Source organism: Cerasicoccus frondis (genome assembly GCA_031296915.1).
GTDB lineage: Bacteria > Verrucomicrobiota > Verrucomicrobiia > Opitutales > Cerasicoccaceae > Cerasicoccus > Cerasicoccus frondis.
In genome coordinates this window covers 1-56,998 of record JAVDPC010000017.1, presented here as the reverse complement: position 1 = coordinate 56,998, position 56,998 = coordinate 1, and the positions used below count along the sequence as shown (strand labels likewise).

The following is a 56,998-nucleotide window of genomic DNA, read 5'->3' as shown; positions in this document are numbered from 1 at the left end:
CGGCGACTCCTGGCCAAACACCACGCGATGCTCGGCTCCGGGCGGCAACCACTCGACCTTGCCTTCATAATCGCGAAACCAGGATACCGTCGGCGTGTTCATCATCAGCGCCAAATGCAGGGCGCCAGAATCCCCACCAAAGTGCGTTTCGGCGCGGCCGATAACCTCCGCCAATTCCAGCAGCGAAAGCTCGCCCGCAAACACCTTCCACGGCTGCTCGGGTAAGCGGCTAATCAACTCAGCGATCTTGCCCATTTCCCGTTCATTGGGCGCGCAGGAAAGGACCACCTTCGGGCCGTTTTTATCCGCGATCAGCGCGGCGACGAGTTTGGCAAGTTCATCCATCGGCAGCTCTTTTAAGTCCTGCGTGGTGCAGGGGCTGATGTGCAGGTAGCCGCGCTCGCCAGCGAGCTTGGCGTCAACTGCCGCTTTAACTTCAGCGGGAATTTCCACCGCAAAGCCTGGCTTTTCGCCGACCGGCACACCGGCGGCCTTGAGACAATCCCAGCGCTGGATAAACACCGGGCGCCCCCCCTGCCCCACATCAACCGAATGCGTGAAACAGTATTTCCAAAATGCCGCAGGCTTGGGCGGCACGCGACCCAAGCGCCATTTGGCGCCGCTAGCGCCGGTCAGGATGCTCGAGCGGTCGGAACCATTGAGGTTGATTACCGCGTCGTAGCCGCTGGCGCGCAGCTTCTTAACGCGGCCAAAATCCTCGTACCACTTCGGCCCTTTCGGAAAACGCGGGTAGCCCAGAATCACATCGACGCCCGGCACGACTTCGAGAATTTTCTTCGCCTTCTCCTCCGCCATCACGTGCAGTTCCGTATGCGGCCAAGCCGCGCGAATCGCATGCAGCGCAGGCATCAAGTGGACCGTGTCGCCGAGGAAGCCCAAATCGAGCACCAGCAGGCGTCGCGCATCGCGCGCTTGTTCATAGAAGCTTCGGCCTTGCTCGTTCATTGCTTAGTCGTTTTGGTGGAGTGCTTTATCGAAAGTAAATACCGTGGGACGCGAAAAAATCCTGGCAATCAAATTCAAGTTTCTCGGCGACGTGGCCATCATGGTCCCGGCGCTCAGGATGCTGCGCCAACATTGCCCGGACGCTGAAATCCACGCCCTCGTCGCCGCCGAGGCCGCTCCGTTGCTCGAACGCCTGGACTGGATTGACAAGGTCTGGAGCCTCAAGCGCACCCGCGGCAAACTGCGCATCCGCGACAGCCTGCCGCTGATTCGTCAACTGCGCGCGGAAAACTTCGACCGCAGCGTGGACTTTGTCGGCAATGACCGCGGCGCGGTGTTGTCCCGCATGATTGGCGCCCGCGCACGCTTGGGCGTCATTGCCCCCAAAGGCTTCGCTGGCCGGGCCAAGTGCTACACACAAAGCATCGAAGAGCTCGACACCACGCGCCACGAATGCGTCCGCGACGCCTATGTGCTGTCTGCATGGGACGTGCCCTTCGACCGGCAGGCGCTGACTCTGGAGCTGACGCCCGACCCCGCGCTCGCCGCCGAAGCCGAAACAATATTTCCCGAGCGCTGTATCATCGGGCACCTGTCCACGAGCCAACCCAAGAAAGAATGGCCCATCGAACATTGGGTCGCGTTTCATGCGCTGATGGCTCAGGCTGGCGCCGATATCGTCTTCACCGCCGGCCATACGGAGCGCGAGCAAGCACTCCTGAAGGCGTTACAAGCCGCCTTGCCCGAAGCGCGCTGTTTGCCTGTTTTCTCCTCACTGGAGCTGTACATTGCAACCATCTCGCGCGCCTCGCTGTTTGTCTCGCCTGACACCGCCCCGCTACACTTGGCCGCTGGTCTCGGTGTGCCAACCGTCGGTTTTTTTGGCCCCACGGCATCCTCACGCTGGGCGCCACTCGGACCGCATAATGTGAGTATCCAGGGAGATCCCTGCCCTTGCAGCGGGCATTTGAGCGTGTGCGACCAACCGATCCCCTGCATCAACACCGTCTCACCGGAATCCGTTGCAGCAGCTGCCTTGGGCCAATTGAAAGGGGCAATGCGATGACCAAGCTGCCCCTGTCGGTCTGTCTGATTGCGCACAACGAGGCCGCGCGCATCCGCACCTGCCTCGACAGCGTGAAGGATTTAGCGAGCGAGATCATCGTCGTTTATAACGACTGTACGGATGGCACCGAGACCATTGCCCGTGACGACTACGGGGCCCAGATTTTCGAAGAAACCTGGCACGGACACCGCGATCAGAAAAACATCGCCCTCGCCAAAGCTACCCAGCCCTGGACGCTCTGCCTCGACTGCGATGAGGAGCTTTCGCCCGAACTGGCGACGCAAATCCGCACCATCATCGAGGCGGATGATCCGGCGTTTAACGGCGCATCCTTCCCACGCAAAGTGTGGTTTCTTGGGCGCTGGATGACGCACGGCGATTGGTATCCAGACCGCTCCCTACGCCTGATCCGCACCGGTAAAGGCCGCTGGGCGGGCAGCCGCGAGCACGACCGGATGGACCTTGAAGGGCCCGCGAAAAAGCTCACCGCCGACCTCCATCACTACACGAACCCGACGCTCAACGACCAGATCGAGAAGATAAATTACTTCGCGGACATCTACCTGCAGCGCCAGCTCGACGCTGGCAAAAAATGGTCGCTCAGCCACGCGATTCTGCGTCCACCGTGGCGTTTTTTCCGCGCTTACATTTTGAGGCGAGGCTTCCTCGACGGCTTCCCCGGATTTTACGCTGCGGTGCTGACTTCATTCGCGGCTTTTGTCCGCCACAGCCGACTTTACGAATACGACACCACACCGGTCGTCCGTGAGAAGTTCCAGCCCAAGCAATGAGCGATCATCCCACCATCGGCCTGGTGATCAACACCTACAACGCGCCGCAAAAGCTCGACGCCGTCTTGAAGTGGCTCGCCGCAGGCACGCAGCGGCCTGATGAGCTCATCATAGCCGACGACGGCTCCAAAGACGAAACGCGTCAACTAGTTGAAATGTGGCGACACAAGATGCCGCTCTGGCGCCTGCGCCACGTCTGGCAGGAAGACAAGGGCTACCGCCGCTCCCGCATCCTCAACCTCGCCATTGCACAAACACACGTGGACTACCTCGTCTTCATCGATGGCGACTGCTTGCCGTTCAAGCATTTCATCGCGGACCACCAGAAAATCGCCGAGCGAGGAACCTTTGTCCAAGGGCGCCGCTGCTTTGTGCCCGAGCGATTTGTGGACAAAGTAATGGCGGGCAAACTGTCCATCGGCCAACTATTCGCCGCCGGTTGGCTGGAGGGAAAATTTAAAGCCATTCGCTGGCCGACGCCCATCGTGAAGCGCAACCGCGAGTTGCACGGCATTCTCGGCTGCAACCTTGGCATGTGGCGTGACGACCTCGTCGCCGTCAACGGCTACGACGAGTCCTACGAAGGTTGGGGCGCCGAAGACTCCGACCTCGCTGCACGCCTGTATCATCACGGGTTGGAGCGGAAATTCGTCTATGGCCGTGGTCAGCTCGCGCACCTGAACCACCCCGAGCTTTCCCGCGACCGCTACGACGCCAACAAGGCAAAACTCCAGGTGACCATCGATGAAAAACGCGTTCGTTGCCCACTGGGTTTGGACCAACATTTGGAGGCCCAGGCATGAACCTTGAAGGCATTCAGGCCATCACTTTTGACGCGGCGGGCACCTTGATCGAGCCCTACCCCAGCGTGGGCGAAGTCTACGCCGAAGAGCTGGCGAAGCTCGGTTACCCGCTTTCAGCAGACCTACTCAACGACCGCTTTCGCACGAGCTTCAAAGCGCAAAAGTCGTCCAAACCCGAAGTCGTGCTCGACCGCGACAGCTGGCGCGCCATCGTCGCCGGAACGCTCGCTGGGCTCACGCCAACTGATACGTTCGATGCGCAATTCGATGCGCTGTGGAACGCCTTTGCCCAGCCCGAGCGCTGGCGTCTGCTGCCAGGAGTCGAGTCCACCCTCGCACAGTTGCACGCTCACGGGCAACGGCTGTTCGTGCTGTCGAACAACGATTCCCGTCTGCGAGGCATCATAGACGGCCTGGGTATCGGGCAGTATTTCGAAGCCATTTTCATCTCGGCCGAACTCGGCGCCGAGAAGCCGAGCCCTCGCATATTCGAGCTCGTCCGCGAAGCCATTGGCGTGGACGCGAGCGAGCTGCTCCACGTGGGCGACAGCCCGGTCGAAGACATTCAAGGCGCGCTGGACGCCGGTTGGTGGGCGGCTTTGGTGGGGCCGAAGGCGGGGCTACCCCATTCCGTCGACTCAGCTTCAGCAACAACTATTGCCGATTTATTCGCGACTTGAGTCATCAGGTACTCTCTGAAAATTATTTTGAGGATCGACGGTATAGTAGGAATGAAAGGTCGATGTATTCACGTAAGGAAGCTCATCTGCGATATCGATTTCCCCCCGTGCTACATGCACCGGAACCATGGCATCCATAGATCGGCAAAAAAAGTAATGATACTCTTCATCCGAACCTAAATAGCACAATGGGGAGAGAAATGGACCTTTATTTCTTTGATGCCAGTTCGCCAATTCTGTAGCCGACCAGTTGCCGCCAGTCTGGCAACCGTAAAGACTCAAAATTAGCAGAACTAGAATCAAACACCTGCCGATCATTGAGAGAGATAAAAATATTGCATTGCTGCGTGCAAGGTTTTGCCAAAGATTACGTCTTAAAGAAAAAGGTCTTTTCTAGAGCATGCTTCTCGCAACTTACAAATGGTTCACCCGCAAATTCTTAACGTGCCGCGACGCGGCGCGTTTGGTGTCGGAATCCTGTGAGCGCGAACTGACCTTTGGCGAGAAAGTGAAGCTGAAAATTCTCTGCATCATGTGCCCCTACACAGCTCGCTACGACAAGCAGGTCGATCTGATGCACGACAAACTCGGCGCCTGCTGCGACGACATTGGCGAGCATGCCGTGGCTGATGGCATGCCCAGTGATTGCAAAGAGCGCCTCAAGGCAAAGCTGGCTGCGCCTGAGTAATACCCGACGCAACGGGACAATACACATTGTCCTTTGCAAGCGCCTGAAACGACTTTCTCGGAGGAAAAATTCGATTCTTGGTTGCTCGCGCCTGAATCCTGCTATACCTGACCCTTCGAGTATTTTTTGCTACATATGAGTCTACGCGAAGCATTTTCCACTACCAAACGAGTCCTGGGCAAACCCTACCGCGACCTGGAGTTTCTCCTGATGTCGCTGCAATCGGTGCTGATTAAAAATGGCGAAAGCGAAATGGCCAACGCCATTCCGTGGATCGGCGGCAAGGAACTGGCGGTCGACGACATCACCCCCAAGCACGTGCAGTTGTATTCGCTGATCTTCCAGCTCGTCAACATGGTGGAAATCAACGGGGCTGTGCAAGCCCGCCGCACCAAGGAAGAAATTTCGCTGGACTCCGTGAACGGCCTGTGGGGCATCAACATCAAGGAGCTGGTCGACGCTGGCCTCTCAACCGAGGAGATCCTGGAAGCCTTGCGCGAGGTGGTCATTGAGCCCGTTCTCACCGCCCACCCCACCGAGGCCAAGCGCGCCACGGTGTTGGAGCACCACCGTGAGCTCTACCTGCTCTTGGTGCAGCGTGAGAACTCCATGTACACCAAGGACGAGATCGACAACGTTAACCACAACATCGAGCTCGCCCTCTACCGCCTATGGAAAACCGGTGAAATTTACCTCGAAAAGCCCGACATTCAGGACGAGCTACGCAACATCCTGCACTACCTGACCAACGTTTTCCCGGAAGTCCTGCCAATCATCGACCGCCGCTTGTTGCAGGCCGCGCAGTTCAGCGGCATCAGCATTGACGACGTTTGCTCGAACTACAGTTTCCCGCGCCTGACCTTTGGCAACTGGGTCGGTGGCGACCGCGACGGGCACCCGCTCGTGACGTCAGACGTGACCAAGGAGACGCTGATTCAGCTGCGCTTGAACGCCTTCGTGGTCATTCGTCGCAAGCTGATTCGCCTGGTGCAGCGCACGAGCTTCAGCGTCAGCTTTGAAGACGCACCTGCTCCCCTGCAAGCGCGCGTGCAAGCCATGATCGAAGAGACCGGCGCCCGCGGACAAGCGGCCTTCGAACGCAATAAAGGCGAAATCTTCCGTCAGTTCATTAGCTTGATGATCTCCAAGCTGCCCGTGGAAACCGCCCGCGGCCACGCCACCCGGCTCATGGAACTTGATGGCGCTTACATCCACTCACTCCAGCTCAAGGAAGACCTGCGCCTCTTGCAGGAATCGCTCATTGATTACGGCGCTAAGTCCATTGCCTACGACGACGTGATCTCCGTCATGCGCGTAGTCGACGCCTTTGGTTTCCACCTGGCCTCACTCGACATTCGCCAAAACAGCGCATTCCACGACCAAGCCATTGAGCAGCTCCTCGAAGCCTCCCTGGCCGAAGACACCGCTTTTGGCAGTTGGTCTGAGGAAAAGCGCTTGGAGTTCCTCGAACGCGAACTGCAGTCCGCGCGTCCCTTTACCCACGACTCCGCGGTGCTCGGCCCACAGGCATCGGCCGTCATGGATTGCTACCGCGTCGTGGCCAAGCACACCAAGCAATACGGCACAAACTGTATCGGCTCGTTCATTGTCAGTATGACGCGCTCGGTCTCGGACTTGCTCGCGGTTTACCTGCTGGCGCGCGAAGCCGGACTCACCCTGATGAGTGAGGATGGCATGGTCTGCCAAATTCCAGTCGTGCCCCTGCTCGAAACCATTGAAGACCTCGAGAACGGCACGCAGATCCTCGGCGACTTCCTTGACCATCCCATGACTCAGCGCACGCTGGCCATGCTGCAGGAGAAATATCAGCAGAAGCAGCCGACGCAACAGGTCATGGTCGGCTACAGTGACAGCAACAAGGACGGCGGCATCCTCGCCAGCCAGTGGAACCTCTACAAAGCCCAATACAAGCTGACCGAAGTCGGCGAAACCAAGGGCGTGAAAATCCGCTTCTTCCACGGCAAGGGCGGCTCGATCAGCCGGGGCGCCGGACCGACACATTACTTCATCAAGGCGCTGCCGCACACTGCGCCCAACGGTGACGTGCGTCTGACCGAACAGGGCGAAACCATTGCCCAAAAATACGCGAATCCCGTCAACGCCGCTTACAATCTGGAGCTGCTCGCCGCCAACACGCTCAACAAACTGCTGAAGGACCGCAAGGCCCCGCGCAGTTTCCATCCTTTGGCCGACACCCTGGAGCGCCTGGCCAAGTCATCGCAGGACCACTACGAAGCGATGATGCAGATGGAGAACTTTATCCAGTTCTTCCGCGGCGCCACGCCCATCGACGCCATCGAAGTCAGCAAAATTGGTTCGCGCCCAGCCAAGCGCACGGGCATGAACACTTTGGACGACTTGCGCGCGATTCCGTGGGTATTCTCCTGGGGCCAAAACCGCGCCAACATGACCAGTTGGTTTGGCGTCGGCAGCGCCCTGAACGATTTGGAAAAAGAAAATCCGGATGGTTACACCGAGCTCAAAACAGCGCTCAAAACCGACCCGTTCATCCGCTACGTTTTCACCAACATCGACACCAGCCTCGCCGCGACGGACGAAACCGTTTTCCAGCTCTACATTGACTTGGTCGAAGACGCGGAAATCCGCGAACGCTTCCGCAAGGTCTTGCTCGACGAGCTGAAGCTCGCGCGCCATCACATGGAAAACATGCTGTCTCGGCCCATCGAGCAACGTCGCAAGAACCACTACTATTCCAACCTGCTCCGCGCCTCGCTGATGCGTTCGCTCCACGACAAGCAGGTAGCGCTCCTCAAAACCTGGCGCAAACAACGCGCCGACAAAGACCCGGAAACCGAAAAGACGCAGACCGAACTCCTGCTCACGATCAACGCAATCTCCAGCGGAATGCGGAACACGGGATAACTCGGGTCGAGACTGGATTTTTTGAGGGTAGAAACTACAGCATTGATTCTCGCATTTCTCGGCCTGATGGCTGGCTGCGTCACGAAGGAGGAAATTGAAAAACCCGATGCACAGGTTAGTTTTCAAGTCTCTGGCAGCGAGGTATACATTTTGGAGTTCCAAACAAATTACGGTAATGAAAAAGAAGAACTTTTCATCCAGAAATTCAAGGAAGGCTTTGAGGATCGATTGAATAAGCGAACAAGTAAAGACCGCGAGGACGATACTTTTGCAAAATCAAGCTACAATACCGGATATGCTGCAGCGCTTAGCACATTCCGGGCGACAGAAGGTAAGGATCCAGATGGAAAATATAGGATAAGAAAGTTCCCGCGCGATCCCAACTCCTTGGCCTCAAAAACAGAATTATCTATATATGTTGAAAAAGATAGTCACCAGTAATCGCTGAAATTGATCATTCACTAAACAATAACTTTTTGAGTTCTGTATCGATCGTATATCAAGTAGAAGCTATAGTCTACTCGACACAGGCATGTTAACTTAGTCTTGTTCCCGGCGTAATTCTCGCGCATCACTGCAGGCACGAATGCCTGATTCCGATTCCAACCCTGCGCCGCTTTTAGTGGATATAATCCTGCCCATTGAGCAATCCGACGAGACGGATGCCCAACGCGCGGCGCTGGCCGCGAAGCTGGATGTGAGCATTGAGCGCGTGGTGGATTTTCGTTTGCGCAAGCATTCGATCGATGCGCGGCAAAAGCAGATTAAGGCGCAACTGCGGTTCGAGGTGGGGCTGGATCAGCCATTACCGCCAGAGCCCATGCTGGAGCCGAATTATCCCACAGTCAGCTCCACCGCGAAGACGGTCATTATCATTGGTTGCGGTCCTGCGGGGTTGTTTGCCGGGCTGCGGTGTTTGGAACGCGGATTGAAGCCGATTCTACTGGAGCGTGGCAAAGACGCCTCGGCGCGCCGTTTTGACCTCGGGCCCATCCTCAAGCAGGGCACTGTCATCGAGGACTCCAACTACTGCTTTGGCGAGGGCGGCGCCGGCACTTTCTCCGACGGCAAGCTCTACACCCGCGCCACCAAACGCGGCCCCGTCCGCACCGTGTATGAGACCCTCGTAGCCCACGGCGCGCCAGAACGCATCCTGGTCGACGCCCATCCGCACATCGGCTCCAACCTCTTGCCCAAGGTCGTCATGGCGATGCGGGAGTCGATCATTGCGGCAGGCGGCGAGGTCCATTTCGGAGCCAAAGTGACCGACCTCCTCATCGCCAACCAGCAAATGGAAGGCGTGCAAACGGCCGACGGACGCACCTTCCGCGCCGACCACGTCATCCTTGCAACGGGCCATTCCGCGCGCGACATCTATCAGCTACTGCACCGCAAGAGCATCCTGCTGGAACAGAAGCCGTTCGCCGTCGGCGTCCGCATCGAGCATCCTCAACCGCTGATTGACAGCCTCCAATACCACTACCCCAAGGGGCAAGAACGACCACGCTATCTGCCGGCCGCCAGCTATCGCTTGGCGACGAAAATTGATGATCGTGGCGTCCATTCCTTCTGCATGTGCCCGGGGGGATTCATTGTGCCAGCGGCGACCGAAAATGACGAAGTCGTGGTCAACGGAATGAGCCTTGCACGCCGCGATTCACCCTACGCAAACAGCGGCATGGTCGTGACCGTGGAGCCGGAGGACACCGCTCCATTCCAGCGTGAGTATGGCGTGCTGGCGGGCATCGCATTCCAGAAGCAACTGGAAACAACGGCCAAGCGAGCAGGCGGCGGCGGACAAGTCGCGCCCGGACAGCGGGTGACGGATTTCCTGCAGGGCAAGGACTCCGCGTCCCTCCCCGGCGCCAGTTATTTTCCAGGCATCAAACCCGCCCGCATCGACGAGTTGTTGCCGGCGTGGATCGTCAGCCGCCTGCGTCGCGGGCTGAAAATATTTGGTCAACAGATGCGCGGCTACATCACCGAGGATTGCAACCTAATCGGCTTTGAAACGCGCACCAGTTCTCCCGTGCGCATTCCCCGCGACCCCGACAGTTTGCAGCACCCTGAGGTCATGGGGCTCTACCCCTGCGCCGAGGGCGCCGGTTATGCTGGCGGCATTGTCAGCGCCGCGTTGGATGGCATTCGCTGCGCGGACGCAGTCGAAGCAATAACCAAGTAAACGTTAGAGCACTTCTCATCTAGATTGGCCGAGTCAGGTGGGTTAGAGATTGGATGCAGCGCAAGGCGGCTTTGATTGAGCGGGCTGGAAGCCCGTGATTGAAATGCCAACGCCGCGAACTTCCAATCTGGCCCCAAGCCCTAAACCGAGTGCTTTTCCGCGCCAGCGTTGTTGGCTTTTCGCTCACAGGCTTCCAGCCTGTGACGCTCAAGCCGCCTTGCTGGACACGAAAAATCACTGCGACCTGATCGGCCAATCTAGATGAAAAGTGCTCTAGGCGTTATCTATTTAAGACTGGTTTCTCCGCCTGTAAAGCAAGGCCGCACCTAAGGTGAAGGCAGCAAAGCATAATGCATAGGTGGACGGCTCAGGAATGCCAGGCAGCTCGATCAAGTCATCGCCGCCTCCCGAAGTTGTGGTCGTTATCAGTTTTTCAATTTCTTCAACTTGCTCATCAGTAAAGCTATCAAAACTTTCGATTAGGTCATATAAAATTGCCACCTCACTCAAGCTTGCAAGGTATACATGGTAGTACTGGGTGGTTTCGAAATCGGCGTATACAGTTGATCCGATCTCATAACCGGCGAATGTCCACTCGATATCGCCAGTAGTTAAGGTGAGTTCAGTATAAAAGTCACTATAGCTACTGAAATCGATGTCATCTAGCGTATAGCCGGTCGCCTTAGCGAAGAAAGTCATCGTGTCAGACTCCGAATAATCGCTTGTGGTATAGGCTTCCGGCCAATAAGCCCCATCTGCGTTCGTTTTAAACTCATAAAAGTCGAAACCGCTGGAGTAAGTGCTGCCCGAATCAAAGTAGATTACATCTCCAGTCCCGAAGCCTGCGATGAATTCACGACCGCCCTCATACTCTGGGCTATTCTCCACGGTTCCATCTTTGTTATAATAGCGTTCTCCATCAGTGCCCAAACCGATTGTATCAACCGATGAGCTTAAAAAAGAGATACTTCCACTGGTGGGGTTAAACGAAGTTTCAAGGGATTCCCAAGTGAGGGCTTCAGAAGACTTAGACCAATTTGTGTCACCGGCCTTGGTGATCTGGGTCCCATTCATCATCATGTACAAATTACTGTTGTAATCGAAGATGTAGAAATTCATGTGATGACTGGCAGTGCATACGGATGCTCCACACACCAGAGTTAGCAGGAAACGAGATAAGTGCGACATGCCGCCATTATACCATATTCATATATGAATGTAGGCTAAATGAATGTCGTTTTCTGCGAAAAAATTCAAAAGTGCTCACTCAAATCGATTTCGACGCAGAGCAACTCGCAGCACCAAACGTTAACTCCCCTGCTCAGCCAAACGCTGGATGTTCTCCAAGTAGTTGGCCACGCGGTCTTCAGGGCGAATGCTTTGCGCGTGACGCAGGGCAGCAGCGGCTTGGTCCCATTGTGATTGCTTGACGTGCACCCGGGCCAACTCAAGCCAGGCGTCGGCGGCAAACTCCTCCATTTGCGTGGCGCGCTCCAGCGTGACTTGCGCTTCCGCGAAATGGCCAAGCTCCAACTGCGCGGCGCCCAACAGCAGCAAAGTGCGACCGCTCAATGGGTCCCGTGAAGACGCCTCGGCCAATAAACGCTCGGCAGCGGCGGGTTCGCCCGACATAAGCTTGAGGCGGCCCTGCAGGCGCAGCAGTTGATTCATTCCTTCGCCCGACAGCCCGTCGCCGTACTGCTGAAAAATGACGGTCAACAGCGATTCCGTTTCCTTCAATGCTCCCTGCTGCGCCAAGAGTTCGGCCGACTCCAGCAGTTGAATCAGCGTGGGCTTTTCACGCAAATTGAGCGCATCCATGAATGCTTGGGTCGCCCGGTGAGGCAGCCCTAGGGCCAGGTAGGCGCGTCCAAGCTGTAACAGCGTCTGTGCGTTGGCCAATTGATTCAGTCGCAGCAACTCCAAATGAACAGCGGCGTTTTCCCAGTCTTCCTTCGCGATGCAGGCGTTGACCGCCACGCGGCGCGCCTCAGCATGCTTCGGATAGTTGCGCAAATAGCGCTCAGCAATGGCCAGCGCCTCGGTCGCCCGCTCCAGTTGGATCAGGCAATGTGCGCGTCCCAGTTGCCAGTCGGCGCTTTGTGGGGCCAGAAATGTGGCGCGTTCATAGCCTGTCAGCGCCGTCGCGTAGTCATCGTCCTGGTAGTAGCAAAAGGCCAGCGCGCCGTAACACTCCGCTGAATTGTCTCCCCTCGCGATGGCTTCGCTGAGTGCGGAAATTGCCTCGGTCGTTTGGCCGTCCTGCGCGAGCATCAGCCCGAGATTCCGCCAGGTGCGGACAAAGCCAGGCTGCTTGCGCAATGCCTCGCGGTATGCATTTTCCGCCGCCGCAACGTTCCCCGTTTGCAGGTAAAGGTTGCCCAGCGTGTAATCGAAAGCGGCGCTGGACTCCGGCGTGATTTGCTCCCGCAGTCGCCGGGCGGCTTCGACAAATTGCCCTTGCGACATGAGCGGTATTATCGACTTCAATACTTGCTGCTCTTCCGAGGTCACGCTCGGCTCGCGGGGGCCATCGAACCCGTAGCTGCCCAGGAAACGCGCCTGAAATGCCGGGTCTGACCAAGACAGAGAATCGATCGCGGAGGCAAACGGCGCGCCCAGACAAATAATCCCCACGATCAATGCGATCAGTGAAGCGCCGGAGGCTACTGGTGAAGCAAAACTGAATCGGCCTAATCTCATCTTAGAATTCAATCGGAAATAGGTACGTTGCGGTGACGGGCTGGTTGTTGTGCAGCGGCGATTCAAAACGACACTTCTCGGCAAAGCTCCGCGCATATTTCACCAACCGCTCGTGATCATAGGACACCACTTCAGTCACGCTGACATGCCCCTGCGGGCTGATCAGAATCTGTAGGAGCACCCGGCCAGAAATACCGTCGCGTTGTAACTCGTAGGGCTTGTTGTTGGGCGGCGTGTAGATACGCGCCGGTTTCTTATCCAAATCCACGACTTCGAAAATGGGGATCTCGTCAAGCCCGGTCATCTCAACCGGAAATTTCTCCACATCCAGCAAGCCCGTTACGAAGCCAGACAACGCCGGGGAATTAGTCGGCAGCGCCTCCAGCTCAATGGGCGCGCCCAGCGGACGGGGGGCCGCAGCGGAAGCGTCCGATGCATTTTCCATGGCCGCAGCCTGCAATTCGGGGGGCGGCGGAGGCGGCGGGGGCGGAGCCAAGTTGACGGTTTGCAAAGGCGTGCTCTGAATCGTCGCCGGATCTTTCGCCAACCAATGGCTCAAGGGGACGACCAACACAAATAAGGCCGCCGTCACCCCCAAGGCGCCAACCATTGAAGCCGCTTTGCGCGCCCACTGTGAAGTGTCGATGGTCTGGCTCACTGCGATTCCTCCCTCGTCGCAGCGATGCTGATTGATGGCGCGCCGGCCAGCGTGGCCTCATCGATCACCTGCATGAGCACCTCCGTCGTCACCGCCTTATCGGCGATCAACACGACCGGGCGCGGCGCACGCGCGTTCAACCGGCGGACAATCAACTCGACTTCCGAAAGCGCAATGGCGCGCTCATCATAGAACAGTTGCCCGTTTTCCTTGACCGCAATGAGGATATTTTCCGGGTCAAGGTCCGTAGCGGAGTTGGAAGTTGGGCGGTCGACTTCTACTCCGGTTTCCTTGACGAACACCGTGGTGACCACAAAGAAAATCAGCAGGATAAACACCATGTCGATCAACGGCGACAGGTTGATATCCGTCAGCGAAGGCGGCTTTATCCGGGCTTGTCGACGGGCGCGCAGGCTCATGCAGCCTCCTTCCGCAAGGGGCGCAGCCCGATGCTCTCCACGTGGGTGATCGCAGCCGCCCACTCATCGCGACGACGACGCAAGGCATAGATCGCCATGTAAGCCGGAATGGCGATAATGAGCCCGGTTTGGGTGCTGATTAACGCCTCATAGAGCCCGGACGCGGCGCCTTCGGCGATGCCGCTGCTGCCGGAGGCCAATCCGCTAAAGGTGGCGAGCAACCCCGTCACCGTGCCCAACAAACCAGCCAAGGGCGCCGCGCTGGTCAGGATCGCCAGAAACGTCATCCGACGGTCCAAACGCTGGAGAATGCGGCGGCGCAGGACGTCAAACATCCGCGCGCTGTCACGCGGGGTGGGCTCGGCCAGCGCAGTCGCCAGTTCGTCTGGTAATTGGTTCGCGGGAAGGTCCTTCTCCGACAAAGCCAGCAGCCTGCGCAGAGGCCAACGACTGGCGTCCCGCCACAGCTCAAACGCGGTGTAGTAGATCGCCAGAGCGAGTAAGGCGAGAAACGGCATTAGCCAGCCCCCCTTCTCCCAGACAGGCCAGACTTGCGCGTCAAACCACTGCGCAAGATCAGCCATCGGCGCCCTCCTGTTGGGCAGCGTCAGGCAAGACATCGATGAAGCGCATGGCGACCCCTTCGAGATCTGAAGTTAAGCTCTGCGCGCGGCGGGAAAGAATCGCATGCGCAATCAGCGCCGGAATGGCCACAAGGAGCCCAAGTTCGGTGGTCACCAGGGCCTCAGAAATGCCGCCTGCCATGGGCCGCGCCTCTCCACTGCCGTAAACGCCAATCATCCGGAAGGTGGCGATCATCCCCGTCACCGTGCCCAGCAGCCCCAGCAAGGGCGACACCGCCGCTGTCACCGCCAGTACCGCCAGCCCGCGCTCCCAGCGCATTTGCCAGCGAATCACGTGCTCCAACAGCACGTCTTCCAACACTTCGCGCGGCTGGCCAATGCGCTCCAAAGCCTCCGCTAAAAGCGATTGGGCCGGGTCGCGCATTTGAGCGACTTGCTCTTTGACGGAGTCAATTTTGTTAGCCGCCAAATCTTTGAGCGTCGCGTCGAGTTGTGCATCGCCGGGCAAGCGGACCACGCCGATTTCGCCAATCTTATAAAACATAACCAGTAGCGCCAGTCCGGCTAAAGTGAGGATCGGCCAAACCCAGACACCACCGGACCGGAGATGGTCAGCCACGTCTTCTGACTCCTGCACCAACCGCAGCGCACGACCATTGCTCGCATCCAGCGGCAGCCTTGCGGCCTCACCCGCCAACGCCCGCTTGAGTTCCTCCCGGTGGCTGGGGTCCGTAAATGCGGCCACATGCGGCGTCATGCCCTGCTCGTTCGTGGCGAAGCCAGACAAGCCGCTATTGGCAAAATAACCCATCGGTCCCCAGAGCATAAACTGGCCTTCCATGATCTCGCCACCAGGCCCCACGGCCTTGCCCTCCACCACGCGCCCAGCGTCCGCCTCCCGCAGTTGATCCATGCCGTAGCTCAACAAACTACCCGTGATTTCCGCCGTTTGCGAGGTCTCCTCCAACGGTTCGCCAAAGCGCTCCTGAAAGGCTGCCAGATCGGCCGGATGTAGATTAGTCTGAAGGTAGTGGCGATACTCAACCACCGCAGTTTGCAGCGCGGAGAATTGCTGCTCCAGCCGAACCAGCTCTTGGCGACGCTGCTCGTAATCAGCGCCCTGCTGGCCCGCAGTCAACTGCAGCATGGCATAGTTGCGTCGCTGTTCGCGGACCTTGGCTTCAAGTTCGTTGTAGCGCTTAAGCAAGGCGGCTTTCTCAGCGCCAATCTGGACCCGCTGCGCGCGCAGTCGCTCTATGGCGGTTTTCAAATCGGCCCGGGCGGCGTCGGCAATCTCATCCGCGCGGCAAAGCGCCGGAATGATAAGCGACAAGAGAATGATCAGGCAAAATTTCATCTTGGCTTAGTCTACCTTTACGGGACCATCGAGGTGGACGGACGGACGGCGGCTTTCGGCGACCGCGATCATGTCCTCCGCCAACGCGGCGGCGGCGGCGTCCGTTTCCCGGACCCAGCCTTCGGGCGATGGCTTTAGCACGCCGCCCTTCCCCCCATCAGCCGTAGCCCAATAGCCACCGGCAAGCCCAAAGTAGATATCATGCACTTCCCACTCCTGCCCTTCGGTCGGCGAATAAACGTCCACATGCAGCGTAACTTGCCGGTTAAATTGGTCCGCCTGCTGCAACACCTGAATCCATGAGGCTGCGCGGTTCACCCAATCCAGTTCCGACTCAGCTTTGCGTTGCAAAGTCGAAAACGCAGTCAGCTCGTTGCGCAAGGGCGCCGGCCAAGCCTCCACGGAATCCATCGCAGTGGATTCCCACGCAGGCAACTGCCCCGCCAGCTCCTGAATCTCGGTGTGAATCTTAGCCTCCCGCTCGGCCAAAGCCGCAGTTTTGGCCGTGGAGTTCGCAATCGTGGATTCGACTGCCGCCATCTGCTTTTCAATCTGCGCAGACTCCATTTCCAGCACCGTAATCATGTCAGCAAGCACAGCTTGGTCCGCCTGCCAGTCGGCCGCTTCTTCGGAAATTAATTTCTCGGTCCGCACCCATTCCAGCAACGCTGCATGAGCGCTGGGTTGCTCGCTTTGCGCAGTGGTGAGGCTAGCGCCAAAGAGAATCAGACCGCCAATTGCATGGGAGCGGATTAGTGAAAGCATCCCCGAAAATAAAGCCGTCCGCCTCCAATGGCGCAACGAAATAACATTGCTATGCCGGGGCAGAGCGGCAGCATGGCGCATTATGCGGAGATTGTTCATCGCCCTCACCTTGCTCTGCGCCGTGGGACTCCAGGCGCAGGAAATGCCCGAAGTCGAGATCGACAGCGTCGTCTGGCACTACAAGCCGGAAAAGACGTTCAAGCGCATTGGCGAATACTTTGATGGCGAAGAACGCTTTGGCCGAAAAATCGTGCTGCGCACGCAGGAAAGCCCTCGAGAAGGTCTGTATTTTGTCGTGCGGATGACCGAGTTTGCCGATAGCCTGCCCAACGGTTGCTCAATCGAGGTGGACATGCTCCGTCCTGACGTCAAAGAGCCCGTTACGCAGAAATTCCCACTGCCCGACGAACGTAAATCACACCGCGAAATCTGGCTCGGCTTCATCGGCGAAGACCATCCGGCCAATGAAGAAGCGCCGGTTGCCTGGCGCGTGCGCCTACTCGACCCGGAAGGCAATGTCGCCGCGACCAAAGAAAGCTTTTTGTGGAGCAAGCCGCCCGCAGGCCAGCCCGCAGACTCAGCTGAGGCATCGTGAGCGCCTGGAGCGAATGGCGGGCGGTCAGCCCGGTGGTCCGCTGCTCCGAAAAAGTGCTGACCGAACTGGTTGATGGCGGTCAGGCCTTTCGCTGGAACCAAGTAGACGGCGTTCTGCGCGGCGTTTGGGGACATTACATCGCCGAACTACGCAGTGTGGATGAGACCGTTGAATGGCGCGCCCCACAACGGATTGCCGATCAGGTAGCCCGCGAGATCGCGCTTTACCTGGGAGCCGACGAGACCTTTACGCCGATTTGGGACGCCCTTCCTCATCGTAGCGATCCAGCCCTGGGCGCCGCCATGGCGAACTGGCCTGGCTTGCGCATTTTGCGACAACCTTTCGGCGAGACCGTGCTCGGTTTTCTCTGCAGTTCCATGAAGCAAATCCCCAGCATTAAGCTGATTTGCGAAACCCTGGCTAAACGATTTGGTCGCGAGATAATTCCGGGTGTCCACGCCCTGCCTGACTGGTCAACACTGCACCATGTCAGCGAAACCGAACTCCGCGCCGCAGGTTTGGGCTACCGCGCAAGGCACATTCATGTCGCGAGCCATTTTCTCGCAGGGCAGCCCGGTTGGCTGGACGTCGTTGAGCAACTCCCTTACCCCGAAGCCAAAGAACGCCTGATGCAATTGCCCGGCGTTGGCGCGAAGATCGCCGACTGCGCCTTGCTCTTCGGCGCGGGTCGTCTGGAAGCCTTTCCCGTCGACACCTGGATTAAGCGGATCATGAGCGAGTCCTATGGCTTGCAGGACTGGAAGCTCGATCAAGTAGCCCACTTTGGCCGCGTCCACTTCGGCGAGTATGCTGGGCTGGCGCAGCAGTTTTTGTTTTCCAACGCACGGAAGAAGTGAGGCCAACTAGGCCAGCAATTCACGTAGTAGAGACGCCAGCTCGCGACGACCTATCTTTCGCTCAGCGATAGCAATCATCGCAGCATAAAGACGGTCCGTAATCGGCCTATTGGTGCTAACACCATTGAGATTGAGAAACACCAGCCCGGCAGCTACCGCAGTACGCTTGTTACCATCGATAAAGGCCTGCGCCTGCGCGATGTGGAAACAGTAGGCAGCGGCGAGCTCGAAGCTGTCTCCACCTTCATAAGCAAAGACCTGCTGTGGTTGCGCGACCGCACCCTCGAACAACGCACGATCACGGAGCCCATCTTGGCCACCATACAATTCCAAGGATCGTCGATGCAGTTGCGCGACTTGCTCCTGTGTCAGGAAAACTGGCATTACTGGGAGAGTTTCCGGAACAATTCAGGATGCTCAGCAAATACTTGTTCCCCAATACGTGCGGTCTCTGAATCGGTCGCGAGCGATACTTCCTCGGTGTTGAGATGACGGAAAAACTCAATAACCCTTGCCTGCTGGTCTTCAGGTAAATGTTTGAACTGATCAATAATCTCGGCCGCGTTCATGTAGTGTAATCTAAGGCTGATACGCTACTGATGACAAGAATTTTGCCGAAAGTGAGGTTAAGCCTTTCTAGTGGCTATTTATAAAAACTGGAAATGCCTCGTAGATTTCGAAATCGATGGCCAAGGCTTCTTGCGTCGAGATCTTCGTGGGTAAGCGGGGGGCCAGGCTGACGCTTTGAGCCAAAGTAGGCGTTTCAGGATAAGACTGCCATGACAAGACATCGTTAACAGTGATGCTTCGCACCGAAGGAGTATTTGCCACCCGATAGAGCGTGTCGTCAGTCCGAAAAGGTCTCGGCGTCAACGAAATAGACTCAAACCTTGGACGATCGGGCTGAACTTTAGTCTGAACAGCAATGTCTCTTGTCCACCAAAATAACGCCATGTGCAGAACAATCGCAGCCGTGAGCCCGAGCAGTAGACGGGAAATGTTCAGACGTTTTTTCTTCATGGTCACTCTCGGGGAATAGTTTACGCCATCATTGGATTCGAGAAAGGGGTTTCGCACGGCAATACTCAAAGATAACCCAGCATGAGTCCTCACATCAAGCTAATTTATAACATGCCAGATAGCCTCACTGTTTCAGCACACATAAAAAGGCCGCGAATCCGAGGATTCGCGGCCTGAAAGATTCTTGGCGGCGCCATTACTCCTGGGAGAACATGACAAACTTCACCTTGGCGGCGGCGCAGGCATTGAGCACAGCGATTGAGCGCTGGTGGAGCGAATCCGGGTCGGCGACTATAGTGACTGCTGTGCGCTGGCCAACTGCGTCGGCGGCGCCCTTGAGGCGAGACAATGTCGAAACCAACTGCGGCATGTCGATGCTCACGGGCGTATCCACTGGCGTGCCATTGAGCCTGACCTCGCCACTGGGCGCGATTTCCACAATGTGCTCGTCTGGCGGAGTCGCATTAGGATCTGGCTCGGCAATGGCGGGCAGCGTGATGCCGAGGTCCGCCTCTTGAGTCAGGTCGGTGGTGACCATGAAGAACGCCAGCAGCAGGAAGACCACGTCGATCATCGGCGTCAGGTCGACCGAATCCTTGGTGTCCAGAAATGGGATGTGCTTGGCCATTATTTCTGCTCAAAGGTTGCGAAAATGACGTCGAGCACGCCATTTTCGGCGCAGGCTTTCATGACGTCATTCACGTATTTATGTGGCGTGCGTTCGTCGGCGCGGAGGAAGACTTTGAAGCCAGCAATTTCGTTGTTACCGGTGCGAACCCGGTCACCCAACTGGCGGAGGTCTACTGGCACCATACCCACAAAAATGTCACCCTCTTCGGTCACAGACACTTCCATACGCGGGCCAATTTCCTCCGGGACAACGGCCTTGTCGGCCTCCGGCAGCTCAACTTCAATCTTCTCCGTAATTTCCGCGGCGACCACCATGAAGAAAACGATGAGCAGGAACACCACGTCGATCATCGGCGTGATGTCGAAGTCCTGATCATCCATCTTGGGGGCGTGCGTTTTCACAAGCGTATCCTAGTAAAAATGTTAGGACGAGTGACGACGCAGGCCACGGATCATTTCGAAGAAGACATCGCCCACGAGCTTGGAAACGCTGGAGGCAATCTTTCCGTATTTGTTCTTAAAGAAGAAGAAGAAGAACATGGCCGGGATGGCGACGATCAGGCCGGAAGCGGTCGTGATGAGCGCTTCCGAAATGTTGTCAGCAAGGCCTTGCGGATTACCCATACCAGCGGCGGCAATACCACGGAAGGCCTTCACCATACCGGAAACCGTTCCGAGCAGACCAACCATCGGCGAAAGCGTCGCAATCAGAGACAGGTAGTTGATCATCACAAACGGTGCGGCAAGCTCCTCGGTGGAGGATTCCTCCATGGCTTCCTTGATGATTTCCGGGTCAAAGTTTTCCGGGTCCACACGGTCGAGGCCAGAGTAGATGATGTTCGTCACGACAGACGGGTTTTCATCGCAAATCTGGCGGGCCTTATCGAACTGCAGGTTCCCCATGACTGGTGTAATCTGCTCAACGAGGTCGGGGCGCAGGAACGCCTTTTCGCGGATCATGAGGAAATTGTAAATCACCAGGCCGAATGCGCTGACCGACAGGAAGCCGAGCGGATACATTGCCCATCCACCGGCAGCGAACATGTCCAACAGGCTTTGGCTTTCGGGCGCAGCCTCGGTTTCAGCAGCAGCTTCCTCAGCTGCCGGTTCTTCGTCCTGGGCCTGTGCGGTGACAGCTCCTGCGAACAGGGCAAAACCCAAGGAGATTAAGAGGAGGAGTTTACGGATACTTTGCATTGCGATGTTGGTTTTATAAGAGCGTTGAAACGTTTTTCTTGGGGGAGAGGGTTATACTGTTTGGCATTAGGCGCCGGAGGGCGCTTCTTCCTTGGGGGAAGGTGGCGGCAGACGCGACAGCCCCTGCTCACATTGAGCTGCCCACTTGTTCTCCGGCCAGAAAAGAATGATTTCCTGGTAAACTTCTCGCGCTGTATCAGGAAATTCAAGGTTTTCGTAACAGAAGCCAGCGGTGTAAATGAGCTCAGGCGCCCATTCATAACTCACGTCCACAGCGACTACCCCCTGAGCGACTTCTTCCATCGCAGCGGTGTAGTTGAGCGTATCGAGCTTAATCTTGGCTTTGACCAGTTGAGCCAGCGAATAGGCCCGGTCATCTGGCGTCAATCGCCCTGCCTTGTCTACAAAGATGTCCGCAAGTTGAGCACGGCCCAAAGCAACATTACAATAGGCGCTCCAAAGGATGGCTAGTTGGGCCTGAGGTGTGCCTTCAGACAGCTGAATGCGATCATAGAGGAATTGAGCTTCATCGAGGTTGCCCTCTTCACGGAGTTCGCCGGCAAACTTCATGACCATGTCCAGCATTGCGGTGTTACTGGCGTCCATCGGGATGCGATTCAGGAGTTGAAGAGCCTGATCCTGTTGCCCCATTTCCACCAAATGAGTCACATAACGCAAAGCATGTAACGAAAAGGCTGGCGGAGCCTTTTTCAGCGGAATTCGGCGAATGAGCTCCGCTGTTTCCTGATCGTGGTCCTTCGTGCTGGTCAGCGCCAGCAGATACTGGTTGATGATCGGATGCACGTTCATGCTTTCCGGCGGAATATCAAAATACTTGAAAACAGCGTATACAGACGGGCGCATGAGCGGAATTGCTTCCTCATACTCTCCCTTTTCCATGTGGCGCATTGCCAACGCGACATCATCAGGATACTGGATTTGCAGTTTCAAATTTTCACTGTTGAGGGGAATGCCCACTTCTCCCTGACGGCCAGGAATACGCAAAATGAGGTCCCCCCGGTCCAAACCAACAAGCGTCAAGACTTCCTTGCTGTTGGGATCAGTCGTTTGGTTGATAACCGAAAGCGGCTCATTCCCATACTGACGGAAATAATCCTGAGCTTGGGCAACGGCGCCTCCGAGCATGAAGAGGCAGGCAACTGAGAGAATACGCTTCATTAGAGGGACTTCCGTTCTTGCTGGATAATTGGGTAGGCGTCGGTGGTCTTGTATTCCTCATTGGCGAGGAACTCGTCATACGTGCTCCGGGCTTTGTCTTTATCTCCCAGCGCCACGAGCATGCGGCCACTTTCGAGGTAAGCTTTGGAGGCCCAGTCCTTGTAGACTGGATAACCGATGTAGACGCGTTGGTAAGAAGCCAAAGCGTGCTTGAGGTCGTTTTCCTCTGCGTAACTCTGACCGGTTTTATAAAGAGCTTCAGCATGTGCTGGTCCGCGCCATTCACGATTCGTGCTGATCTGGCGGTATTTTTCACGCGCCGTTGCGTGGTCACCCAGCTTGCGGGCGATGTCCCCCTGACGCATAACGGACATTCGCAATTCGGAATGTCGGGGGAAGTCTGCCTCCGCTTTCTCGAAGTAGCCCTTCGCCTCCTGATAATTTCCGGCGTCCATCTCCAGTTCCCCAAGTGCGATCAAGGCATTGAAGACCTGATCGGAACTGGCGTGGTCCTCAATGACCATGCGGAAGGCGTCGCTTGCCAACAAAGGATCGTATTTCTGAATCTGACGCCCGACCCAAATGAGAGCAACGGGGCTGGCATAGTAAAAGTCGTCTTCAGTAAAGACACGGCCCGGATCAACCTTGACCCCCATATTATCCAGCGAGAATTGCAAGCGCAGCGCGAGCGTTTCTTCACCATCTTCACGGGCTTGCTTGTAAAGGCGTGAGAAGGACTCTTCCGGAGTTTCAGTGGGAAACTCCTGCTCCAAGTTCTCAAACTGAGCCAACCAAGGCTGGATATCTTCCTGAGTTTGCACCAGACGGTCGCGGAATTCCTTGTCGTAAAGAGAGCGCTTAATGGGCTCCAAGATCAGTGGATTTTCGCCGAGGAACACAAAGATTGCCTGACGGTCTTCCGCGATGTGCTTTCGGTAAGCGGCATCGGTATTCAGCTTGCGCAACAGATTCAGGTTCTGCGCGATTAGCTCTTTATTTTTATAATAATTGACTGGGTAAGCACGTAGAATGTCGTCCAAGCCGTAGGTATAGGGATCGTCACCAAACTCCGCAATCGCTTCGATGTATTCCTTGAGCATGAGGTGCGGTTGCTGGTTGAGCTCATAGGCGCGGCCCAATTGGAAAATGGCAGCGGTCAATTCACCCCGGTCTGCATAATTTTCAATGAATTGACGGAGCACTTCAGCCATCTGCTGATATTCACCGTTGGCCTCCAAGAGCTGGGCCATGCGGAAATAGGCATTTTGAATAAATTGAATGTTGTCGGTGTATTTTTCGACATTTCCGTAGTGCGTGAGGGCGGATTTCACATTGCCGGTGGCGGAATCAACCTCGCCAAGGAAAAACTCAACCTCACCGCGCTGTGACGTATTGGGGTATTCGCGAATGTATTGATTGAAGTCCTTCCGGGCAGCCGCAAATTCTTCAATGCCCATCGAGCAAATGCCTCTGCGGTAAAGGGAATCCTCGGCATAGGTGCTGGTTGGGTAGTCGAGCAGGATCTTGTTGTAGTATTCCCAAGCGTCGCCGTATTGGCTGTCGAGGATGAGGGCCAAGCCGATCCAGTAATACAACCCCGGCGTAATGACCGATGCCGGGTATTTTTTGTCCCACTCCTTAAACTGCCGCACCATCTCGTCATATTGGCCCAACCGGGTGTAGGTGTCGCCCATCAGGAAGATGACTGACTTGGCGTAATCCTTATCCGGGCTCTTGACCACGAACGACTTGGACAAGTCAAAGAAGTCCAGATAGTCCTCGTTCTGCTTGTAGTATTCGAGGAGTTTGATGATGACATCGTCCCGGTATTCCACGTATTTCACGTTGGAAAGGTAGTCTTCCCCCAGATCCACAACGGCATCCGGCTTATTGATCTTGGTAGCCCCGGTGAACGCCGCATAGATGTATTGCTCCATGTTCGGATTTTCCGGATAGTCTGCAATGATGTTGCGGTAGGCGTAGTAGGATTCCCAATCTCGGTTGGTCAGCAAGTAGTTACGGGCAATACGCACCTTTAACTCAGCCGTATAGGACTTCAATTTCTCCAGCGCTTCGACCTGGGCTTTGCTGTTGAAAATTTCCGTTTCCAGCTCGATCGCGCGATCATTGCTCGTGTCTTTAACGGTCACACGCAAGCGGTCCAACTGAGTTTGCAAATCTTTCAGGCGATTGTTTTGCCATTGTTTAATCTCCTCAACCGTCAGCACCATGCGATACATGAGCATCGCCTCAGTGTAGCGCTTTTCTTTAGCCAAACGGTCACCTGCATCGATCAACGCAACGTTCAACTGCAAGTTGTAACGCGCCGGCGACTCACCGACCAGAAAGCGTAAGAACTCGAGCGCCTTGTCGAAATGACCTTCCTTAATGTTGCCTTCGAGCAATGCGGCGGCGGCCATGGCCTGATCGTTCGGATCACGCGTTTCCTTCAAGAACATTTCAAAATATGGCAGGCCGCGCTTCCATTCACGCTTGATGTAGAGGCACTCACAGAGCTTTTCGAGCACCTCCATGCGCTGCTCGTAATTCATCAACTGCTCAAGGGGCGGACGCAGCATTTTCTCGTAAATATCCGATGCCTTGAGGAAGTCCTGCAAGCCGCGATAAGCGTCTGCCTCGTATAGGTACCCCTTGATCGCGTTATTGCCGACCGGGAACTCCTTCTGCATACGCTGCAGCCACTCAATCGAATTCTCCAGGGCGTCCTTGCTGTTGTCTTGCGAGTATTGGACTAAGTAACTAATCGCCAGATAGAAATAGACGCTTTCGAGGTTGTCCTTCTGGTCGCTATTTTGGAAGCGATTGACGAGCTCTTCCAAATAAGGGCGAGCCTCTATAAATTCTTTTCGCCCGACCATCGTGTCCGCCGCTTCAAGCAAGTTGGACAGGGTCATGTTCGCCGCGTCCTGCCCCCAAACAAGGGAGCCGGCTAAGAGGCCGAGGCAAGCAATGGCAAGTTGAGCAGATCGATGTAAAAATCTCCGCACGATTTGTTGTTGGAATGGGGTGTTAAACTTGGGTTTATGCACTCTTGGAGAGAGCAGAAACATTGAAGAACAAAGAGTTAATGGGTAATGACAAGCTTTTTTCAAGAACTTGCCCACGCCAATAATATTTGTCTTATCGGCATGACTTACTCATTACTCAGCATTTTTCTAAGAACATACGAATATTCTCAAGGGAACTCACTATCACCCGCCATAAGGCTTTGCGCCATTAAATTCTGAATTTAAATCAATTTTTTGATTATGAATATGTCAGTTGCCCTCACCATCGCCACCAGTGACAGCGGTTGCGGAGCCGGCATCCAAGCGGACCTGCTTACATTCTCCGCGTGCCAAACCTATGGTGTTACGGCACTTGCGGCGCTTACCGCCCAAAACCCAGATGGCGTCAACGCGATTCAAGAACTCCCCCCCGCCTTCCTGCAAGCACAGCTCGAGCAGCTATGGGGGTATTATCCTATAGGAGCCGTGAAAACCGGGATGCTCTTTTCCGCCCCACTCATCGAAACCACTGCTGCTTTTATTGAAAGAGCGAAAATCCCGCTGATTGTTGATCCCGTCATGGTCGCCACCAGCGGAGCGTGCTTACTACGCAGCGACGCAATAAGTTGCCTAAAATCCCGACTACTACCATTGGCCACTCTCATTACTCCGAACTTGGACGAGGCCGCAGTTCTGTTGGGCAAACGACCTTCGACGCCGAAAGCGATGCGTGATGCGGCAAAAGAACTCACCCAATGCTTTGGCGCCGCAACCCTAATGAAGGGCGGGCACCTGCCGGGTGACGAATTACTCGACATGCTTTACCTCCCCAATGGTGAAATCCTTGAAATGACTTCCAACAGGATTTCAGACGTCAATACGCACGGCAGCGGTTGCACCCTGTCTGCGGCCATAACCGCATTTGTCGCAAAAGGTCTGACTTTAACCGAGGCAGTCAAAAGCGCTCACGCGTATCTACAAGACGGTTTGCAACACCCCCTGCAGGTTGCGGGACAAACATTCATCCGCCACTAGAGCACTTTTCATCTAGATTGACCAATCAGGCCGCAGTGATTTTTCGTGTCCAGCAAGGCCGCTTGAGCGTCGCAGGCTGGAAGCCTGTGAGCGAAAAGCCAACAACGCTGGCGCGGAAAAGCACTCGGTTTTGGGCTTGGGGCCAGATTGGAAGTTCGCGGCGTTGGCATTTCAATCACGGGCTTACAGCCCGCTCAATCAAAGCCGCCTTGCGCTGCATCCAATCTCTAACCCACCTGAATCGGCCAATCTAGATGAAAAGTGCTCTAGTCAACATCTGAGGCCTACAAGGAGCAACCGTGGGCATTCATCCTGCATTCAACCCACCTTAACCTACCATTAATCTTTAAGTGATACGGAATAAAATAAAAAGAAAACATATAATTTTTAATACTATTTTACTTTACAAGCAAGCGTAGCCAATTTCTGATAGCAGTCCCGATACGGAATATCATAAAAAATAACTCAAAATCAGAACACAATGCTACAACCAAAAGTAAACTGGACCAATCAACAGACCGCAAAGCGTGGCTTTACGCTGGTGGAAATCATGATTGTTGTGGTCATCATTGGCATCCTCGCCGCCATCGCGATACCGGCTTTCCAGCGCGTGCGTGAAAACAGCCAAGCCACCACCTTGGGTGAAAATCTCCAAGCCTTCCGCGACGCGCTCTACCTTTATGACATGGAAGAAGGCTTGCTACCAGCCGCCATGGACGAAGACCTGGAAACCTGGATGCCCAAAGCTTGGTTTGCCGCTGCCCCAATTAAAGGCACATACACCTACGCGGGCGAGGGAGACAATGCCTCCGTAACCTTCACTCCAGACGGAGACCTGAATGCAGAATTAGCAATCTATATGGACGAGAAGTTCGACGACGGACTCGCTGAAAGCGGATTACTCCGCAGTGATGGCAGCGCCATTACCATTCATGTCTACGAACCAGACGCATAAGATTTTTTAGCCAGTCAGCAACATCACAGAAGCAGCTCCCCTCCCCCCTCGGAGGGGGGCTGTCCTGTCAATGACCTCAAATGAGGCATTCGATCCACAGGTCCACTTCCCCGATCAATTGAAAAGTGGAGTTGTCAAAAGCAGTAAGTTTGCATTCTTTAGCGGCATGCCAGAAGGAGCCGCAATCAGCCAAATGTTTGGACAAATCGCACATCGCTATGATGCTGCGAACCACGTATTGAGCGGAGGCGTCGACTTCTACTGGCGGCGCGTGCTGGTTAAAATGGTCTCTCGGTGCAATCCTCTGGTCGTCGTTGATCTAGCAACTGGTAGCGGCGATGTGGCCTTTGCTCTGCGTCGTAAATTGCCCAAGGACGCTAAACTGACTGGCTTGGACTTCTGCGAGCCGATGCTGGACGAAGCCCGCGCCAAGCAGAAGCAACAATTTGGCGATGACGCCATTTCCTTCGGCTTCGGCGACTGCCTGAACCTCCCCCTTGAGTCGGAATCCACGGACGCCATCACCATCGCCTTTGGGGTACGTAACTTTGAGGACCGTCTGCGAGGACTACGGGAAATGCGACGATCACTTAAGCCCGGAGGTCGCCTTTTCATCTTGGAGTTTTCCCAACCATATCGTTGGTTTCGCCCTTTCTACTACCTCTACCTCAAGTGCATTTTACCCCCTTTGGCAGCAATCGTCACCGGAAAAAAAGATGCCTACGACTACTTGGCGTGTTCGATTGAGGGCTTCCCCACTCGCGAAGCGCTAAGCTCTCAAATAAAAGAAGCCGGCTTTAGTGAAGTCCGCGCCGTGCCCCTGACATTCGGTATTGTCGCCATCCACGAAGCGGTTCGATGAGCGAATTGATTGCCAGTAATCTTGCCCCCAGGCCCGCGTCGCCGTGGTCTGATGGCTGGGCTCGTTGGCGAAAGAATCGGTTAGCAGTGGTTAGCGCCATCGTGCTCTTGATCATCATCCTGGCATGTCTGGCAGGCCCCTTCTTTCAGCCAGCCAAATATCACGAAGTGACCAACCTCGAACTCGGCGCGACCGCTCCATCGGCCGACCATTGGCTGGGCACCGATATCCTGGGGCGTGACCTGCTGGCGCGGATCCTGGTTGGCGGGCGCATATCCTTTGCCGTGGGCCTGTTGGCGTCGCTGGTGTCTGTCCTGATAGGGGTGACATATGGCGTCATTTCAGGCCTGCGTGGAGGCGCGACCGACCGCATCATGATGCGCGGTGTGGAAATTCTACAGGCCATGCCGTTCGTGATCTTTGTCATTCTGCTACTCACGTTTTTCGGGCGTAACTTCGCTCTGATTTTCGTGGCGATCGGCGCAGTGGAATGGCTCACCATGGCCCGCATCGTGCGGGGGCAGGCGCTGGAGCTGAAGACGCGGGAATTCGTGCAGGCCTCGCGCGCGTTGGGGCAGCAAAATACTGCTATCATTTTCAAACACCTACTGCCCAATCTCTTTGGAGTTATCATCGTCTTCGCCACGTTGACCGTTCCCGGAGTCATGCTGCTGGAGGCGTTCATCAGCTTTCTCGGCCTTGGCGTGCAGGCGCCCATGACGAGTTGGGGCGACTTGCTCAACCAGGGCGCCGAAACGATGGAAGAGTTCCCGTGGCTACTACTCTTCCCTGCGTTGTTTTTCTCGGCCACGCTTTTCTCACTGAATGCAATTGGTGACGGTTTGCGCGATGCTTTCGATCCCAAGTCCGCGCAATAAGCCTACCAGTCCTTGACTACGCGTTTCATCGCCTTGGTGTCAAAATTGCCAAACTCCTCGCTGCCACTAGCGTCCTCGGCAAACTGCACCATCTCTTGATATTCCATCGCCACGGTCTCCTTATTATCACTGTCAGGCTGGGCAGGCTGTTGCAACTGAGGTTGCTGATCGGCCTGCATTTGCTGCTGTGCAGCCGCAAGCTCCAGCGAACGCTCATTGCGTTGTGAAAGCAGCTCCTGCTGCGCCGCTTCCAGTTTTTGCGCTAATGCGTCTTGCTGCTGCTCAGTGTCACTCAATGCCATCGCAGAATCGAAATTTTTGATCGCCATTTCCATGCGTGCAATCGACTGATCCTCCTTGCCAGCAGCTTCCAACTGCTCTGCTGAAGCCATCTGATAATCCGCCGCCTGCTCCAAGGCATCCGCAATCCTGGCGCTGGTTTCCTCCAGCTTTTTGAGGGCTGATTCATTTGCTGCATCCAGCTCAACTGCCTTTTCGAGATCCGTCTTGGCGCTCAAAAGCTGATCCGCCGCCGTCTGCGCACTGGCAGCCTGATACGATTCATATTTTTCAATTTCCTTCTCCAATTGGCTCTGGCGCTTTGCGTCCGCCGTTGGCAATTGTTCACGCATTTGCTCTAGTCGAGGCTTCCGGTTTTCAATGTTCTGCAGCGAGCTCTGGGCGAAGTTCAGACTCGCGTCGGCTTTGTCTTCAAACTGTTGGGACATTTTTTTCTCCAGTTCCCACTTCGCGGCAAAAGCTTTCTGATTGTCTGGGTCGTATGCCAGAGCCTGCTCATAATCCTCCAACGCCCGCTTTTGCTGATCCTGAACGTGGTACTGAAACCGCCCAATTTCACGCGCCAACTCTTTGGACTCCTTGTTCAGATCACTGCGCTGCTCCTCGCCCTTCTCTGATTTAAGTTGCTTGTTGATATCGTCACGTCGCTGCTCCATTTGCGAAATCTTTTCTTCCATGGCTTCGGTATTCTGACGCCATTTATCCGCAATCTCAGCCATAAGCTTGGAAGCTTGTTCTCGTGCCTGTTCGGCGACCTGAGCCGTCTTCGCATCATCAGGGCTGATCGAACTGGCATCCTCGAAATTCGCCACGGCTTCCATGATGTGGTTCTCTGCATGGTTCAATTCGCGCGCCTCCTCCGACATCAATCGGTCATCGGGCGACGGCTCTTTGACCGTTTCCAATTTCTTCTCTGCCTCCTCAAGATTTCGCTCCCCCGAGGCCGCGAGATAATCCGTCATTCGCTGACGCGTATCCTCGACTAGCTTCTGTATCTCTTCATCATCCGGCTCAATGGATAAAGCCTCCTCATAGTCGGTCAACGCGGAGCGGAATAATACCAGATCCCGCTCACCTTTCACCCACTTGGTGTCGGCTTTTTCGATTTTGGAATTCCCCTGTTGCACGAGGTGCTCGACGAGTTTTGCCGAAACGAACTCATAATTCTGGGCCGCAACATCGTAATCGTCATCGCGCTCAACGGCAGCTTGCAGAGAATGCTGGGCTCGCCGCAACTGAATCGTCGCATCCTCTTGCCGCCCAGCTTCTTTAATTTCCTCGCTGATGCGGTAGCTGGCATTACCGATCTGCGCCATGGCCTTGGTCACCAAGTCAGGATCAGGTGACAGACGGACCTTTTCCCACAACACGATCGCCTCCTCATAATTACCCGCAGCATAGTGCGTTAACGCAAGATTGTAGAGTAGATAGGGATTGGCTGGGCTAGCTTCCAATTGCTTTTCGATGATGGGCTTGGCCTCGGCATATTTGCCCTCATCAAATAAATCTTCCACTGGATCAGGCTTGGCCAACGACCACGCTGGAGCCAGCGCCAAAGCGCCGATCGTTAGGATTCTCAAGGGTAACTTATTCATCGATCAGGATGGCACGCGGCGTATGCCGCATATTTTTCTCGGGGATAACCATTTGTAGCAACAAGACCACGAAGCCAATTAACAGCGGAATCGGGAAAAACTCAACATAGCCTTTCATTTGCGCCGCGTCCGCCTCGTCGCCCAGTGGCTTGAGCGATTCGTAGTATAAATTGGTCAGCGCGTCACCGTCTTCGTCGAGCTCGATGAATTTGCCGCGACCAGCTTCAGCGACCCGCCGAAGCAATGAACGATCCATCCGGGAAACAACCTCGCTGCCATAAGCATCCCGTTGATAGTGAATTTTGTCGCCACGCCGAAACAGCTCGATCTTGGCGCCTTCCATCGTCCCCACTGCCACGGTATGTACGGTAATGTTGTCTTCGCTAGCCATACGCCGCGCAAAGCCCACCGCATCACCTTCCAGTTCCTCACCATCGGAAATGACAATCACAGCTTTCTGTTTAAGATCCATCGGCGCCATGGCATCAGACACCCGCTCCAGGCCACTTTCGAGACTCGTTCCACCCGGGTAGGTGTTCGATGCGCTGACATGATCCAGTACGAGATTATACGCGGCGAAGTCAAACGTGAGCGGCGCGCGCAAGTAACCCTTTCCAGCAAAAACCACCAGACCAACGCGATCACCGTTGGACACATCCAGCAGTTTCTTGATCGCGCGCTTGGCCGCCTCCAGCCGATTGCCTTCCATATCCGTCGCGAGCATGCTTTTCGAGCCATCCAGCACGATAAAGTAATCCATCCCGATACGCTTGATCTCCTGCTCTTCCGGCTCAAGCACCGGCCGAGCCAACGCCATGACGATAAACAGTAAACCGATCAAGAATAGCAGCGCCTTCAGGCGATTCCGCGCATAGACGGCGCCCAGATTGGACACGCGGCTGATTGCTGGCCCTAGAAATAAATGCAGTCGCTTCTTCGCCCGCCAGTTTGACCAGACAAAGACACCAAACAAGCACGCCAAGCCCAGGAGGCCAAACCAGAATACTTCTGGATAAATCAGCTTCATGGCAGCCTCCTTTTCAACGTCTGCCAAAGCAGGAAATTAAGCACCAGACAACCTAACCCAGCCCCAGCATACCAATAATAAATCTCCTCAAAATTTTGGAAACGCTTCTGTTCGATCACCGTTTTTTCCATCTGGTCGATCTGCTGGTAAATTGACATCAATGTCGCCGTGTTAGTGGCTTGGAAAAACTCACCTCCGGTCTCCCTCGCAATAGCGTACATGACGTCGCGCTCCAAATCTCGTGGGCGCACCGTGCCTGAATTAATGCGGATCGTGTGCACGCGGATATCATGCTCTTTGGCGATTTTCGCCGCCTCCATAGGCGACATCCCGGTGTTGCTGATGCCATCCGAGACGAGGATGAGCACCTTCTGTCGCTTGCCGGGACCGCGGGAGTCTTCGACTTCCACCTGCTCCTGCATATCCAACACGTCATACCAGTTGGAATTCGCTTTGGGCTCTTCTCCATCGGCTTCCACCGCCCGCTTTTGCTCATCCGCCAGCAGGTATTTCACCGACATGTGAATGCCTTCGCCAACCGCCGTTCCACCTTCGGTTTTAATCGAGAGCAAGGCATTTTCAATCCAGTCATAATCCAGCGTCAATGGACTGGTCAGGTACGGGTATTTAGCAAAGCCCACGATGCCAAAGCGGTCGTGCTTACGGCCGTTCAGGAACTCTCCAATCACCTTGCTCAACGCAGTCAGACGCGACACTTTTTGCCCGTCGACAACATAGTCCTCCGCATCCATCGATTTGGAGAAATCCAGCACGAGCATGACGTCGATGCCTTTCTCCGAATCCGGTATTTCGCCTTGGGGAATACGGGGCCGCGCGACGGCCGCCACCAACAGGATCAACCCGATAATCCGCAGCAAACGCAGAAAGAAGCCACGGCTTACCCGGTTCTCTTTTGCCAGACCAGCGAGCAACTTCGTCGACGAAAAAGTAATTGATCCGGCCGGCCCATGACGTGAGGCAAAATAAACCGCCACGGGAATTAGCAACAGGAGCGAAAACAACCATGGGTAGGCAAAGCTCAGCTCAGAAACACGAGCCCAGAAATCGTTCATTTGCCACCTCCCCGCTTGATGATGACTTCTGTCGCCTTGATAAAGTTTTCGACCCAATCCAGGAAGGCGGCGCCAGTTGCTGGCGGCACTGTTCGGTGCGCGAATTTGGCTTGGTCTGAGGTTTCCAGAAATTCCTGGATTTTATCGCGAGTCATCTGCTCAAAGTCAGGATTCCCCGTCGCGGCTCGGAGAAATTCACGGGTCGTTTGTGCGGTGGCGCGAATGTTATAGCGCCCCTCCAAATAGATGCGAAAGATCTTCGACAGGCGTTCGATAAATTCGCGCATGGCCATGCCCTCCATGCTGGCGCGCAGTTTAGCTAACTCCGCGCGGGCATCCTTGGCGGGATCAGGCGGTGGCAGCGATGTAAGTTCAATGTATTTGGCCTTAATTTTGGAGCGTAATTGCCATAGGATAAGGGCAATGATGATGGCGCCAATGAGCGGGCCGAGGTACCACCACAGGCTAATTTCTACTGGTGGCGACGCCACCGTAAAATCGTCAATGAGACCGATTTCCTCAACACCGTTTGCATCTGTCGCTTCTTCCGCCATCAAGCCAATCGTCGCGACGAGCGCTCGGTTAAAAATTGACAGAGATCGACGAAATACGGGCGATCCGTATGGATGTCCAACGCGGGCACACCGCCACTGCGGAGCTTGTGATGCAGCGCCCGATAGCGAGCCATAGCCCGTTCTTTGTAGGCTTCGCGGACCTTTTTCTTGCTCGTATTGATCTCGACGAAGTCACCAGTTTCCGGGTCTTGCAGCGTAACCCATCCCACGCGAGGCAACTCGAAATCACGCGGATCGATGAGGTTGAGCGCCATCATTTCGTGCCGCTGATTGGCAGACTTGATCGCCCGTTCAAAGCCCTCATCCATGAAGTCAGAAATGACCACGACCACCGCTGGGCGCGCCGAAACGCGCTCCAAAAATTTAATCGCCTCCGATATGTTCGTGCCTGTGCTAAGCGGCTCATGAAACAGCGCTCCCTTGATCATGTGCAGCACGTGGTCTTCGCCTTTTGCGGGAGGAATCCAAGCCTCAACCTGATCCGTGAACAAGGCCATGCCGACCCGATCATTTGAGCGTATCGCACTGAACCCAAACACGCCGCAAAGCTCAGCGGCTAGTTCATTTTTCGACTGCTCTGCTGACGTGAAAACACCGGACGAGCTCAAGTCGCAAAGCAGGATAAAGGTCAATTCGCGCTCTTCGATGAAACGCTTAACATAGGGCTCACGCATGCGCGCGGTGACATTCCAGTCGATGCGGCGCACGTCGTCACCCGGCTGGTAGGGACGCACATCTTCGAAGTCGATCCCCCGCCCAGTAAAGATCGAGTGCGCCTGCCCCTGTAGCAGTTGCTCGGAAAGAAGCCGGGTCTTCACCTCGACGGCGCGAACCCGCTTCAGCCATTGCTTGGCGCTCATAATTCAGCGATCCAAAGTGGGCTTAAGGAACGGGAACCAGTTCGAGCACACGCGTCAAAATATCCTCGCGGGTTACTTCGTCAGCCGCCGCTTCATAAGTGGTGTTGATGCGGTGTCGCATGACATCGAGCGCCATATCTTTAACATCGTCTGGCGTCACATAACCACGCCCCGACAAGAAGGCTTTAGCCCGCGCAGCCAGGGTGAGGTTGATCGTCGCACGCGGCGAAGCCCCATATTTGATGTATGGCACGAGGCTTTCATCAACACGTGCCGGGTCACGTGTGGTCATGACCAAACTGACGATATAGCGGCGCACCGACTCATCGACATAGATTTGGTCGACGATAGACTGCATCGCCAAAATATTCTCCGGCGAAAGCACAGGCTCGATTGGAATCTTCGGCCGTGTCTGCGCCATGATATCGAGGATTTGTAGTTCTTCCTCCTCCTCTGGATAATCGACGACCACCTTTAACATGAAGCGGTCCATCTGCGCCTCAGGTAGCGGATACGTGCCCTCTTGGTCGACAGGATTCTGCGTCGCCAAAACGAGGAACGGCTCGGGTAATGGGTAAATAGTATCCCCGATCGTCACTTGGTGTTCCTGCATTGCTTCGAGCAACGCGGACTGCACCTTGGCAGGCGCGCGGTTGATCTCGTCGGCCAGAATCAAGTTGCCGAACAGCGGACCTTTGTGAGTCGTGTAGACATTGTCCTTCGCGTTGTAGATCAGCGTGCCAATTAAGTCCGCCGGCAAAAGGTCAGGCGTAAATTGGATGCGCGAAAAGTCGGAGTTCACCGCCAACGCCAACGCATTGATGGTCGAAGTCTTGGCGAGGCCGGGCAAGCCTTCCAGCAGCACGTGGCCGTTGGCAAGCAGACCAACCAGTAGGCGGTCGATCAGGTATTGTTGGCCAACGATGCGCTTGGCCAGCTGTTCGTAGAGGGCAGGCAACCACTGGTTGGCGTTTTGCACCTCTGCGGTGATTTGGGAGATATAGTCTTCGGTTTCAGTCACAATGGGGGCTGGTTACTGGGGGGATCAAACAATAGACTAGAACCTTAAGCTGGCTCTGCACAAATTAGAAGCGTTTTCTTCCAATATAAGTTAAGCAGCCAATTCGCACTCTGGATCAAAAAATAGAAAGCAGGTATTTGCGAAGAATCAGACCAGTTGATATTGTGCCAACACACCGGACATGTTCCAGTATTAGAACACCATGCTTCTCTTAATTACATATGTGCTGATCGCGCTCGGGTTTTCCTTTCTCTGCTCACTCCTGGAATCGACGCTGCTGACCGTTACCCCCTCGAAAATTGAAACGGCAAAATCCACCGGCAAGCCTTGGGGCGCGCGCATGGAAAAGCTCAAAGAGGACATTGATCGCCCGCTGTCCGCCATCCTCACGCTCAACACCATTGCCCACACCATGGGCGCGGCTGGCGCTGGAGCCCAATATGCGAAGGTCTACGGCAACGTTGGCGAATCCATTTTTGCCGGGGTGCTCACACTCGCCATCCTCATCGTCACCGAAATTATTCCCAAAACCCTGGGGGCGCGCTATGCGTTATTTTTCGCGCCGATTGTTTCGTGGATTCTCCCCTGGCTCATCCGGCTCCTCAGCCCACTGGTTTGGTTCTGCAAACAGATCACCCGGCTTATCACGCGTGGCAGTGTTGAGGAAACCCACACCGACCGCGCCGAGCTGCTCGCCATGGCCAACCTCGGCGAGGAAGAAGGCATCATCGACCGGCATGAGCGCACGGTTTTCCAAAATATACTCGAGCTGAACACTATGAAAGTGGAGGACATCATGACGCCGCGACCGGTCGTGTTTATGATATCTGAAGCGATGTCGGGCCAAGATTTCCTCGACGCCATTAAGGATAAACCATTTACCCGCATTCCAATTTACGGTCAAAATCGCGATGACGTCACTGGATTTATCGTTCGCTCGGAAGCGCTCTATCGCTGCGCTACCGAAGGCAGAGATTTCCAGCTTAAAGATTTGCGGCGGCCGATTCTCGTAACGCCGGAAACCGAATCCGTGGACGTGCTCTTTCATCGTTTATCCGAAGAGAATACCCACATCATGCTAGCCACGGATGAGTTTGGTTCGGTGGCTGGCGTTGTGACATTCGAGGACATTATCGAAACAGTGTTGGGTTTCGAAATAGTCGATGAAAACGACCGCCATCAAGACCTTCAGGCCTTTGCCCGTAAGCTCTGGCGCTCCAGGGCCGAGCGCATGGGCATCAGCATTGACGGTGATTAGTCAAACCGCAGCCAAAAGCAGAGTTCGCGCATCGCCGTCCATAAAGCAACTGACCAGAATCTTCAGCTTCAGAAATGCTCAGCAAGTGCTAATTTGAGCAATTTCAATTCATTGCCGGATTACCGAAAACACCGATTTTCCTTGCTAAACACACATCGCTTGATTATTTATAACATATGAGCGATATCCCATTACCCCCGAGCAATGCAGAAATGCGGCGCACTTGGGACGAGCGTGATTTGCGCCAATTTCGCGCTCAGTTCCTGATCGGAGTCATCGGCTACGGCTTGATTCTCCTTGTCATATTAGGCCTCATTGTTGGCCTCATTCCAGAAGAAGGCGCCATCACTATGTGGTGCGTTGGCTACGTAGTCCTCAGCCTCCCCATAGCGACCATCTTCCTGCTCAGCGGCTTAAAAAAAGGCCGCGACCACCGCCCAACCATCATGGAAATGTTCGCCGCCGGCGGTCGCAGCTAACCAACCTCTGGCTGGACCGATCGATTTTCATATTGTGCAAACACTTGGAGTCAAACAGGTTGCACGAAGATGCGACCTGCCTCTTTTGCTGTACGTGGCCTTCCTCTTGACCAGACAGCAAGGGATCGCTCAACAAATTCGGCAAATCCTCTCGCGCATCATTTTTGCACTGCAAAAATCTATCGATGCAATGGAACGTTGCTGGACATGAGTTGGCGAGCGTGTTCACGGGCGGAGCTGGAGTCGCGGTCGCCCAGCATACGGGCGAGCTCGCTTTCGCGCAGCGCTTTATCTTCGTCGATGCGGCGAATGGAGACCGTGGTCGAATCCTCGTCTTGGCCCTTCTCCACCAAAAAATGCTGTCTCGCGAGCGCGGCGACTTGTGGGAGGTGAGTCACGCAAAAGACCTGGTGATCACCCGCCAAGGTCGCCAGCTCACGCCCTACGGCAGCGCCAATTTCGCCGCCAACGTTGGCGTCTACTTCGTCGAAGACGAGCAATGCAGTTGAGTCCGCTTTGGCCAGAACGGCCTTCAAGGCCAGCATTACGCGGGCGGTTTCACCGCTGGACGCAATCTTGTTGAGCGGCATTAGCGGTTGCCCAGCGTTGGGCGAAAAAACGAAGCGGCAGTTACTGTGGCCGTAGCGCGAAAGCTTATCCTCGGTTTCGACCTCAATGCTGAAATCTGCTTTTTTGAAGCCTAACTTGGTCAACAGCTCTTTCGCTTGAGCAGCGAGGTCTTTAGCCCCCTTCAAACGATTTCGCCGGAGCTCATCGGCTTGTTTGCGGAGTAACTTCTCCAATTCACCAGCCCGATGCTCAAGCTTGATCAATTGCCCCTCCACGTTGGTTTGGGAACTGATCTTGCGCACCAAATCATCGCGCTTGGCGCGAACCGCTTCGGTCGTGGGACCGTATTTACGGCGGATTTGCAGCCAAGTCTGCATGCGCTGATGAATGGACTCCGCCTCACTGGGGTCGAAATCTCCACCGCTAGCCAAGGCATCATACTCTCCCGCAAGATCTTCTGCTTCAATTATTAATGCATCCACTCGCCCTGCCAGCACATCCGCTGCGGGGTCAATGTCCGCCAATTCACGGGCAGCGCGGAGCACACTGGAGGCAGCGCGGGCGGCTTCCCTCACGCCATCCCCGGTCTGCTCGGAAAGCTGACTGAGTTCACGGGCATTGTCCAGACGGTTGAAATCCCGCTCAAGCTGCTCGATCGACTCCTCTGATGGGTCAACCTCGTTAATCGCGTTGATCTGCCCCTGCAAGAACTCCGCTTCTTCGGGCGAAAGCCGCTCCGCTTTGCGAAGATTATCCATGTCGCGCCAAAGGCCACGCCAAGCATCGTAGTCAGCCTCGTATTTTTCCAACGCCTTGCCGTTCTTGGCGAAAATATCGAGCAGGGAGAGCTGATTCTTCTCGTGAAAAAGCTTTTGCGGCTCGCCTGGGCCATGGAAATCGATCCACACCTCACCCAACTGCTGAAGCGCAGTTACGGTTGCCAGGGCGCCGTTGATCAAGACTTTACCACCGCGCTTTCGGTGCAAGCTACGGCGCAGGATCAACGAACCATCCTCACAGGCAGGCAACTCAAGCTCCGCGAGCAATGGAATGAGGGCCGACCCGTCCTCCACATGCAGCGACGCCTCCACCTCGCACTCCTCCGCGCCAGTCCGGATGATCGTCTTCTCCGCGCGATTGCCCGCCAGCAGCGAGAGCGCGCCCAAGAGCACGCTTTTGCCAGCGCCAGTTTCACCGGTGACGGCAGTGAAGCCTGGCTCGAAGTCCAGGGAGACTTCGTCCAGTAGAGCAAGATTGCGAATGTGCAAAAATTGGAGCACGGTGGAGAAGGAAAAAGGAAAAATGTGAAAGTTGAAAGATCAACGTGCGGCTACTTTAAATATTTCCAACCTGCTTAAAAGCAGCAATCCTCTCCGCTCACTGATCGCTTGGATTCTGGATTTGTCCACAGGGCAGATCTATCGGTCCAGCTAGACGTAGGAAAAAAGTGAAAATAATTCTTGCCCAAGAGGGCTGAACTGTCTTTTTTCTGCCTTTTCCCATTTACGGGGGTATAGCTCAGTTGGCTAGAGCGCATCGTTGACATCGATGAGGTCACTGGTTCGAGCCCAGTTACTCCCACCATTTTTTAAACAGAACACTTCATCATGGATCCAACCTACCGTCCACATAAAGTTAAGCGCCTTCGCAAGTGCGGCTTTCGCGCTCGCACGAAGACCAAAGGCGGTCGTAAAGTCATCGCTGCTCGCCGCGCCAAGGGCCGCAAGCGTCTGGCTCTGATCAAGCATGATCGTCGCCTCTGCCGCTAAGGCTTAGCGTCCACAACAATTTTTTAAAGCGACCCGTCTGGGTCGCTTTTTTTTGTAGTCAACTTTACGATGCCGCAGGCTCCATTTTCTCAGTGCTCTCAGCTGGCTTTAAATCATCATAGAAACAGCCCAAGCCAGTATAGAGCATCGAGATGATATAGAGCATGCCAACAACCATGAATGGCAACATGAACAATATAACGATCGCTCCTAAAGTCTCATTAATTGCACTGGCCATACTCACTCCAGTGGACATGACCAACAAAAGCGCCATTCCAATCAAGCCGTAGAAAATGTAGAAACGCATCAATTTGACTGATTTGCCCTTGGTCATCCCCCACCCGATTTTGAGTGCGTCTATCGCTCCATCAGCCGTATCCACCAAGCTGAAGAACGCCATCGCAAAGCGGGCCTGAAAATACATGAATACAAACGCGACCAGCAGCATCCACAACAAACCGAGGCCGACAAACATACCCGCCATAGCCGAAGTATCCATCGTCTCTGGATCTTGCTGGCCCATGACAAGGAACAGCGCCGTAAAGGGCAGGTAGAACAGGAAAATAGCAAAAAACGTCAAAAAGGATGTGATGAGATGCAGCAGCAACGCTGAGCCATAGTGAGAAAAACCTTCAAAAATAGTCCCTACCCCCATCGGCTCGCCACGCGACAACATCAGCATATACGCACATAGGCCCAACATCAGCGGCCCCGTAACCAACAGCGGCCCCAAGATGGGCAAAAAACCGGACACGCTAATAACCAAGCCAAAGAGAAACACGGCGAGCATAGCAGTCTTCGAATTTCCCGATAAAGCGCGCCACGATTTGGCGCGTAGTTCAGAGTTTTTCGTCAGCCCCCCCGTCCCCTTGACCTCTTCGATTGGCGGCAATATCTCCTCATTGACCGGTAGCGGCATTGGCGGGCGAGTTTCGGCTTCTACTCGCTTGGCTTCCATCGCAGCCTCATAGGTGGCCCAATTGGCCATGCCATCGGTCCAAACCAACGTATCGGAGTTAACAACCCCTTGGGTCGTCAATGCTTGCAGTTCATCAGCCGAAACAGGCCCTCTTTGCTGTCCGTTTTCAATGTAGCACCAGCGCATAGTGATACAAAACTCAAAAACATCACGAAAAGAGTAAAGCACTATGTTGGCACATATCGCAAAATCCCTACTGCGAGAGATAGCCAGCACATACAGTACGGCAATCTAAACAGTCGCAGCCATCTCACGCTCGGGCGGTGACGTCGCACCGCCTTTTTGGGCGTTCTGCTGGTAGAGGCTCTCCACACAGTTACGGATTATTTGCTCATCCGACAGACCAAACACCACATCTTCCGGCAGTTTAACCCGCGTCTTGAACGCATCCAGCAGCTCAGCAAACACCTTTGCGCGAGCGGCGGGTTCCAATTGCTCGCGTCGCAATAATGCCTGAAACGCCAGCATCGCTAACTCGGGGGGAATGCGTTGACGCAGCACAGCCTCCACGTGCGGATGTTCCCGCAGGGAGTTAAATTTATTTTCCGGCAAACTGGATAAGTCCGGCTGACGCGGCGGTTTTTGACGCACCACCACCGTGCCTGCTGCGATGTCGCCTAAACGCTGGTAACGGCGATTCAAGACGCTGACACAGCCTCCCAGAAAATACAGTCCGGGCAAGCTATCCACGAAGCGTAATAAATTACGCAGCACGATCTGGTCATTATGCAGCTTGAGCCCATGCGCATCCACCACACGCAGCTTAAAGATGCGCTTACCGACTGTCTGCCCACGCCACGCCCACTCCAGCAGCCAAAAGTAACCGACAGAAAGCGCGAAGTAAGCCAGCAAGAACAACGCGCCAGCCAACTCCATGATGACGATGCTCATGAGCGAGAAGACCAACACCATCACGATGAGCAACGTCATGATGATCATGAGGTCAATCGCCAGCGCCAGTAAACGCACAACCGGGCTGGCCAACGTCATGGTGAAGCGCACGCCTTCGGGCGTCTCTACGACTAAAGAGTTATCCCGCTGCATGCTGCTCATGCCGTCTCTCCTAAAGGTTCGGGCCCGATCTCACTTTTGCGACCGGCATACGTGAGAAATGCGATCAACCCCACTAACTCCACAACGCCGATGCCGATCTTAACCGAATAAGGAATGACCGGCTCATGATACTGAGAAAAGAAGGCCTCGACCACGCCAGCCCATACGAGCATCACCGCCACGCCCCCCATTAGCGTTAATAAATCCGAGCGCACTTCGCGCAGCCGTAAAACCACGCCTTTGTCGCCATCGCGGAATAGCAAGGCCTGCCCCAGGACTAACCCCGCCTGCCCAGCCAAGAGTATCGCAGGGATTTCGATGCTGCCATGAGGCAACAACCAACCACAGAGGAACTTTGTTTCTCCTGCCAATATATAGTCCATCGCCACTGCCCCCAGGCCCACCCCATTGTAAAACAAGTTAATGATCGTCCCAACGCCTAACGTCATTCCAAGCGCGAGTGTAAAGATGGCCACCTTGATATTATGCGTCATCAGGAATGCGGAAAACGTGGTCTTTCCGGAAGACATGTTGTTTCCCCGGCTGGCCTCTTCTTCGGCGACGCGCTCTGTCGGAGAGCCACGCAAATGATCAAAACTAATGATCACTGGCTTGGAATCAGGGTCCAGCATCAGCGCCAGTGCGCCAAACAGAAAGCCAGCGAAAAAGGCCGCCATGACGAGCTTGAGCGCCCCAAAATGCCGACGCACCGTTTGCGGAAAAGTGATCAACAGCCAATTGCACATTTTCCTTAAAACCGGCAATCGCTGCGTCTCTTGAACTTCACTGTAGCCTCGTGAAAGCAGCGATTCCAAATAAGCCCGTGTCGCGGGATCTGCTGAAGCTGTGTTGATTTGATTCAGATCCGCCGCAACACGCTCCAACAGGTAATGAAACCGCCTCGCCTCATCGAGCCCAAGCCGACGTTTCGTGTTGGCTTCAAGTCGTTCAAGTATGCGCTCACATTCAGCCCACTCGGACTGGCGGGTTTGGATGAAGCGCTTGAGGTCGATAATCATAATGTGGCAATTAGATGAGCTGGCGCTGCTTGACGCGCAGGTATTGGTTCACGATTTCAACAGCCAAATTGTTTTGCTTAAGCAGCGCCAAGTCCACGCCGTCCTGCCTCAAGCCTCGGCAGAGTTCCGTCAAATCTGTCCAACGCAAGTGGCCACTGAGATGCCCGTATAAATCGTCCATGGTCTGTGGTTCATGATCCGGGCGAAATACCGGACCAATCTCGTCGCCGACGATCATATTAGCCAAGACTAGGTGCTGCCGGGTAATCATGCGCACGCGGCTCACAAAAGACTCCGCAGCCGATGGGTCGCTCAGGTCTGTCAGGAAGATCAACAGAGCACGCCGGCGCAGGCGCAAACGAAGAAACGAAAACAACTCATCGAAGTCTGGCGTTGTGCGATCAGTTTGCAGATCGAATAACGCATCTTGCACACTCTGCTGATGGGCGCGCCCAGTGCTGGCGCGCAGATAATTCGTGACTTGATGCGAAAACGTGATCAAGCCGAACAAATCCCCCTGCCGAGCAGCCACCAAATTGAGAATGCTGGTCACCGTTAAAAATCGCTCTAAGGCGCTTTCGTTTGGACCGCCATTTTCGCCCTCTGCAACGATGCGTCCGGATAATCGGGAATGGTCAACAATGAGGTAAATTTCGCGTGTTCGCTCGATTTGGTAAGTCTTCGTGACTGGTTCTCCGCGCTTGGCCGTGGCCTTCCAATGAATGTCAAACATGCTGTCTCCCGGCATATACTCCCGCAGTTGCTCATAGTCCCGCCCCTGCCCCACCATGCGCTGAACATGAGCGCCGACGACCCCACGATTTAAAAACAGGTTCGCCAACTGTCGACGATCACGCCTCAAGTTCGGATAGACGCGCACCTCAGATTGCGCAGGAAACACCTTGCGGAAGGTCCACAACCCGAGTTTAGACGTCGCCTCCGCATACGAGGCATTGATTTGATAGACGCCTCGATGACGCGGCGTCAGTTCCCAACTGCTCGACCAGAAATTCCCCTCCTCCGCCAGCGTGATGGGGAGCTTAGCTTGCTTTGACTCCAATGGTTCGTCCAACCCAAGCGCCAGATTAAACCGGCACGGAACTGATTCATCACGGTGGATAAAAAGTTCAATTTTCCCAGGGTTCCCCAAAGACAATCGCGTCAGCGCGGCCACTTCCACCCGAATGTTCGCCAAGGCTTGGCGCGACCGCAACCAATCCCACAGCGCTACGGCGAGCAACGCTGCATACAGCGTCACGCATATCCCCAACAAGGCAATATTCATCGGCGCCAGCAAGGCCGCCGGGCAAAGCAGACCAGCGAACAGGACAAGACGATTGGTGGGCGCAAACTTCATCGATTGCTTAACGGGGCACGGTGATGGCTTCCAGCAGTTGGCGGATGACTTCAGCCACGGTCAGGCCTTCAATTTCATACTCGGGCCGCAGCGCGATTCGGTGCCCGAGCACCGGCAGAGCAACCGCTTTGACATCATCAGGAGTAGCGAAATCCCGCTCCTGCAACACCGCCATCGCGCGAGCCGCCAGCAACAACGCCTGTGTCGCGCGCGGGCCAGCACCGACTAAAATGCTCTCGTGGTTCCGCGTTTTGCGCACGATGTTCACCATGTAGGTGAGTAACTCATCTTTGACTGTCACGGCGAGTAGTTGAGCCCTTGCCTGCTCCAGTTGATCACTGGTCAATACGGCGCACACATCTCCGCTGGCTAAAGCATGCTCTGGCGTATCGACCGACAACAGACGTCGGGCGAGCTCCAGTTCGTCCGCCTCCTCCGGGTAGCCCATATCGATCTTCAACATGAAACGGTCTTTCTGCGCTTCAGGCAGCGGATAAGTTCCCTCGTATTCAATCGGATTCTGTGTCGCAAAAACCGTAAAGTTTGAACTCAATTGATGATTCGTGCGATCGATGGAAACGGTTCGTTCCTGCATCGCCTGCAGCAAAGCTGCCTGAGTTTTGGCCGGCGCGCGGTTGATTTCGTCCGCCAGCAGAAAGTCCGTAAACACCGGCCCTTTCACCAGGACGAATTCCTGCGTCTTCATATTGTAGACATGCGTGCCAGTGATGTCCGCAGGCATCAGGTCGGGCGTAAACTGAATGCGGCCAGACTCACAACCGACCACCCTCGCCAGCGTTCGCACCAATAAGGTTTTCGCCACGCCTGGCACCCCTTCAATTAACGCATGACTGCCAGTGAGAATCGTAATGAGCGCCTGATCGATCACGGCTTCCTGGCCGATGATGACTTTGCCAATTTCCTGACGCGCTGCGGCGATGACTTCTTTTAACGGTTGAGTTTCGTTCATCTCAAGTTGATGCGGTGTTGGGTTAAAATTTCTTTGATGCGTCGGTAAGCCGCCACCGGGCGACGCTTGCGAGGCGCTTGTTGATCGTGCATTGAAAGTTCATCGCGAATGGCCTTTTGGGCTTCTTTCCAGCCCGCCATGCGTTGCAGTTGAGGGCCCAGTTTTTCCAAACGTTCAACACAGACAGACAGTAGATCCTCGGGAGCGATCGAACGCTTCAACAAGTTCCGCAAGCCAGTGTGCGTCGAGCCAGTCAAGCGCACGACGCCACCACTCATGCTGGTCGCGGTGTCTCGCACCGGCGTCAGCGAATATAAATTCCGCCAGACAAAAAGCGTCGTCAGTAGAGCAAGCCCAAGCGCCAATCCTCCCAAGCGATAGCGGCGCATGAGGATGACCACCCCGGTTGGCTCTTGTAATCCAAAATGCCATTCATCGAATATGGCTTGCTCCGAATCTCCATGCAGCCACCCCAGCCAGGCAGACTCTCGATGCAACAACAGCGCCTCATTCGATAATAAATAGGGGTCCGCCAATGCGATCACTTCGCCCTTTCCGTAGCGTTGATGCAGCACCACCGGGCCATTGCTCGTTTCGTAAAGCACTTCCCATTTCTCATCGAATTCAGAGAAATAATCCTGACCACGCCAAAAGACTTTCTCCGGCGCATCGACCGAAACAATCTGCTTGGCGGTCGGGGAGTCAAATTCGCCCTCCGTGATCTCCAGACTCCAAGTCGAAGGCATGAGTTCGTCTTCACTTGCCTCTGGCTCCTCTGTATCGGTCTCTTCCTCAGCAGGCGTCCGTTCCTTCTCATTTTCTTCGGCCTGATCATCCTCTTCCGCTTCATCGACATCGTCATCATCCCATTCGGCAAAGTCTGGGGTATTGTCAGCATGGGCAACGATCACGCGTCCTCCACGAGCAACGAAGTCCAGCAAGCGATTGGGCCCACTGTCTCGTTCAAACATCCGCTCTGGATAAACATTGAGCACGTACAGCGTCGCATTTTCCGCCAAATCTATTTGCCTCCAATGCCGGTAGTTTCGCTCCGACTTGATGCCTGGCAATGCATCCAACGACTCAGCCAAAGCCTTCGTCCCCAAGGGATCCACGCGTAAACTCGAACCGGGCGGAAACATATCCCCCCGCTCCAGCCTGACGTGCAGCAACTGGACCAATGCGAAAACCAAACCACCTACGCAGACCGCCAGTAACAGGAGTGCTTTGAAATGCTGCTTCACCACGCCAGCCCGATGTTGCGCAAGTAGCCCTGCATGTTTTCGATCTCGGGCGTCCCAACGGATCGCTCACCGTACCAGACTCCGTCAAAGAGGTTCGCACTGCATTGATAGGCGTCTAGGATGCCCCCCGAAGAGTCGCCACGCCGCATCAGCTCGCGACGGTAATCCAAGTTGGATTTATAGCGGGCGAGCTTGATCATCCCCTCCTCCGCCAAAAAAGATAGTTCAGCCAAAAACAAGGCGCGTAGCGCCAGACGATAATTTCCTTCGGCAATAAGCCCTTCGGCAATTTCAAGCCAGCGATTGCGGGGTAGCTCGTCCGCCCGAATGTCTTCGCGATTCAGATCGGGAATGACTTCCATCGCGGATGCATTTGTCGCCGTCACTGGCGCTGGGATGCGACTCTGCCATAAGCGCACCAGCACCCAGACGATGGCAATCACCGCCACCGCAATCAGCACATAAGTCATGGAATCCAGCCAGGATAAGTTCAGGTTCCAGTCGAAGGGCTCACTTTGCTTTTCGTCTTCATCGTCGAACCAACTACGCAGCCACTCGGCAAGGAGTTCAGATTGTGCTTTCATCCATTTCTGGAAATCTTCCAACCAACCCGGCGGCTCTACATCGCCACTGACTTCTTCTTTGGGGAACCGCCAAATGTATTCAGGCTGGCTCATGGTGTCATCGATTGCGTCATTAATGGACTCAGCACTAGGCGCAGCGTTACCCGCGGTTTCCGCCGCCAGCGGTTGGCTCAGCGCGAAGCCCAAAGTCAGCAAACCAACCAGCGATATCGCCATTTTCGCGGCCTTACGCGACGCGCTTTTCAGCGTCCTCAAACTGAAAAGCAAATCCTCACCACTTTGCAGCGACTCGATGTAAAAACAGCGCATCAAGTAAGCGCCCTTTGCCAAGGGATCATACGCTAGGTAAACCAAGGCAATTGCGATTGAACTCGCCGTGGAGTTCATCACCAAAAACTCTCCGCTACGGATCGCGGCGCCATCAACGCCCAAGAGTGTCTTTAATAAGAACGGAACCGTCATCAGCACAAGCAGCCACGTCCAATAAAGCAGCACCGCCAACAACGAGAGCATGCCCAGCAGCGACCATCCCTGGCTGGCCCAGACTCCCGCCAAGCGAAACGCCCGCACGCTGATAGACTTATCGCGTTCTTCCTCCGGCAACGCCGAGCGGATCATGACGTTCTGAAAGAAAGCGTAGCCATGCGACATGGGAAAAGTCAGCAACGCCAGTATCGGCAAAGCAAAGATCGCCGTGGTCTGCCACTGAGCCTGCAGCAAGAAAAGCCGCAACCAGTCTTGAGGCGCGAGCGTGGGTAATTCCTGGCCACGCACCAGACTCCACATGCTGCGCACAAACAAGGCCTGCCAACACCGCATCCATACGAACAAAAAGGCCAGCACGAGAGAATCCATTAGCAAGTGCTCCGCCGCCAAGCCACTGAATGACATTTCATTCCAGAAATAGAGGAACGCGATCAGGAACGGAACCGTCCCAATGAGGTAAGCGGCCCAAGCCCCCAGCGGCAATCGCCTGAGCAAGTGCAACGATTCCTCAATCAGGTCCAGCCCCGTTGATACGCCATCCTGCTGACGCCTGCTTCGGCGCAGGCGCGGTGGACGATCTTTCTTTTTCTTCTTCCGCCCCATATCAATAGTTCAGGAAGGAGCCATCGTGGAACTCACTTGGAATAGAAAGCAGGGTGCGGCCGATTAGATAGAATACCCACCACGCCAGCAGGAAGCCCACCCCTGCGCCCAAAAGCGACAACGCGCGCCCCCAGACAGGTGATGCCTCCTTGGTCTCTTCCGACAATAAGCTTGTCAGGCATGACTGGCAAATCACGCGCCCATCGTGCTCGGTCACGCATTCCCGGCAAAAGAATTTCTCGCACTCCGGGCAACGCGCAACGGCTTCACGATGCCCGTGAATCCGACAACGCTGCTTGATGAGGACAGACACTGGATGGCGAAAAATGGACGGTATTCAGGCTCCCGACTACAAGTCGTCGTAGAAGCGCGCGTAAGAAACGACAATGTAGGGCGCCAGCCAGAAAAACCCGATCCCCAAGGTCAGGATCGCCAGAAACGACCAACCAATGAATGAAAGATAGAGCCCGAAAAGCTTGCCTGTTGAGCCGCTCATCATTCTCCAACTGGTTTTTAGCGCGTCCATCACGCCCAAGTCAGGATTGTCCACCAGGAGAAAGTAACTCAAGCCGAACTTCAGTTGCACAAACATCGCAATGGCAAAAATAATGAGGACCAATACAAATATGATGACGCCAAAGATTGCCTCGCCAGCTCCTGGCTCACCACCCGAGTCAAACATCGGAATGGCAACGGCAAACATGACTCCGAAGATAATCGCCATTGGAATGATCATCATCAGCATCGGCAAAATATACACGCCGAACGCCCGCCCGAAGTCCTGGAATCCGCTGAACATGTAATCGTTACTGGATTCCTCGCCGCGCGAAATCATTAACATGTTGTTCATGTAGCCAAGCGTGAAGGGGCCACTCAACGCGTAGGGAACCAAAGCGCCGACGATTGGAATAAAACCGGCCACCATGTTGATGCCAAACTGTATCAACCAAATCAGGAAAGTGAAAAGCGCCGCTGCGCCCCATTGATCCGAAAGGCGATCACGCGCATGCGCTCTCAATTCAGAGTTGGGCGTCATGCCGCCAGTGCCCTCAGGCTTCTGTCCACCTGCAGATGCTCCTTCAATCAGCCGTTGGGAAAAACCACCGCTGCACTGTGGGCAAACGATTTTGTTATCTCCCAAGGGGATCAAGGTGTTCGATGGCGTCGTGGCGCCGCAGTTGGGGCAAGTCGTCAAGCCCTCCGTTCCGGCAGGAGCCGCAGTCTGCCCAAACACCGACTGGTATGCCTGCCACTCGGCCATGCCCTCTCGCCAGACCAGCGTCTGAGCCTGAATCACACCACGGCCAGCCAGTTCCTGCAGTTCGGTTTCTTCCACCGGCCCCAGCTGTTGATTATTATTTGAGTAGTACCATTGCATAGTCGTTTTGGGATGCGGGTTGATTTAAGTTATGAGCGATTATGTTGGTGACTGCGCCGCTTGCAACGCTTCACTCGTCAGTCGGCCTTGGATGGCCTCAATCCGTTCTGTCAGGTTTGCTTCAAACTTGCGCGCCTTCCGCGTGGTGCCAAACACGGGCAAACGCACAATCTGCACCGGCGTCTTCAAACCGACCGAGCAACTTCGCCCAAGGTAAAGTGAGTAGGCAAACAGCAACAAGGTCGGAACCAGCACAAACAAGCCGCCCCAGTTGGGTGCATTGGCTCCACTGGCCATCCCCATCAGGGAAAACAGCATGATCATCATCAGGAACAACTGAATCAGCACGGAACTGAAAGTGGGAATGCGCAGCAACGCTTGAATGTCTTTGTAATACAAACGGCGGTAGCGCTCAGCATAAGTGCCGTCGATCACCAGCAAGTGATCCTCGCCGAAGTAGACCTTCTGGCGCTCAAAAGTGCTTCCACCTTTTGCGGCGAGCTTGTATGGAGGCGCGTCACTCATGCCTAGAAGTCATCAAAGAAAGTGATGTAGCCCATCGCCAGCATAGCCAGGAACACGATTTCAATCAGGCCGATAATGATCGCAAAGATATAGCGGACCCTGCTGCGACGGACAATGCTGGTCGGCCCCTGTTTCCACTTCCACAGACTGATAATGACCGCCAATGGAGCCGTTACATAGAGGAGCGGAAAAACAACGATCGGCAGAAGCACGAGGGCCAGCGCGATGTCATCCCAGAGTTTCTTCGAGTCACTCAGCTTCGCGTTTTTGCCTTTGGATTTGATTTCGTTTAACGCCTGTAGGCTGATGATTTCGCCGTTCCACTCGGTCGTGCACAGGTCGCAAATGAAGCGCCCGCTGTGGCTGCACACGTTGGTCGCCGCAAACTGCGGGTGGTAAAAGCAGCTCGATTCATCCTCCTCCAGTATCTCCTTCGCCTCGGGGCCTTTTTTACGCCGGAGAAACGCGGGATACAAGTGAATGTGATGGTGAACCTTGGCGTATTCCTTCCCGTATCGCTCCACCACCGGCTCACTGGGCAACGGCATCATCAGCTTCGGGCGGTTAAGCGCTGGCACGCCTAATAATTCGGGCTCCGGTGAGGCTGCTTGAACCGGCGCCACCATTGGCGTCGCGACTGGTGGGATGGGCGGCCCCATTGCCCCCACCAACGGAGGCGGCGCGGCATTCGGGGAAGCTTCAGCTTCGGGAGGAAGAGTCGTTAACGCGCCTTGCGGAACGCCCGGGGCATTCTTCAACGGCTCCCAATTCGACATTGAGGAGCGCCAGACAAGGGTTTCGCCGTCGATCTTCCCCATCGACGCCAACTCGACCAGCTCGTCTTCGGACACTGGGCCAAGTTGCTCATCATCTATTGCGTAATGCCAATTCACGTAACGTATAGAAACCGCCGTTAAGCTAGCCTAGGCATTCCGCAGTTGACGAGTTCTTTTTTTAAACCGTGATATATTTTATGATCGCTGGCCGGTCATGGCGTGGCAGATCGCAGCGGCGGCGGCGTCCGCCTCATCCGAAGGCAAGTCCGCCATGAGCTTGAGATGCTGGCGCACCATGGCGGCGACCTGCTCCTTGCTCGCTCGGCCATAGCCCACGACTGCCTGCTTGATGCGCAGTGGAGCGTATTCAAAAATTGGCACTCCCTGCATCGCTGCGGGCGCAATCGCCGCTCCACGCGCCATCCCCATGATCTGCGCGGTCTGGAAATTCTGCACGTAGATAGTCTGCTCCAGAGACACACAACTGATGCGCTCACGAGCGAGAAACGATGAAACTGCCCGGGCAATTTCTCCCAAACAATCCGACTGGCTCAGCGCCGGCTTCAGCTTCAAAGTCAGGCTTCCCAACAGCTTGGCTGGCGCCCCCGGAGTGAATTTCACTACGGCAAACCCAGCGCCGCGCAAACTGGGGTCGATGCCCAACACTGTGCCGTCAAACGGTTCCCTCCTGGCCGCAAACTGAGCCTCGATCTCCGCGCTGGACACTGCGCCGGACACGCCCTGCCCCGCCAGCTTGGCGCTCCAGAGTGATCGTGCCGATTTCCGTCCCATACCCCTAGGACAACCCAAGGCTCGCCCCCTGGCAACGCTGGTTTTTACCCGGATGGCGACACACGCTGACCTGGCTTCAAGCCAAACGTTTGGGGGACTCTTAAACGCCCAGAGCTAATCTGCCTCACGCATTGTCCGAAGCAAAATCTCCGGATGCAACCGCTGGTTGCCCGCGGCTAGACGCTAACCTTGGGCGTAACGATGTTGTCGGCCACAACCAGCTCGGCTATCTGCACGGCGTTGAGCGCGGCGCCCTTCCAAAGCTGGTCACCAACGACCCACAGCGCAAGGCCGTTGTCGAATGCCGAGTCCCGGCGAATGCGGCCGACGCCGCACTTTTCCTTGCCGGAGAAGTCGATGGGCATCGGGTATTGCTTTTCGGCGGGGGCGTCGACGAGCTCAGCGCCCTCGAATGCAGCGACAATCTTTTGGGCGCGCTCGACGTCGACGGGCTGTTCGAACTCAGCGTTGATCGCCATGGAGTGCGCGCGGAGCACCGGCACACGGACGCAGGTCGTGGACGCCTTCAAATCAGGCATGCCCATGATCTTGCGAGACTCGTTGATCATCTTGTGCTCTTCCTTGGTGTAGCCGTCGTCGTAAAAGACGTCCACATGCGGGATGAGGTTGAAGGCGATCTGGTGCGGAAATTCGCTGACGGTCATCGGCTCCCCCTTCGACCAGGCTCGGAGCTGGTCTTCGAGCTCGGCCATGGCGGCGGCGCCCGCGCCGGAGACAGCCTGGTAAGTCGCCGCAAAGAAACGCTTCAGCCCGAACTCACGGTGGAGCGGGTAAAGGCCCATCAGCGCGACGGCGGTTGAGCAGTTGGGATTCGCAATGATGCCCTGGTGACCACGCGCGGCCTCGGGATTGATTTCCGGCACAACGAGCGGCACCTTGGGGTCCATACGGAACGCCGAAGAGTTGTCGATGGCAAGGCAGTCCCGCTTGGCGGCTTCGGGGCAGAGTTCGGTGGACAAGGAACCGCTGGCGCTGAAAATGGCGATGTCCAGCGTGTCAAAGGATTCGGGCGTGGCTTCCTGGACGGTCCAGGTTTTGTCCTGCCAGGTGATGGTCTTGCCAGCGGAACGGCTGGACGCCAACAGGACGAGCTCCGACATCGGGAAATTTCGACGATGGAGCAGGTCGATCAATTCTTGACCCACGGCGCCAGTTGCGCCGACTATGCCTACACGATAACTCATGGATGTTGCCTCTATTTATCAGCGCTTACTCGCGGTTTGCCAGGAGCGCCAAGTGAAACCAAACAAACATGCTCTCTGTGTCTCAATTTGCGAGCAAAAACTTTTCGCACTAACGGACGGCCAACTGCGAAAAACCTACGCCGTATCGACCTCGCGCAAGCCGCCGAGCTGCGTCGAAAACTCCCTCGGCACGCCGACCGGGCTCCATGTGATCGAGGAGAAAATCGGCGACGGTCTCCCCACCGGAACCGTCCTCAAGGGCCGCGCGCCCACCGGCGAGAATTGCTACGAGCTCGACGCCGAACGCAATGCGGAAAACCTGATCACCACCCGCATCCTGTGGCTGCGAGGGCTGGAGCCGGGAGCGAATTCCGGAGCAGGCGTCGACACCCACGACCGTTACGTATACATTCACGGCACCAATCAGGAAGACCGCATCGGCCAGCCCAATAGCCACGGCTGCGTGTTGCTGAGCAATGCGGACGTGATCGAGCTATTCGACGCCACCCCGAGCGGCGCACTCGTGTGGATCGAGTTGTAGCATCTTAGGGTGTGTTCGAAAATGCAAAAAAGCTATTTCAACAGGTGGAGCCCGGTGTCCCTACCGGGCTTGTTTCATCCTGATGGTTAACGGAGAGGCAATACCAAGCCCGGTAGGGACACCGGGCTCCACCTGTTCGAACAGAACTAGCATATAGATCCACCACACGGCGGCGTTTCAAAGCTCGGAAAACTGCGCTGAGTGGGGCCAAGGGGGGGGGGGGTAAATCCACCGTAATTTCATATCAAAGAACACTGCCCTACCCGCCCGCTCGCCGGGACGAGGCGCAGGTGGGGCGCAGACGGCTCAGGGGCCGCCGGCTGGAGCGACGGATATCTCCGTTGCTCACACGTCGACGCGGCGCTGACCAGGCTGGCATAGGGCGTCGTGCAAAGAGTGGATCAAGCGAAAAGCTGGGCGTCGCGGACTGGTTGCTGTCACCAAGTCAGCCCGCGAATAAGCCCGTTTGCCCGTCACGCAATGCACGCGACCGAATGGCCCCGCATAGCGTCGACTGGGATACCTCGCGCTGGTCGCTATGGCGGATGTGTTTCGGGGAAGAGGAAGTTCATAGGTTTGGAGGTTGGGGAAATGTGGGTAATGTAGGTAATGTGGGTAAGGTAGGTAAGGTTTTGGGGAGGCCGCATTGGCCGTAGCATAGGCGTCCCGCCTGTGCCCTGATTTCCAACTGACTGAATACACAGGCGGGACGGGACGCTTCGTAAAGTGCTCAATAAAACACTAATCATTCAGCGCATTGAGCCAAACAAAAAGTGAACGCACGAGCATTTTATTAGTGAGTGGCTTTCACTATTAACTCGCGCTGGTAATCAACGACTTACATACGCGAGAACCGGCGTTCAAAGCAACCACAGAGCCTGCTGACTCTGACATGAAAGATTTATTTGACGCTGCGCTCCAGATAGCGCTGCCGATATTTGCTGGGAGAGAGCTTGAAGCGCCGGGCAAAAGCGCGGGCGAACCCATCGGGGTCCAGGTAGCCGCAGTGCTGGCCAATGGCCTCAATGGGAGCCGTGGTGTGGCGCAGGTAATCCCGCCCCGCCTGCAAGCGAAGCTCCTGCAGCTTTTTGCCGGGTGACTGGCCCCATCGCCGCGTCAACTGACGGGTTAAATGCTCGCGACTGACTCCTGCAGCCCGGGCGACTTCTTCCATGGTTATGGGCATGTGGAAGCGCCGCTCGATGTACTCCGCTGCGTAAGCGATTGGGTCGCGTTCGACTGGGATGCGACTGGCGTCCCGTAACAGGGAAGTCAGCAATTCATAGATCAGCAACGACTCATGCAGAGAGTCCTGAAATTGCTTTTCTTTGAATCGGCGCCCGACCTCGTCGAGCAAGCGCCGGGGTTCGGACTGTTTAGGCAAAGGCATGACACCACCGCTCAGCCGCACCAGTTGCTGAAATATCTCGGCGCATTGCGGCCCAACGATGGTGAGAAAATCCAACACATAGGGCGTTTTACTTTCCTCCGCGTAGCCATACCTGGAGTCCTCCTCATGCCAGAACAACATCGCATGATTCGCGGGGACCAGAGCACGCACACCGTTGCGCTCAATATACCCACAACCGCTAACGGTATTTTGAATACAAAACAACATCTGCTCACCGCGCACGCGATTGTCCCAATTGTAGCGCCGAGAGCTACGGGTCTCACGCCCAGCCCAACAGATCTTATACGAGTCGACCATTAGCGGAATATCACAATTAACCGGAATTTTGTCAAATACTTCAAGTTGCTGTTTGAGTGTTTCCATACTCTGATAACAACCACTATGTCTTGTAAAATAACCCTTATCGGCGCAGGTTCCGTGGTCTTCGCCAAGACTTTGATCGGCGACATCCTGCAATTTCCCGAACTGTCCGATGCGCATATTTGCCTGATGGACATTGATCCCGATCGCCTGAAGGTCGCGGACATCATGATGAAACGCGTCGCGCAATCCCTCGGCGTCAAGGCGACTGTCACCTCGACCATGGACCAGAAGGAAGCGGTCCAAGGCGCCAAGTATGTCATTTGCACGATTCAGGTTGGCGGCTACAAGCCCTCCACCATGCGGGACTTCGACATCCCCAAGAAGTATGGCTTGGAGCAGACTATTGCCGACACGTTAGGCGTTGGTGGGGTGTTTCGCGCGCTGCGCACGATCCCGGTCATCAATCAAATCGCCAAAGACATTGCCGATCACGCACATCCGGATTGCCTATTCCTGAATTACACCAACCCAATGGCGATGAACTGCATGGCGGTGGACGCCGAGGTGGGCATTCCCCACGTGGGTCTTTGCCACTCGGTGTTTGGCACGGCGCGCATGCTCGCCAATCACACCCATTTGCCCATGGATGACGTCAGCTACCTGGTGGCTGGCATCAACCACATGGCGTTTTTCCTGAAGTTCCAATACAAGGGCCGCGATGCGTATCCGCTGCTTTACAAGGTGCTGGAAGACCCGAAACGCGACTTCGAACTCGTGCGCTACGAAATGATGCGCCGCACCGGTTACTTCGTCACTGAGAGCTCTGAACACCAGAGCGAATACGTGCCGTATTTCATTCACCACGGCCAGGAGATGATCGATAAATTCAAGGTGCCGCTGGATGAATATCCACGTCGCTGTGAAGGCATCATGGCGTCCTGGAAGGAGACCGAGGCAAAGCTGATTGGCGAGGGCAATCACCAGATGATCGTCAATCCGCAGTCCCACGAATATGGCAGCTACATCATTCACTCGCGCGAAACGAACACCCTGCGCACGGTTTATGGCAACGTGCCGAACCGGGGCATCATCAAGAATCTGCCGGACGATTGCTGCGTCGAAGTCCCCTGCCAGGTGGACGCCATCGGGTTGCAGCCAACGATGATTGGCAACCTGCCGCCGCAGCTCGCCAGCATGTGCATGACCAATGTCAACGTGCAGCAATTGACCGTTCAGGCGGCCTTGACCGGTAAGCGCGAGCACATTTACCACGCCGTGATGCTCGATCCGCACACCAGCGCCACCTTGCCCTTGGACAAAATCTGGGCCATGTGCGACGAACTGATCGAGGCGCACCAGAGCGACGGCTTCCTTGGCGAGTTCGCCCCCGTCATCGCGAATACCGGTCGCAGCTATGCAGGCGTTGGCGACCAGTTGATTGCCCGCGCCAAGCCCAAGGGACTGCGCTTCGACCAAGTGGGCAGCGAGTTTGAAATCGTTGTTGAAGTCGAAAACCCAAGCCTCTCGGACGCCGACTTCACCGTGTCAATCGCAGTGGAAAGCGAGGCCGTCAGCTTTGCATCGCAAAGCGCCCAGGTCAGTGCGCCTGCCGGACAGTCGACGACCATTACTTTGCCTGGCAAAGTAAACGCCGTGAGCGAAGAGACGGTCGGAGTGACCCTCACCGCCGATGCCGATCATGTGCTTTGCGTGGACACCGCTCTGCGCCCATATCCGGTGATCACGGCCAACGAAGAAGGCGCCGCCGAATTTAAAATCGACCTCTCGGGCTTCCCTTGCGCTGCGGGTTCGCTGCTGCGCGATGGCGACAACATGATCATCAATATTCGCGTCGAAGACTCAGACATTCAGACGACCAACCGAAAGTTCCAAACTGGTTCAGCCGCCGAGTTTTACTTTGCGGATAGCAGCGCCGACACCGTTCAACACGTCATCCTGCTGGCCGACTACAATGGGGAAGTTACATTCGTGGACGGCAAGCGTGAACCGGTTCCAGGAGCCACGTTTGAGTTCACCAAGAAGGAGCTCTATTACGAAGCGAAGATCACCGTGCCCGCTGCAGAAATCAGCACGACGCAGGATGCCTTCTTCTTCGATTGCTCGGTGAACCTCGGCGCCTTGGGCGACGCCCACTCCGGCGGCCGTTCATCACTCAGCGGCGGTAAGAAAACCTGGGAAGACATGACCCAAGCGCACCTGATCGACCTGGTGCCAGCCTTGGCCGGCGTTTGAGTGGACCATTCAAACTGATAATGCTGCTCCTCGCAGCACCGACACGAAAAGTGGGCGAACGATCTAGCCGGAGCTTGGCTTCGGCTGGATTCAACGCGGCTGGGGCGACACGCCAGCCATGCTCACAACGAAGCTAGAGATAACATGAAGTTGCCGGGTCCAGCACTTGCTCAACCCGGCAACCGATGATAGATATAAAACAACACCTGG

55 protein-coding genes, 1 tRNA gene and 1 pseudogene (1 of these 57 cut by a window edge) are annotated in these 56,998 nt (G+C 55.5%); 20 read left to right on the top strand and 37 right to left on the bottom strand.

Annotation, left to right across the window (positions count from 1 at the left end; genetic code table 11):
- On the bottom strand, positions 1-966 hold the 5' portion of the coding sequence (locus RBB63_RS13760; RefSeq protein ID WP_309385224.1) for a glycosyltransferase family 9 protein. It extends 45 nt beyond the left edge of the window; the window shows 966 of its 1,011 coding nt (coding positions 1-966); it begins with the start codon at positions 964-966; its stop codon lies off the left edge, out of view.
- A 43-nt stretch (positions 967-1,009) separates the two neighbouring features.
- Between RBB63_RS13760 and RBB63_RS13755 the strand changes: the two genes are divergently transcribed.
- From RBB63_RS13755 to RBB63_RS13720, 8 genes are all read left to right on the top strand, one after another.
- Positions 1,010-2,032 (top strand): glycosyltransferase family 9 protein, encoded by a 1,023-nt coding sequence (locus RBB63_RS13755; RefSeq protein WP_309385222.1) that lies wholly within the window; start codon positions 1,010-1,012, stop codon positions 2,030-2,032.
- A complete protein-coding gene (locus tag RBB63_RS13750) occupies positions 2,029-2,823 on the top strand; it encodes a glycosyltransferase family 2 protein (protein ID WP_309385220.1) in 795 nt (264 codons plus the stop codon). The genes RBB63_RS13755 and RBB63_RS13750 overlap by 4 nt, the downstream gene beginning before the upstream one ends.
- Entirely contained in the window at positions 2,820-3,626 is an 807-nt protein-coding gene (locus RBB63_RS13745; RefSeq protein ID WP_309385218.1) for a glycosyltransferase family 2 protein, read from the top strand. Before RBB63_RS13750 ends, RBB63_RS13745 begins: the two co-directional genes overlap by 4 nt.
- A complete protein-coding gene (locus RBB63_RS13740) occupies positions 3,623-4,306 on the top strand; it encodes an HAD-IA family hydrolase (RefSeq protein ID WP_309385215.1) in 684 nt (227 codons plus the stop codon). The genes RBB63_RS13745 and RBB63_RS13740 overlap by 4 nt, the downstream gene beginning before the upstream one ends.
- Before the next feature lie 400 nt (positions 4,307-4,706).
- Entirely contained in the window at positions 4,707-4,994 is a 288-nt protein-coding gene (locus RBB63_RS13735; RefSeq protein ID WP_309385213.1) for a hypothetical protein, read from the top strand.
- Positions 4,995-5,129: 135 nt separating this feature from the next.
- A complete protein-coding gene (locus tag RBB63_RS13730) occupies positions 5,130-7,898 on the top strand; it encodes a phosphoenolpyruvate carboxylase (RefSeq protein WP_309385211.1) in 2,769 nt (922 codons plus the stop codon).
- A 42-nt stretch (positions 7,899-7,940) separates the two neighbouring features.
- Complete coding sequence (locus RBB63_RS13725; protein ID WP_309385209.1) at positions 7,941-8,339, top strand: hypothetical protein; 399 nt, start codon at positions 7,941-7,943, stop codon at positions 8,337-8,339.
- A 145-nt stretch (positions 8,340-8,484) separates the two neighbouring features.
- Positions 8,485-10,080 carry an NAD(P)/FAD-dependent oxidoreductase gene (locus tag RBB63_RS13720; protein ID WP_309385206.1) on the top strand — a complete coding sequence of 532 codons (1,596 nt, stop codon included), beginning with the start codon at positions 8,485-8,487 and terminating at the stop codon, positions 10,078-10,080.
- Positions 10,081-10,368: 288 nt separating this feature from the next.
- Here the strand turns inward: RBB63_RS13720 and RBB63_RS13715 are convergent, their stop codons facing one another.
- From RBB63_RS13715 to RBB63_RS13685, 7 genes are all read right to left on the bottom strand, one after another.
- Positions 10,369-11,199, bottom strand: a complete 831-nt coding sequence (locus tag RBB63_RS13715) for a hypothetical protein (RefSeq protein ID WP_309385204.1) — start codon at positions 11,197-11,199, stop codon at positions 10,369-10,371.
- Between the two features lie 189 nt (positions 11,200-11,388).
- On the bottom strand, positions 11,389-12,783 hold the full coding sequence (locus RBB63_RS13710; protein ID WP_309385202.1) for a tetratricopeptide repeat protein: 1,395 nt from the start codon (positions 12,781-12,783) through the stop codon (positions 11,389-11,391).
- A gap of 1 nt (position 12,784) precedes the next feature.
- A complete protein-coding gene (locus RBB63_RS13705) occupies positions 12,785-13,441 on the bottom strand; it encodes an energy transducer TonB (RefSeq protein ID WP_309385200.1) in 657 nt (218 codons plus the stop codon).
- Positions 13,438-13,860 carry an ExbD/TolR family protein gene (locus RBB63_RS13700; protein WP_309385198.1) on the bottom strand — a complete coding sequence of 141 codons (423 nt, stop codon included), beginning with the start codon at positions 13,858-13,860 and terminating at the stop codon, positions 13,438-13,440. The genes RBB63_RS13705 and RBB63_RS13700 overlap by 4 nt, the downstream gene beginning before the upstream one ends.
- A complete protein-coding gene (locus RBB63_RS13695) occupies positions 13,857-14,444 on the bottom strand; it encodes a MotA/TolQ/ExbB proton channel family protein (protein ID WP_309385196.1) in 588 nt (195 codons plus the stop codon). The genes RBB63_RS13700 and RBB63_RS13695 overlap by 4 nt, the downstream gene beginning before the upstream one ends.
- Entirely contained in the window at positions 14,437-15,801 is a 1,365-nt protein-coding gene (locus RBB63_RS13690) for a MotA/TolQ/ExbB proton channel family protein (RefSeq protein WP_309385194.1), read from the bottom strand. Before RBB63_RS13690 ends, RBB63_RS13695 begins: the two co-directional genes overlap by 8 nt.
- A gap of 6 nt (positions 15,802-15,807) precedes the next feature.
- Positions 15,808-16,566, bottom strand: coding sequence for a DUF3450 family protein (locus RBB63_RS13685; RefSeq protein ID WP_309385190.1), 759 nt, complete (start codon positions 16,564-16,566; stop codon positions 15,808-15,810).
- Between the two features lie 82 nt (positions 16,567-16,648).
- Between RBB63_RS13685 and RBB63_RS13680 the strand changes: the two genes are divergently transcribed.
- Positions 16,649-17,161, top strand: coding sequence for a hypothetical protein (locus RBB63_RS13680; RefSeq protein WP_309385188.1), 513 nt, complete (start codon positions 16,649-16,651; stop codon positions 17,159-17,161).
- On the top strand, positions 17,158-18,018 hold the full coding sequence (locus RBB63_RS13675; RefSeq protein ID WP_309385186.1) for a DNA-3-methyladenine glycosylase family protein: 861 nt from the start codon (positions 17,158-17,160) through the stop codon (positions 18,016-18,018). The genes RBB63_RS13680 and RBB63_RS13675 overlap by 4 nt, the downstream gene beginning before the upstream one ends.
- Positions 18,019-18,024: 6 nt before the next feature.
- Here RBB63_RS13675 and RBB63_RS13670 read toward each other — a convergent pair whose 3' ends face one another.
- The 8 genes from RBB63_RS13670 to RBB63_RS13635 form a co-directional block, all read right to left on the bottom strand.
- Positions 18,025-18,402 carry a type II toxin-antitoxin system death-on-curing family toxin gene (locus RBB63_RS13670; protein ID WP_309385184.1) on the bottom strand — a complete coding sequence of 126 codons (378 nt, stop codon included), beginning with the start codon at positions 18,400-18,402 and terminating at the stop codon, positions 18,025-18,027.
- On the bottom strand, positions 18,402-18,587 hold the full coding sequence (locus RBB63_RS13665; RefSeq protein ID WP_309385182.1) for a hypothetical protein: 186 nt from the start codon (positions 18,585-18,587) through the stop codon (positions 18,402-18,404). Before RBB63_RS13665 ends, RBB63_RS13670 begins: the two co-directional genes overlap by 1 nt.
- Positions 18,588-18,654: 67 nt before the next feature.
- On the bottom strand, positions 18,655-19,038 hold the full coding sequence (locus tag RBB63_RS13660) for a hypothetical protein (RefSeq protein ID WP_309385180.1): 384 nt from the start codon (positions 19,036-19,038) through the stop codon (positions 18,655-18,657).
- A 196-nt stretch (positions 19,039-19,234) separates the two neighbouring features.
- Positions 19,235-19,666, bottom strand: a complete 432-nt coding sequence (locus RBB63_RS13655; RefSeq protein WP_309385178.1) for an ExbD/TolR family protein — start codon at positions 19,664-19,666, stop codon at positions 19,235-19,237.
- Positions 19,666-20,070 carry an ExbD/TolR family protein gene (locus tag RBB63_RS13650; protein WP_309385173.1) on the bottom strand — a complete coding sequence of 135 codons (405 nt, stop codon included), beginning with the start codon at positions 20,068-20,070 and terminating at the stop codon, positions 19,666-19,668. The genes RBB63_RS13655 and RBB63_RS13650 overlap by 1 nt, the downstream gene beginning before the upstream one ends.
- A gap of 21 nt (positions 20,071-20,091) precedes the next feature.
- Positions 20,092-20,865: a MotA/TolQ/ExbB proton channel family protein gene (locus tag RBB63_RS13645; protein WP_309385171.1), complete on the bottom strand. Its 774-nt coding sequence runs from the start codon at positions 20,863-20,865 to the stop codon at positions 20,092-20,094.
- A gap of 66 nt (positions 20,866-20,931) precedes the next feature.
- Positions 20,932-22,044, bottom strand: coding sequence for a tetratricopeptide repeat protein (locus tag RBB63_RS13640; RefSeq protein ID WP_309385169.1), 1,113 nt, complete (start codon positions 22,042-22,044; stop codon positions 20,932-20,934).
- Positions 22,044-24,959, bottom strand: a complete 2,916-nt coding sequence (locus RBB63_RS13635; protein ID WP_309385167.1) for a tetratricopeptide repeat protein — start codon at positions 24,957-24,959, stop codon at positions 22,044-22,046. Before RBB63_RS13635 ends, RBB63_RS13640 begins: the two co-directional genes overlap by 1 nt.
- Positions 24,960-25,313: 354 nt before the next feature.
- Here RBB63_RS13635 and thiD point away from each other — a divergent pair, with 354 nt between their 5' ends.
- The 4 genes from thiD (at position 25,314) to RBB63_RS13615 (ending at position 28,782) form a co-directional block, all read left to right on the top strand.
- The gene (gene thiD, locus RBB63_RS13630; RefSeq protein WP_309385165.1) at positions 25,314-26,087 is read left to right on the top strand and encodes a bifunctional hydroxymethylpyrimidine kinase/phosphomethylpyrimidine kinase; all 774 of its coding nucleotides are present in this window, start codon (positions 25,314-25,316) and stop codon (positions 26,085-26,087) included.
- Positions 26,088-26,568: 481 nt separating this feature from the next.
- The gene (locus tag RBB63_RS13625) at positions 26,569-27,042 is read left to right on the top strand and encodes a prepilin-type N-terminal cleavage/methylation domain-containing protein (protein WP_309385163.1); all 474 of its coding nucleotides are present in this window, start codon (positions 26,569-26,571) and stop codon (positions 27,040-27,042) included.
- Positions 27,043-27,208: 166 nt separating this feature from the next.
- On the top strand, positions 27,209-27,904 hold the full coding sequence (gene ubiE, locus RBB63_RS13620; RefSeq protein WP_309385161.1) for a bifunctional demethylmenaquinone methyltransferase/2-methoxy-6-polyprenyl-1,4-benzoquinol methylase UbiE: 696 nt from the start codon (positions 27,209-27,211) through the stop codon (positions 27,902-27,904).
- The gene (locus tag RBB63_RS13615; RefSeq protein WP_309385159.1) at positions 27,901-28,782 is read left to right on the top strand and encodes an ABC transporter permease; all 882 of its coding nucleotides are present in this window, start codon (positions 27,901-27,903) and stop codon (positions 28,780-28,782) included. The genes ubiE and RBB63_RS13615 overlap by 4 nt, the downstream gene beginning before the upstream one ends.
- A 2-nt stretch (positions 28,783-28,784) precedes the next feature.
- Here the strand turns inward: RBB63_RS13615 and RBB63_RS13610 are convergent, their stop codons facing one another.
- The 6 genes from RBB63_RS13610 to RBB63_RS13585 are packed head-to-tail and all read right to left on the bottom strand — an operon-like array spanning position 28,785 to position 35,233.
- Entirely contained in the window at positions 28,785-30,662 is a 1,878-nt protein-coding gene (locus RBB63_RS13610; RefSeq protein ID WP_309385157.1) for a tetratricopeptide repeat protein, read from the bottom strand.
- A 7-nt stretch (positions 30,663-30,669) separates the two neighbouring features.
- Positions 30,670-31,704, bottom strand: a complete 1,035-nt coding sequence (locus RBB63_RS13605; protein WP_309385155.1) for a vWA domain-containing protein — start codon at positions 31,702-31,704, stop codon at positions 30,670-30,672.
- Entirely contained in the window at positions 31,701-32,777 is a 1,077-nt protein-coding gene (locus RBB63_RS13600) for a vWA domain-containing protein (RefSeq protein WP_309385153.1), read from the bottom strand. The genes RBB63_RS13605 and RBB63_RS13600 overlap by 4 nt, the downstream gene beginning before the upstream one ends.
- Complete coding sequence (locus RBB63_RS13595; protein ID WP_309385151.1) at positions 32,774-33,331, bottom strand: hypothetical protein; 558 nt, start codon at positions 33,329-33,331, stop codon at positions 32,774-32,776. The genes RBB63_RS13600 and RBB63_RS13595 overlap by 4 nt, the downstream gene beginning before the upstream one ends.
- The gene (locus tag RBB63_RS13590) at positions 33,331-34,212 is read right to left on the bottom strand and encodes a DUF58 domain-containing protein (protein ID WP_309385149.1); all 882 of its coding nucleotides are present in this window, start codon (positions 34,210-34,212) and stop codon (positions 33,331-33,333) included. The genes RBB63_RS13595 and RBB63_RS13590 overlap by 1 nt, the downstream gene beginning before the upstream one ends.
- A 22-nt stretch (positions 34,213-34,234) precedes the next feature.
- Positions 34,235-35,233: an AAA family ATPase gene (locus RBB63_RS13585; protein WP_309385147.1), complete on the bottom strand. Its 999-nt coding sequence runs from the start codon at positions 35,231-35,233 to the stop codon at positions 34,235-34,237.
- Between the two features lie 202 nt (positions 35,234-35,435).
- Here RBB63_RS13585 and RBB63_RS13580 point away from each other — a divergent pair, with 202 nt between their 5' ends.
- Positions 35,436-36,491 (top strand): hemolysin family protein, encoded by a 1,056-nt coding sequence (locus tag RBB63_RS13580; protein ID WP_309385145.1) that lies wholly within the window; start codon positions 35,436-35,438, stop codon positions 36,489-36,491.
- Between the two features lie 176 nt (positions 36,492-36,667).
- Positions 36,668-36,970: a hypothetical protein gene (locus tag RBB63_RS13575; protein ID WP_309385143.1), complete on the top strand. Its 303-nt coding sequence runs from the start codon at positions 36,668-36,670 to the stop codon at positions 36,968-36,970.
- A 179-nt stretch (positions 36,971-37,149) separates the two neighbouring features.
- Here RBB63_RS13575 and recN read toward each other — a convergent pair whose 3' ends face one another.
- On the bottom strand, positions 37,150-38,820 hold the full coding sequence (gene recN, locus RBB63_RS13570; protein WP_309385141.1) for a DNA repair protein RecN: 1,671 nt from the start codon (positions 38,818-38,820) through the stop codon (positions 37,150-37,152).
- Between the two features lie 227 nt (positions 38,821-39,047).
- Here recN and RBB63_RS13565 point away from each other — a divergent pair.
- Positions 39,048-39,124: transfer RNA gene (locus RBB63_RS13565), tRNA-Val, on the top strand.
- A gap of 23 nt (positions 39,125-39,147) precedes the next feature.
- Positions 39,148-39,309 carry a 50S ribosomal protein L34 gene (gene rpmH / locus RBB63_RS13560; protein ID WP_309385139.1) on the top strand — a complete coding sequence of 54 codons (162 nt, stop codon included), beginning with the start codon at positions 39,148-39,150 and terminating at the stop codon, positions 39,307-39,309.
- 64 nt (positions 39,310-39,373) lie between these two features.
- On the opposite strand, the gene RBB63_RS13555 is transcribed toward rpmH, so the two are convergent.
- The 13 genes from RBB63_RS13555 to RBB63_RS13495 form a co-directional block, all read right to left on the bottom strand.
- Positions 39,374-40,456: a DUF4339 domain-containing protein gene (locus tag RBB63_RS13555; RefSeq protein ID WP_309385137.1), complete on the bottom strand. Its 1,083-nt coding sequence runs from the start codon at positions 40,454-40,456 to the stop codon at positions 39,374-39,376.
- Positions 40,457-40,519: 63 nt separating this feature from the next.
- Positions 40,520-41,341, bottom strand: a complete 822-nt coding sequence (locus RBB63_RS13550; RefSeq protein ID WP_309385135.1) for an RDD family protein — start codon at positions 41,339-41,341, stop codon at positions 40,520-40,522.
- Positions 41,338-42,360 carry a stage II sporulation protein M gene (locus tag RBB63_RS13545; RefSeq protein WP_309385132.1) on the bottom strand — a complete coding sequence of 341 codons (1,023 nt, stop codon included), beginning with the start codon at positions 42,358-42,360 and terminating at the stop codon, positions 41,338-41,340. The genes RBB63_RS13550 and RBB63_RS13545 overlap by 4 nt, the downstream gene beginning before the upstream one ends.
- 10 nt (positions 42,361-42,370) lie before the next feature.
- Positions 42,371-43,717 carry a DUF58 domain-containing protein gene (locus RBB63_RS13540; RefSeq protein ID WP_309385131.1) on the bottom strand — a complete coding sequence of 449 codons (1,347 nt, stop codon included), beginning with the start codon at positions 43,715-43,717 and terminating at the stop codon, positions 42,371-42,373.
- A 7-nt stretch (positions 43,718-43,724) separates the two neighbouring features.
- On the bottom strand, positions 43,725-44,687 hold the full coding sequence (locus RBB63_RS13535) for an AAA family ATPase (RefSeq protein WP_309385129.1): 963 nt from the start codon (positions 44,685-44,687) through the stop codon (positions 43,725-43,727).
- The gene (locus tag RBB63_RS13530; protein ID WP_309385127.1) at positions 44,684-45,931 is read right to left on the bottom strand and encodes a DUF4350 domain-containing protein; all 1,248 of its coding nucleotides are present in this window, start codon (positions 45,929-45,931) and stop codon (positions 44,684-44,686) included. Before RBB63_RS13530 ends, RBB63_RS13535 begins: the two co-directional genes overlap by 4 nt.
- A complete protein-coding gene (locus tag RBB63_RS13525) occupies positions 45,928-47,604 on the bottom strand; it encodes a hypothetical protein (RefSeq protein ID WP_309385125.1) in 1,677 nt (558 codons plus the stop codon). The genes RBB63_RS13530 and RBB63_RS13525 overlap by 4 nt, the downstream gene beginning before the upstream one ends.
- Position 47,605: 1 nt before the next feature.
- A complete protein-coding gene (locus tag RBB63_RS13520; RefSeq protein WP_309385123.1) occupies positions 47,606-47,917 on the bottom strand; it encodes a B-box zinc finger protein in 312 nt (103 codons plus the stop codon).
- A 36-nt stretch (positions 47,918-47,953) separates the two neighbouring features.
- Positions 47,954-48,982 (bottom strand): DUF975 family protein, encoded by a 1,029-nt coding sequence (locus tag RBB63_RS13515; protein WP_309385121.1) that lies wholly within the window; start codon positions 48,980-48,982, stop codon positions 47,954-47,956.
- Between the two features lie 39 nt (positions 48,983-49,021).
- Positions 49,022-49,507 (bottom strand): hypothetical protein, encoded by a 486-nt coding sequence (locus RBB63_RS13510; RefSeq protein ID WP_309385119.1) that lies wholly within the window; start codon positions 49,505-49,507, stop codon positions 49,022-49,024.
- Positions 49,508-49,509: 2 nt separating this feature from the next.
- The gene (locus RBB63_RS13505) at positions 49,510-50,400 is read right to left on the bottom strand and encodes a DUF4339 domain-containing protein (RefSeq protein WP_309385117.1); all 891 of its coding nucleotides are present in this window, start codon (positions 50,398-50,400) and stop codon (positions 49,510-49,512) included.
- Between the two features lie 78 nt (positions 50,401-50,478).
- On the bottom strand, positions 50,479-51,075 hold the full coding sequence (gene ruvC, locus RBB63_RS13500) for a crossover junction endodeoxyribonuclease RuvC (RefSeq protein WP_309385114.1): 597 nt from the start codon (positions 51,073-51,075) through the stop codon (positions 50,479-50,481).
- Positions 51,076-51,251: 176 nt separating this feature from the next.
- Positions 51,252-52,280, bottom strand: coding sequence for an aspartate-semialdehyde dehydrogenase (locus tag RBB63_RS13495; protein WP_309385112.1), 1,029 nt, complete (start codon positions 52,278-52,280; stop codon positions 51,252-51,254).
- Between RBB63_RS13495 and RBB63_RS13490 the strand changes: the two genes are divergently transcribed.
- Positions 52,279-52,821, top strand: a complete 543-nt coding sequence (locus RBB63_RS13490) for a L,D-transpeptidase family protein (RefSeq protein WP_309385110.1) — start codon at positions 52,279-52,281, stop codon at positions 52,819-52,821. The genes RBB63_RS13495 and RBB63_RS13490 overlap by 2 nt on opposite strands.
- Positions 52,822-53,722: 901 nt before the next feature.
- Here RBB63_RS13490 and RBB63_RS13485 read toward each other — a convergent pair.
- Entirely contained in the window at positions 53,723-54,595 is an 873-nt protein-coding gene (locus tag RBB63_RS13485) for an AraC family transcriptional regulator (RefSeq protein WP_309385108.1), read from the bottom strand.
- An 18-nt stretch (positions 54,596-54,613) separates the two neighbouring features.
- On the opposite strand from RBB63_RS13485, the pseudogene melA reads away from it, so the two are divergent.
- Positions 54,614-55,891: pseudogene (gene melA / locus RBB63_RS23690) on the top strand (alpha-galactosidase); the annotation flags it as partial.
- Between the last annotated feature and the right edge of the window lie 1,107 nt (positions 55,892-56,998).

Excerpts from the sequence above, each read along its gene's own strand:
- RBB63_RS13750 (WP_309385220.1), top strand. The coding sequence starts at position 2,029 with ATGACCAAGCTGCCCCTGTCGGTCTGTCTGATTGCGCACAACGAGGCC.
- RBB63_RS13745 (WP_309385218.1), top strand. The coding sequence starts at position 2,820 with ATGAGCGATCATCCCACCATCGGCCTGGTGATCAACACCTACAACGCG.
- RBB63_RS13740 (WP_309385215.1), top strand. The coding sequence starts at position 3,623 with ATGAACCTTGAAGGCATTCAGGCCATCACTTTTGACGCGGCGGGCACC.
- RBB63_RS13735 (WP_309385213.1), top strand. The coding sequence starts at position 4,707 with ATGCTTCTCGCAACTTACAAATGGTTCACCCGCAAATTCTTAACGTGC.
- RBB63_RS13730 (WP_309385211.1), top strand. The coding sequence starts at position 5,130 with ATGAGTCTACGCGAAGCATTTTCCACTACCAAACGAGTCCTGGGCAAA.
- RBB63_RS13720 (WP_309385206.1), top strand. The coding sequence starts at position 8,485 with ATGCCTGATTCCGATTCCAACCCTGCGCCGCTTTTAGTGGATATAATC.
- RBB63_RS13715 (WP_309385204.1), bottom strand. The coding sequence starts at position 11,199 with ATGAATTTCTACATCTTCGATTACAACAGTAATTTGTACATGATGATG.
- RBB63_RS13710 (WP_309385202.1), bottom strand. The coding sequence starts at position 12,783 with ATGAGATTAGGCCGATTCAGTTTTGCTTCACCAGTAGCCTCCGGCGCT.
- RBB63_RS13700 (WP_309385198.1), bottom strand. The coding sequence starts at position 13,860 with ATGAGCCTGCGCGCCCGTCGACAAGCCCGGATAAAGCCGCCTTCGCTG.
- RBB63_RS13695 (WP_309385196.1), bottom strand. The coding sequence starts at position 14,444 with ATGGCTGATCTTGCGCAGTGGTTTGACGCGCAAGTCTGGCCTGTCTGG.
- RBB63_RS13690 (WP_309385194.1), bottom strand. The coding sequence starts at position 15,801 with ATGAAATTTTGCCTGATCATTCTCTTGTCGCTTATCATTCCGGCGCTT.
- RBB63_RS13685 (WP_309385190.1), bottom strand. The coding sequence starts at position 16,566 with ATGCTTTCACTAATCCGCTCCCATGCAATTGGCGGTCTGATTCTCTTT.
- RBB63_RS13680 (WP_309385188.1), top strand. The coding sequence starts at position 16,649 with ATGCGGAGATTGTTCATCGCCCTCACCTTGCTCTGCGCCGTGGGACTC.
- RBB63_RS13670 (WP_309385184.1), bottom strand. The coding sequence starts at position 18,402 with ATGCCAGTTTTCCTGACACAGGAGCAAGTCGCGCAACTGCATCGACGA.
- RBB63_RS13665 (WP_309385182.1), bottom strand. The coding sequence starts at position 18,587 with ATGAACGCGGCCGAGATTATTGATCAGTTCAAACATTTACCTGAAGAC.
- RBB63_RS13660 (WP_309385180.1), bottom strand. The coding sequence starts at position 19,038 with ATGAAGAAAAAACGTCTGAACATTTCCCGTCTACTGCTCGGGCTCACG.
- RBB63_RS13655 (WP_309385178.1), bottom strand. The coding sequence starts at position 19,666 with ATGGCCAAGCACATCCCATTTCTGGACACCAAGGATTCGGTCGACCTG.
- RBB63_RS13645 (WP_309385171.1), bottom strand. The coding sequence starts at position 20,865 with ATGCAAAGTATCCGTAAACTCCTCCTCTTAATCTCCTTGGGTTTTGCC.
- RBB63_RS13640 (WP_309385169.1), bottom strand. The coding sequence starts at position 22,044 with ATGAAGCGTATTCTCTCAGTTGCCTGCCTCTTCATGCTCGGAGGCGCC.
- RBB63_RS13635 (WP_309385167.1), bottom strand. The coding sequence starts at position 24,959 with ATGACCCTGTCCAACTTGCTTGAAGCGGCGGACACGATGGTCGGGCGA.
- thiD (WP_309385165.1), top strand. The coding sequence starts at position 25,314 with ATGAATATGTCAGTTGCCCTCACCATCGCCACCAGTGACAGCGGTTGC.
- RBB63_RS13625 (WP_309385163.1), top strand. The coding sequence starts at position 26,569 with ATGCTACAACCAAAAGTAAACTGGACCAATCAACAGACCGCAAAGCGT.
- ubiE (WP_309385161.1), top strand. The coding sequence starts at position 27,209 with ATGCCAGAAGGAGCCGCAATCAGCCAAATGTTTGGACAAATCGCACAT.
- RBB63_RS13615 (WP_309385159.1), top strand. The coding sequence starts at position 27,901 with ATGAGCGAATTGATTGCCAGTAATCTTGCCCCCAGGCCCGCGTCGCCG.
- RBB63_RS13605 (WP_309385155.1), bottom strand. The coding sequence starts at position 31,704 with ATGAAGCTGATTTATCCAGAAGTATTCTGGTTTGGCCTCCTGGGCTTG.
- RBB63_RS13600 (WP_309385153.1), bottom strand. The coding sequence starts at position 32,777 with ATGAACGATTTCTGGGCTCGTGTTTCTGAGCTGAGCTTTGCCTACCCA.
- RBB63_RS13595 (WP_309385151.1), bottom strand. The coding sequence starts at position 33,331 with ATGGCGGAAGAAGCGACAGATGCAAACGGTGTTGAGGAAATCGGTCTC.
- RBB63_RS13590 (WP_309385149.1), bottom strand. The coding sequence starts at position 34,212 with ATGAGCGCCAAGCAATGGCTGAAGCGGGTTCGCGCCGTCGAGGTGAAG.
- RBB63_RS13580 (WP_309385145.1), top strand. The coding sequence starts at position 35,436 with ATGCTTCTCTTAATTACATATGTGCTGATCGCGCTCGGGTTTTCCTTT.
- RBB63_RS13575 (WP_309385143.1), top strand. The coding sequence starts at position 36,668 with ATGAGCGATATCCCATTACCCCCGAGCAATGCAGAAATGCGGCGCACT.
- rpmH (WP_309385139.1), top strand. The coding sequence starts at position 39,148 with ATGGATCCAACCTACCGTCCACATAAAGTTAAGCGCCTTCGCAAGTGC.
- RBB63_RS13550 (WP_309385135.1), bottom strand. The coding sequence starts at position 41,341 with ATGAGCAGCATGCAGCGGGATAACTCTTTAGTCGTAGAGACGCCCGAA.
- RBB63_RS13545 (WP_309385132.1), bottom strand. The coding sequence starts at position 42,360 with ATGATTATCGACCTCAAGCGCTTCATCCAAACCCGCCAGTCCGAGTGG.
- RBB63_RS13540 (WP_309385131.1), bottom strand. The coding sequence starts at position 43,717 with ATGAAGTTTGCGCCCACCAATCGTCTTGTCCTGTTCGCTGGTCTGCTT.
- RBB63_RS13535 (WP_309385129.1), bottom strand. The coding sequence starts at position 44,687 with ATGAACGAAACTCAACCGTTAAAAGAAGTCATCGCCGCAGCGCGTCAG.
- RBB63_RS13525 (WP_309385125.1), bottom strand. The coding sequence starts at position 47,604 with ATGGGGCGGAAGAAGAAAAAGAAAGATCGTCCACCGCGCCTGCGCCGA.
- RBB63_RS13515 (WP_309385121.1), bottom strand. The coding sequence starts at position 48,982 with ATGCAATGGTACTACTCAAATAATAATCAACAGCTGGGGCCGGTGGAA.
- RBB63_RS13510 (WP_309385119.1), bottom strand. The coding sequence starts at position 49,507 with ATGAGTGACGCGCCTCCATACAAGCTCGCCGCAAAAGGTGGAAGCACT.
- ruvC (WP_309385114.1), bottom strand. The coding sequence starts at position 51,075 with ATGGGACGGAAATCGGCACGATCACTCTGGAGCGCCAAGCTGGCGGGG.
- RBB63_RS13490 (WP_309385110.1), top strand. The coding sequence starts at position 52,279 with ATGGATGTTGCCTCTATTTATCAGCGCTTACTCGCGGTTTGCCAGGAG.
- RBB63_RS13495 (WP_309385112.1), bottom strand. The coding sequence starts at position 52,280 with ATGAGTTATCGTGTAGGCATAGTCGGCGCAACTGGCGCCGTGGGTCAA.
- RBB63_RS13485 (WP_309385108.1), bottom strand. The coding sequence starts at position 54,595 with ATGGAAACACTCAAACAGCAACTTGAAGTATTTGACAAAATTCCGGTT.